General features: G+C 69.4%; 50 protein-coding genes and 1 pseudogene (2 of these 51 only partly in view). 20 read left to right on the forward strand and 31 right to left on the reverse strand.

The features are described from left to right. The 3 genes from RNB18_RS02405 to RNB18_RS02415 all read right to left on the reverse strand — a co-directional run. Nucleotides 1-955 carry the 5' portion of an L-idonate 5-dehydrogenase gene (locus RNB18_RS02405; RefSeq protein ID WP_311712443.1) on the reverse strand. Its footprint begins 101 nt before the window's first position, so only the first 955 of its 1,056 coding nucleotides appear in the window; its start codon is at nt 953-955; the stop codon falls past the left edge of the window. 97 nt (nt 956-1,052) lie between these two features. Continuing rightward, on the reverse strand, nt 1,053-1,826 hold the full coding sequence (locus RNB18_RS02410; protein WP_311712444.1) for an SDR family oxidoreductase: 774 nt from the start codon (nt 1,824-1,826) through the stop codon (nt 1,053-1,055). Beyond that, on the reverse strand, nt 1,823-2,707 hold the full coding sequence (locus tag RNB18_RS02415) for an NAD(P)-dependent oxidoreductase (RefSeq protein ID WP_311712445.1): 885 nt from the start codon (nt 2,705-2,707) through the stop codon (nt 1,823-1,825). Before RNB18_RS02415 ends, RNB18_RS02410 begins: the two co-directional genes overlap by 4 nt. Nucleotides 2,708-2,885: 178 nt before the next feature. On the opposite strand from RNB18_RS02415, the gene RNB18_RS02420 reads away from it, so the two are divergent. Then, nucleotides 2,886-4,367, forward strand: coding sequence for a gluconokinase (locus tag RNB18_RS02420; protein ID WP_311712446.1), 1,482 nt, complete (start codon nt 2,886-2,888; stop codon nt 4,365-4,367). A 236-nt stretch (nt 4,368-4,603) separates the two neighbouring features. Here the strand turns inward: RNB18_RS02420 and gnd are convergent, their stop codons facing one another. The 4 genes from gnd to RNB18_RS02440 are packed head-to-tail and all read right to left on the reverse strand — an operon-like array spanning nt 4,604 to nt 8,489. Then, nucleotides 4,604-5,500 carry a phosphogluconate dehydrogenase (NAD(+)-dependent, decarboxylating) gene (gene gnd / locus RNB18_RS02425; RefSeq protein WP_311712447.1) on the reverse strand — a complete coding sequence of 299 codons (897 nt, stop codon included), beginning with the start codon at nt 5,498-5,500 and terminating at the stop codon, nt 4,604-4,606. 3 nt (nt 5,501-5,503) lie between these two features. Continuing rightward, entirely contained in the window at nt 5,504-6,445 is a 942-nt protein-coding gene (locus RNB18_RS02430; protein ID WP_311712448.1) for an NAD(P)-dependent oxidoreductase, read from the reverse strand. Continuing rightward, the gene (locus RNB18_RS02435; RefSeq protein ID WP_311712449.1) at nt 6,442-7,530 is read right to left on the reverse strand and encodes an NAD(P)-dependent oxidoreductase; all 1,089 of its coding nucleotides are present in this window, start codon (nt 7,528-7,530) and stop codon (nt 6,442-6,444) included. The genes RNB18_RS02430 and RNB18_RS02435 overlap by 4 nt, the downstream gene beginning before the upstream one ends. After that, entirely contained in the window at nt 7,530-8,489 is a 960-nt protein-coding gene (locus RNB18_RS02440; protein ID WP_311712450.1) for a cyclase family protein, read from the reverse strand. Before RNB18_RS02440 ends, RNB18_RS02435 begins: the two co-directional genes overlap by 1 nt. Nucleotides 8,490-8,670: 181 nt before the next feature. Here RNB18_RS02440 and RNB18_RS02445 point away from each other — a divergent pair, with 181 nt between their 5' ends. The 4 genes from RNB18_RS02445 (at nt 8,671) to RNB18_RS02460 (ending at nt 13,713) form a co-directional block, all read left to right on the forward strand. Next, nucleotides 8,671-9,465 (forward strand): IclR family transcriptional regulator, encoded by a 795-nt coding sequence (locus RNB18_RS02445; protein ID WP_311712451.1) that lies wholly within the window; start codon nt 8,671-8,673, stop codon nt 9,463-9,465. Between the two features lie 200 nt (nt 9,466-9,665). After that, nucleotides 9,666-11,234 carry a sugar ABC transporter ATP-binding protein gene (locus RNB18_RS02450; RefSeq protein WP_311712452.1) on the forward strand — a complete coding sequence of 523 codons (1,569 nt, stop codon included), beginning with the start codon at nt 9,666-9,668 and terminating at the stop codon, nt 11,232-11,234. Next, the gene (locus RNB18_RS02455; protein ID WP_311712453.1) at nt 11,234-12,448 is read left to right on the forward strand and encodes an ABC transporter permease; all 1,215 of its coding nucleotides are present in this window, start codon (nt 11,234-11,236) and stop codon (nt 12,446-12,448) included. The genes RNB18_RS02450 and RNB18_RS02455 overlap by 1 nt, the downstream gene beginning before the upstream one ends. Before the next feature lie 140 nt (nt 12,449-12,588). Beyond that, nucleotides 12,589-13,713 (forward strand): substrate-binding domain-containing protein, encoded by a 1,125-nt coding sequence (locus RNB18_RS02460; RefSeq protein ID WP_311713005.1) that lies wholly within the window; start codon nt 12,589-12,591, stop codon nt 13,711-13,713. 95 nt (nt 13,714-13,808) lie between these two features. Here RNB18_RS02460 and RNB18_RS02465 read toward each other — a convergent pair whose 3' ends face one another. The 4 genes from RNB18_RS02465 to RNB18_RS02480 all read right to left on the reverse strand — a co-directional run bounded on the left by RNB18_RS02465 (nt 13,809) and on the right by RNB18_RS02480 (nt 19,689). Beyond that, nucleotides 13,809-14,546: a polyamine aminopropyltransferase gene (locus RNB18_RS02465; RefSeq protein ID WP_311712454.1), complete on the reverse strand. Its 738-nt coding sequence runs from the start codon at nt 14,544-14,546 to the stop codon at nt 13,809-13,811. A 40-nt stretch (nt 14,547-14,586) separates the two neighbouring features. After that, complete coding sequence (locus tag RNB18_RS02470; protein WP_311712455.1) at nt 14,587-16,272, reverse strand: ribonuclease J; 1,686 nt, start codon at nt 16,270-16,272, stop codon at nt 14,587-14,589. Nucleotides 16,273-16,351: 79 nt separating this feature from the next. Next, the gene (locus RNB18_RS02475; RefSeq protein ID WP_311712456.1) at nt 16,352-16,732 is read right to left on the reverse strand and encodes a winged helix-turn-helix transcriptional regulator; all 381 of its coding nucleotides are present in this window, start codon (nt 16,730-16,732) and stop codon (nt 16,352-16,354) included. A gap of 113 nt (nt 16,733-16,845) precedes the next feature. Further along, nucleotides 16,846-19,689 carry an ATP-binding protein gene (locus RNB18_RS02480; RefSeq protein WP_311712457.1) on the reverse strand — a complete coding sequence of 948 codons (2,844 nt, stop codon included), beginning with the start codon at nt 19,687-19,689 and terminating at the stop codon, nt 16,846-16,848. Nucleotides 19,690-19,917: 228 nt separating this feature from the next. Here RNB18_RS02480 and RNB18_RS02485 point away from each other — a divergent pair, with 228 nt between their 5' ends. After that, complete coding sequence (locus tag RNB18_RS02485; RefSeq protein WP_311712458.1) at nt 19,918-20,976, forward strand: WD40 repeat domain-containing protein; 1,059 nt, start codon at nt 19,918-19,920, stop codon at nt 20,974-20,976. 41 nt (nt 20,977-21,017) lie between these two features. On the opposite strand, the gene RNB18_RS02490 is transcribed toward RNB18_RS02485, so the two are convergent. Then, nucleotides 21,018-21,422, reverse strand: a complete 405-nt coding sequence (locus RNB18_RS02490) for a MerR family transcriptional regulator (RefSeq protein WP_311712459.1) — start codon at nt 21,420-21,422, stop codon at nt 21,018-21,020. A gap of 359 nt (nt 21,423-21,781) precedes the next feature. Here RNB18_RS02490 and RNB18_RS02495 point away from each other — a divergent pair, with 359 nt between their 5' ends. From RNB18_RS02495 to RNB18_RS02520, 6 genes are all read left to right on the forward strand, one after another. Beyond that, nucleotides 21,782-23,290 (forward strand): SulP family inorganic anion transporter, encoded by a 1,509-nt coding sequence (locus tag RNB18_RS02495; RefSeq protein ID WP_311712460.1) that lies wholly within the window; start codon nt 21,782-21,784, stop codon nt 23,288-23,290. 382 nt (nt 23,291-23,672) lie between these two features. Further along, complete coding sequence (locus RNB18_RS02500; RefSeq protein WP_057613409.1) at nt 23,673-24,104, forward strand: NfeD family protein; 432 nt, start codon at nt 23,673-23,675, stop codon at nt 24,102-24,104. 4 nt (nt 24,105-24,108) lie between these two features. Beyond that, on the forward strand, nt 24,109-25,146 hold the full coding sequence (locus tag RNB18_RS02505; protein WP_311712461.1) for an SPFH domain-containing protein: 1,038 nt from the start codon (nt 24,109-24,111) through the stop codon (nt 25,144-25,146). A 195-nt stretch (nt 25,147-25,341) separates the two neighbouring features. Continuing rightward, entirely contained in the window at nt 25,342-25,719 is a 378-nt protein-coding gene (locus RNB18_RS02510; protein ID WP_311712462.1) for a nuclear transport factor 2 family protein, read from the forward strand. A 370-nt stretch (nt 25,720-26,089) separates the two neighbouring features. Then, a complete protein-coding gene (locus RNB18_RS02515) occupies nt 26,090-26,956 on the forward strand; it encodes a GNAT family N-acetyltransferase (protein ID WP_311712463.1) in 867 nt (288 codons plus the stop codon). 35 nt (nt 26,957-26,991) lie between these two features. Then, the gene (locus RNB18_RS02520; protein ID WP_311712464.1) at nt 26,992-27,669 is read left to right on the forward strand and encodes a hypothetical protein; all 678 of its coding nucleotides are present in this window, start codon (nt 26,992-26,994) and stop codon (nt 27,667-27,669) included. 427 nt (nt 27,670-28,096) lie between these two features. Here RNB18_RS02520 and RNB18_RS02525 read toward each other — a convergent pair whose 3' ends face one another. After that, nucleotides 28,097-28,498, reverse strand: coding sequence for a hypothetical protein (locus RNB18_RS02525; protein ID WP_311712465.1), 402 nt, complete (start codon nt 28,496-28,498; stop codon nt 28,097-28,099). A 194-nt stretch (nt 28,499-28,692) separates the two neighbouring features. Between RNB18_RS02525 and RNB18_RS02530 the strand changes: the two genes are divergently transcribed. Continuing rightward, nucleotides 28,693-29,058: a hypothetical protein gene (locus tag RNB18_RS02530; protein WP_311712466.1), complete on the forward strand. Its 366-nt coding sequence runs from the start codon at nt 28,693-28,695 to the stop codon at nt 29,056-29,058. A gap of 249 nt (nt 29,059-29,307) precedes the next feature. Continuing rightward, a complete protein-coding gene (locus tag RNB18_RS02535) occupies nt 29,308-30,213 on the forward strand; it encodes an alpha/beta hydrolase (RefSeq protein WP_311713006.1) in 906 nt (301 codons plus the stop codon). Between the two features lie 113 nt (nt 30,214-30,326). On the opposite strand, the gene RNB18_RS02540 is transcribed toward RNB18_RS02535, so the two are convergent. Beyond that, nucleotides 30,327-31,370, reverse strand: coding sequence for an NAD(P)-dependent alcohol dehydrogenase (locus RNB18_RS02540; RefSeq protein WP_311712467.1), 1,044 nt, complete (start codon nt 31,368-31,370; stop codon nt 30,327-30,329). 96 nt (nt 31,371-31,466) lie between these two features. On the opposite strand from RNB18_RS02540, the gene RNB18_RS02545 reads away from it, so the two are divergent. Beyond that, nucleotides 31,467-32,054, forward strand: coding sequence for a TetR family transcriptional regulator (locus tag RNB18_RS02545; protein ID WP_311712468.1), 588 nt, complete (start codon nt 31,467-31,469; stop codon nt 32,052-32,054). Between the two features lie 71 nt (nt 32,055-32,125). Here RNB18_RS02545 and RNB18_RS02550 read toward each other — a convergent pair whose 3' ends face one another. The 3 genes from RNB18_RS02550 to RNB18_RS02560 form a co-directional block, all read right to left on the reverse strand. Then, complete coding sequence (locus RNB18_RS02550; RefSeq protein ID WP_311712469.1) at nt 32,126-34,483, reverse strand: arylsulfatase; 2,358 nt, start codon at nt 34,481-34,483, stop codon at nt 32,126-32,128. A gap of 181 nt (nt 34,484-34,664) precedes the next feature. Then, on the reverse strand, nt 34,665-35,597 hold the full coding sequence (locus RNB18_RS02555; protein ID WP_311712470.1) for an HAD family hydrolase: 933 nt from the start codon (nt 35,595-35,597) through the stop codon (nt 34,665-34,667). A gap of 77 nt (nt 35,598-35,674) precedes the next feature. Next, the gene (locus RNB18_RS02560; RefSeq protein WP_311712471.1) at nt 35,675-36,628 is read right to left on the reverse strand and encodes a formylglycine-generating enzyme family protein; all 954 of its coding nucleotides are present in this window, start codon (nt 36,626-36,628) and stop codon (nt 35,675-35,677) included. Nucleotides 36,629-36,700: 72 nt separating this feature from the next. Between RNB18_RS02560 and RNB18_RS02565 the strand changes: the two genes are divergently transcribed. Further along, nucleotides 36,701-37,156, forward strand: a complete 456-nt coding sequence (locus tag RNB18_RS02565; protein ID WP_311712472.1) for a VOC family protein — start codon at nt 36,701-36,703, stop codon at nt 37,154-37,156. 220 nt (nt 37,157-37,376) lie between these two features. Next, complete coding sequence (locus RNB18_RS02570; RefSeq protein ID WP_311712473.1) at nt 37,377-38,021, forward strand: GAP family protein; 645 nt, start codon at nt 37,377-37,379, stop codon at nt 38,019-38,021. 389 nt (nt 38,022-38,410) lie between these two features. Here the strand turns inward: RNB18_RS02570 and RNB18_RS02575 are convergent, their stop codons facing one another. From RNB18_RS02575 to RNB18_RS02620, 10 genes are all read right to left on the reverse strand, one after another. Continuing rightward, nucleotides 38,411-39,775, reverse strand: coding sequence for a glutamate decarboxylase (locus tag RNB18_RS02575; protein ID WP_311712474.1), 1,365 nt, complete (start codon nt 39,773-39,775; stop codon nt 38,411-38,413). 109 nt (nt 39,776-39,884) lie between these two features. Beyond that, a complete protein-coding gene (locus RNB18_RS02580; RefSeq protein ID WP_311712475.1) occupies nt 39,885-40,331 on the reverse strand; it encodes a DUF6069 family protein in 447 nt (148 codons plus the stop codon). Nucleotides 40,332-40,389: 58 nt separating this feature from the next. Further along, the gene (locus RNB18_RS02585) at nt 40,390-41,388 is read right to left on the reverse strand and encodes an RNA polymerase subunit sigma-70 (protein ID WP_311712476.1); all 999 of its coding nucleotides are present in this window, start codon (nt 41,386-41,388) and stop codon (nt 40,390-40,392) included. A 197-nt stretch (nt 41,389-41,585) separates the two neighbouring features. Then, nucleotides 41,586-44,138 (reverse strand): GH32 C-terminal domain-containing protein, encoded by a 2,553-nt coding sequence (locus RNB18_RS02590; RefSeq protein ID WP_311712477.1) that lies wholly within the window; start codon nt 44,136-44,138, stop codon nt 41,586-41,588. Beyond that, a complete protein-coding gene (locus tag RNB18_RS02595) occupies nt 44,129-45,628 on the reverse strand; it encodes a glycoside hydrolase family 32 protein (protein WP_311712478.1) in 1,500 nt (499 codons plus the stop codon). The genes RNB18_RS02590 and RNB18_RS02595 overlap by 10 nt, the downstream gene beginning before the upstream one ends. Before the next feature lie 74 nt (nt 45,629-45,702). Further along, nucleotides 45,703-46,614: a carbohydrate ABC transporter permease gene (locus tag RNB18_RS02600; RefSeq protein ID WP_311712479.1), complete on the reverse strand. Its 912-nt coding sequence runs from the start codon at nt 46,612-46,614 to the stop codon at nt 45,703-45,705. Between the two features lies 1 nt (nt 46,615). Continuing rightward, nucleotides 46,616-47,545: a carbohydrate ABC transporter permease gene (locus RNB18_RS02605; protein ID WP_311712480.1), complete on the reverse strand. Its 930-nt coding sequence runs from the start codon at nt 47,543-47,545 to the stop codon at nt 46,616-46,618. 95 nt (nt 47,546-47,640) lie between these two features. Continuing rightward, a complete protein-coding gene (locus tag RNB18_RS02610) occupies nt 47,641-48,948 on the reverse strand; it encodes an ABC transporter substrate-binding protein (RefSeq protein ID WP_311712481.1) in 1,308 nt (435 codons plus the stop codon). 96 nt (nt 48,949-49,044) lie between these two features. After that, complete coding sequence (locus tag RNB18_RS02615) at nt 49,045-50,079, reverse strand: LacI family DNA-binding transcriptional regulator (RefSeq protein ID WP_311712482.1); 1,035 nt, start codon at nt 50,077-50,079, stop codon at nt 49,045-49,047. Between the two features lie 355 nt (nt 50,080-50,434). Continuing rightward, nucleotides 50,435-51,061 carry a DUF2461 family protein gene (locus tag RNB18_RS02620; RefSeq protein WP_311712483.1) on the reverse strand — a complete coding sequence of 209 codons (627 nt, stop codon included), beginning with the start codon at nt 51,059-51,061 and terminating at the stop codon, nt 50,435-50,437. A 232-nt stretch (nt 51,062-51,293) separates the two neighbouring features. Here RNB18_RS02620 and RNB18_RS02625 point away from each other — a divergent pair, with 232 nt between their 5' ends. Continuing rightward, the gene (locus RNB18_RS02625; protein WP_311712484.1) at nt 51,294-51,899 is read left to right on the forward strand and encodes a dihydrofolate reductase family protein; all 606 of its coding nucleotides are present in this window, start codon (nt 51,294-51,296) and stop codon (nt 51,897-51,899) included. 25 nt (nt 51,900-51,924) lie between these two features. Here RNB18_RS02625 and RNB18_RS02630 read toward each other — a convergent pair. The 3 genes and pseudogenes from RNB18_RS02630 to RNB18_RS02640 all read right to left on the reverse strand — a co-directional run. Then, nucleotides 51,925-52,309 (reverse strand): annotated as a pseudogene (locus RNB18_RS02630) (IS481 family transposase); the annotation flags it as partial. Nucleotides 52,310-52,367: 58 nt separating this feature from the next. Beyond that, nucleotides 52,368-53,384, reverse strand: a complete 1,017-nt coding sequence (locus RNB18_RS02635) for an NADPH:quinone oxidoreductase family protein (RefSeq protein WP_311712485.1) — start codon at nt 53,382-53,384, stop codon at nt 52,368-52,370. A gap of 46 nt (nt 53,385-53,430) precedes the next feature. Beyond that, a complete protein-coding gene (locus tag RNB18_RS02640; protein WP_311712486.1) occupies nt 53,431-53,796 on the reverse strand; it encodes a MerR family transcriptional regulator in 366 nt (121 codons plus the stop codon). A gap of 471 nt (nt 53,797-54,267) precedes the next feature. On the opposite strand from RNB18_RS02640, the gene RNB18_RS02645 reads away from it, so the two are divergent. Next, nucleotides 54,268-54,720 carry a DUF5707 domain-containing protein gene (locus RNB18_RS02645; RefSeq protein ID WP_311712487.1) on the forward strand — a complete coding sequence of 151 codons (453 nt, stop codon included), beginning with the start codon at nt 54,268-54,270 and terminating at the stop codon, nt 54,718-54,720. Between the two features lie 313 nt (nt 54,721-55,033). Beyond that, nucleotides 55,034-55,429 (forward strand): GNAT family N-acetyltransferase, encoded by a 396-nt coding sequence (locus RNB18_RS02650; protein WP_311712488.1) that lies wholly within the window; start codon nt 55,034-55,036, stop codon nt 55,427-55,429. Nucleotides 55,430-55,799: 370 nt separating this feature from the next. Here the strand turns inward: RNB18_RS02650 and RNB18_RS02655 are convergent, their stop codons facing one another. After that, nucleotides 55,800-56,937 carry the end of a family 78 glycoside hydrolase catalytic domain gene (locus RNB18_RS02655; RefSeq protein WP_311712489.1) on the reverse strand. 2,027 nt of this gene lie beyond the right edge of the window, so 1,138 of the gene's 3,165 nt are visible here — the last part of the coding sequence; its start codon lies beyond the right edge, outside the window; its stop codon occupies nt 55,800-55,802.

The raw sequence follows: 56,937 nt of genomic DNA on the forward strand, positions 1-56,937 counted from the left end.
CGGAGGTGACCACCGGCTCGACGGGCAGGCGGCCGTCGGACAGCGCGTGCAGGACTTCGGTGAGCTCGTTGTCGAAACGGAAGGAGCCGACGAGGCGCAGCTCCCGGGTGATCAGGGCGTTGGCCGCCACCGGAGTGTCCCCGGGCGGCAGCAGGCCGAGGCCCACCACGAGGCCTCCCCGGTCGACCCCGTACACGCAGGTGCGCAGGCCCGCGGGACTGCCCGAGGACTCGATGGCGATGTCCGCGGCGAGTTCCTCCAGGCGGTCGGCTCCGGCGCCGACTCGTACGGCCGAGGTGGCCCCCACCTGCTTGGCCACGGCCAGCGGCGCTTCGTGCATGTCGGTCACGGTGATCTCGGCCGCGCCCGCGGCCCGCAGCGAGGCGACCACCAGACAGCCGATGGGGCCCGCGCCGGTGACCAGCACCCGCTTCCCCCGTACGTCGCCGGCCTGCCGTACGGCGTGCCACGCGACCGCGGCGGGCTCGGCCACCGCGGCCAGCCGCAGATCGAGGCCCTCCGGCAGCGCGAGCACCCGTCCCGCGGGGACGACGAGGACGTCGGCGAAGCCGCCCTGTACATGGGGGTTCCTGGCGGCGCTGCCCAGATAGCCGGTGTCCAGGCAGGTGTTGCGTCGACCCGCGTGGCACTGCCGGCACTGTCCGCAGGATGCCAGCGGGTGTACGGCCACCGGTGTCCCCGGCGGCGGCGCCTGGACGCCGGGACCCGCCTCGCGTACCCGGCCCACGATCTCGTGGCCGAGCACCAGCGGTTCGCGGAGCCGGAACTCCCCGACGGCTCCGTGGCGCCAGTAGTGCAGGTCGGAGCCGCAGATGCCGCCGTACTGGACGTCGACCGCCACCTCGCCCGGGCCGGGCACCGGCACCGGGCGCTCCTCCAGGCGGAGGTCTCCTGCGCCATGCGCCACCACGGCTCGCATCGTCGCTGAGTCCATGTTCTCGTCCCGCTCTCTGCCGAACACTTCGGCTGCTTCGGTTGGTTGCGTGTCTGCGTGCGGTGGTCGGCAGTGTGGGTCGTGGATCGCAGTGGGTTCAGACGACCGCTGTCAGTCCGCCGTCGACGGCGATCACCTGACCGTTGACGAAGTCCGACGCAGGGGCCGCGAGCCACACCAGCGTGCCGACCAGATCCTCGACCGTGGCCCAGCGGCCGGCCGGGGTACGGCCTCGGATCCATGAGTCGAAGGCCGGGTCGTCCACCAGGGGCCGGGTCAGCTCGGTGACCACGTAGCCGGGGGCGAGTGCGTTGACGGTCAGTCCGGATCCGGCCCACTCCGCGCACATGCTGCGCGTCAGCATCGCCAGGCCTCCCTTGGAGGCCGCGTAAGCAGCGATGCCCGGCCGGGCGAGCCACGTCTGGACGGAACAGATGTTGACGATCTTTCCGTGGCCGCGCTCGACCATGGCGGCGGCCACCGTGCGGCCGACCAGGAAGGCGCTCGTGAGGTTGGTGTGCAGCAGCCGTTCGAAGTTCGCCGCCGAGACCTCCAGCAGCGGCTCGCGGTGCTGCACGCCGGTGTTGTTGACGAGGATGTCCAGCGGGCCCAGGTCGTCCTCGATCTCCTGGACCGCGCGTCGTACGGCCGTCTCGTCGGTGACGTCGAAGGCCGCCGTGTGTACCTTGGCCCCCGTCTTCTCGGCCAGTTCCTGCCGCGCGCGCTCCAGCGCCCCTGCGTCGCGGCCGTTCAGGACGAGTTCGGCGCCGGCCTCGGCCAGTCCTGCGGCGAGGGCGGCTCCGATGCCTTTGCTGGAGCCGGTCACCAGGGCGCGGCGGCCGGTGAGGTCGAACAGCGCGGGAGCCTTCACGGCCGTACCTCCAGGGGAGCGTAGTAGTGCATGAGCGCGGCGTTGTCGGCGTCGCCGTGGCCGGCGGCGGCGAGCCAGCGGTGCAGTTCGGCGACGGCGGTGGTGATGGGCATGGGCACGCCTGCGGAGCGTGCGTGGTCGCGGGCGGCGTCGAGATCCTTGACCATGTTGCTGATCCGTCCGGTGGGGGAGAGGTCGGCCTCGGCGAACTTTACGAAGAACTCCTGCAGGAGCGCCGAGTCGGCTCTGCCCCCGGTGAGCGCGGTGAGCACCTGCCGGGACGGAAGGCCGGCCGCCCGCACCAGGGCGGCTGCCTCGGCGAGTGCGGCGAATCCGCAGCCGACCAGCACCTGGTTGACGGCCTTGACCAGCTGACCGGCACCGGCGGGCCCGAGATGCGTCAGCCGGGAGGCCAGCGACCCCAGGACGGGGAGTGCGCGTTCGACGTGCTCCGCTTCGCCGCCGAGCATCAGCGTCAGCTCGCCGCGCTCGACGGCCGGTGCGCCGCCCGACAGCGGGGCGTCGACCCAGCCGGCGCCCAGTTTCGCGGCACGTTCGGCGAACTCACGCGTGCGGCCGGGGTCGATGCTCGACATGTCGATCACCAGCACACCGTCCGGAGCCTCACCCAGGATCCCGCCCGGTCCGAAGACCGCCTGTTCCACGATCCGTGCGGTGTTGAGGGAGAGGATCACCACTCCCGAGGGGGAAAGCCGGGCCGGTGACTGAGCCGTGGCGGCCCCGTCCCGGGCGAGCTCGGCGACGGCCTCCGGCCTGATGTCGTAGACGCGCACCGCGCGCTCGCAGTCGAGCAGCCGTCGCGCGATGGCGGAGCCCATGACTCCGAGCCCGGCCACGCCGACCTCTGTATCTCCTGACACCAGACCTCCTGAACGAAATGCTGTGCGTAAAACAACATATTGGCCACTAGGGCACGAGAAGGCAATGCATCTCGCTGTGATCTGGGTAAAGCCACACCCTCGCGTACAGCATCTTGGAAACAGATCCACATGCTGTTAACGTCCCCACGTCTACTGAGCCGCCGAAACGGAGACCGCCATGAACGAGGTCGGCGAGGTGGTGCTCGGCATCGACCTGGGCACCACCTCCACCAAGGTGGTCGCGGTGAACGCCGCATACCGCCCGGTGTCGACCGTCGAACGCCCGGCCCCCTTGCGCACCGGACGGGACGGCGAAGCCGTCCACGATCCCGCGACCGTGCTCGCCGGGGCCGCCGACGCGGTACGCGAGAGCGTGGAGCAGTGCGCGCGACGGGGACTCACCGTGCGGGGACTGTCGTTCAGTGCCGCCCTCCACACCCTCCTCGCCCTCGACTCCTCCGGCGAACCGCTCACCCCCGCCCTGAGCTGGGCCGACACCCGTGCGGCCGACACCGCCCGGCGGCTGCGTGCCGAGCGCGGGGCAGCACTCCACCGTGCGACGGGCACCCCCGTGCACCCCATGGCGCCGATGGCCAAGCTCGCCTTCTTCGCCGAACATGAGCCAGAGCTGTTCGCGCGCACGGCCGCCTGGTGCGGCATGAAGGACTACGTCCTGTCCCGGTTCACCGGCCGACTCGTCACCGACCTCTCGTGCGCCTCGGCGACCGGGCTGCTGGACATCCACACCGCCGACTGGCACCGGCCGGCGCTCGAGGCGGCCGGGGTGGTCGGCGAACGGCTCCCCGAACTCGTGTCGCCCACCGCCGCCTTCCCGCTGCTGCCCGGCCCTGCCGCCGCACTCGGCCTGCCCGCCGGGCTGCCGGTGGTCGCCGGTGCCGGAGACGGACCGCTCGCCAACCTCGCGGTCGGTGCCACCGCCCCCGCCACGGCCGCGCTGTCTCTTGGCACCAGCGGCGCACTCCGTGTCGTCCGCGACCGGCCGGGCGTGGACGACAGGTGCCGCGTCTTCTGCTATCACCTCGCCGACGGGCTGTGGGTGCTCGGCGGAGCGGTCAGCAACGCCGGAGTCGTCGCCCAGTGGGCCGCCGATTCCTTCGGCGGCGTCGACGTGGCCGACCTGCTGAAGGAGGCCGCCGAGGTCGAACCTGGTTCCGAGGGCCTGACCGCGTTGCCCCACCTCCTCGGCGAACGCGCCCCCTGGTGGGATCCCGACGCCCGCGGCGCCCTCGTCGGACTGCGGCGCGGCCACGGCAGGGCGCACATGACCCGGGCGATGATCGAGGGTGTCGGACAGCAACTGGCGCTGGTACGGGACTCGGTGGTCGCGGCCGGGGCACCGATCGCCTCGGTGCGGGCCACCGGCGGGGCACTGCGGTCGTCGCTGTGGGCGGAGATCGTCGCGGCGGCGCTCGACATGCCGTTGGAGATCACCGACGACACGGCCGGCTCCGGGTTCGGCGCGGCACTTCTTGGCTGGCGCGCACTCGGCGCCGTGCCTCACCTCTCCGCCCTGCCCGCCGAGGTCTGGGCCCGTCCGCACCGCACCGTCCGCCCCGACCCGGTCGCCGTGCGGAGGATGGCGCGGTCCAGGCCACGGCTGGAGCGGTGCTACGAGTTGCTGCGCGACCTCTCCGCCTAGGGCGGTTGTCGAAAGCAGCGCCGTCCGCCCGAAGGGCAGACCCGACGACGCGGCGAGCGGGCGTGCCGGACACCGCCCCGCAGACGGCACTCTCGAAACACGCCCTGGCACCGCGGCCCGGGAGCGGCCGGGGAGCCCGCGCCGCTCGACGCGTGACGGGTGCGGTGACCGCGGCCCCCGCACCCTGTCGCAGCTGTCCATGAAGAACGCCGGTCCGGCGGTGATCCGGGTTCGGGTCAGGCCGAGTCGGCGGAAACGGTGGACGCCGCGTGGACGGCGTGTCCGCCGAACTGCTGACGCATCGCGGCGAGCGCCTTCAGCTGGGCGGCGTCCGGCTTGCGGGAGGCGAAGCGGGCGAAGAGCGCGGCGGTCATGGCGGGGGCGGACACCGACAGGCGTACCGCCTCCTCGACCGTCCAGCGGCCCTCGCCGGAATCGTCGACCCGGCCGGAGAGACCGGCCAGGTCCGAGTCCTGTTCCAGGGCACGGACCAGGAGGTCGAGCAGCCAGGACCGGACGACGGTGCCGTGCCGCCAGGAGGCGAGCACCTTGGGCACGTCGGGGACGTACTCGCTGGCCTCCAGCAGTTCGTAGCCCTCGGCAAGGGCCTGCATCATGCCGTACTCGATGCCGTTGTGAACCATCTTGGCGTAGTGTCCTGCGCCCACCGGGCCGGCGTGGCAGATGCCGTCCTGCGCCGGGGCGAGGGACTCCAGCAGCGGCCAGACGCGCCGGACGTGCTCGTCGGCGCCGCCGCACATCACGCCGTAGCCGTTCTCCCGGCCCCAGACGCCGCCGCTGACGCCGCAGTCGACGTATCCGACGCCGTGTTCGGCGAGCATCCGCGCGTGCTCGGTGTCGTCGGTGAAGCGCGAGTTGCCGCCCTCGACCACCACATCGCCCGCGGACAGCAGGCCGGCAAGGTGCCGGAGCGCCTCGCGCGTGGGGTCACCGGCCGGGAGCATCAGCCAGACCACGCGGGGGGCGGCGAGCTTGCCGACCAGTTCCTCCAGGGAGTTGACGTCACGGTCCGGCGAGGTGCGGCTGTAGCCGATCACCTCGTGGCCGCGGTCGCGCCAGCGGGCCGCCATGTTGCCGCCCATGCGTCCGAGGCCGACGATTCCTATCTGCATTGCTCAGTCCTTCGAGGTGTGGTGCGGGCGTGAGGGACTGTTGTCCTCACGCAACAGCCGGAGGACGACGCTGTTGTCCAGGTCGCCGAGGCCTCGGTCGTCGATCGCCGCGTACAGGCGGGCGACGGAGGTGGACAGCGGCAGCTCGACGTGCGCGTCCGCGGCACTGTCCAGCACGAAGCCGAGGTCCTTGTGGAGATAGCGCGCGGGGCCCGAGGGGGTGAAGTCGCTGTCGGCGAGGTGACGGCGCTTTTGCGCGAGCACCTCCGAGGAGGCGAGTCCGCCGGCCAGCACCTCCAGCAGGGCTGCCGGGTCGAGGCCGCCGTGCTCGCCGAGCACGACGGCCTCGGCGAGCGCCACGAGGGTGCCGGCCACGACGAGTTGGTTGCAGGCCTTGGCGAGCGACCCGGCTCCGGTGTCGCCCATGCGGCGGACGGTCGAGCCCATGGCGGTCAGGTACGGGCGGACGCTTTCGACGGCGTACGGCGTTCCGCCCGCCATGATCGACAAGGTGGCGTCCCGGGCGCCCGTCACGCCACCGCTGACAGGAGCGTCGACGACGGTGACGCCGAAGGAACGCAGTTCCTGGGCCAGGGCACGTACGGCGACAGGGGAGACGGTACCCATGACGACGAGGGTGTCCATGGCCTCGGCCGGCGCGGCGGTGTCCAGGCCTGCGAGCAGTCCGTCCGGGCCGGCTGACACGTCCCGGACCTGAGGCAGATCCGGGAGCATGGTGATGACAGTGCGCGCGCCGGCGGCGACGTCGGCGGGCCGGTCGGCGGCACGGCACCCGGCGGCGACGGCGGCGTCGAGTGGGATGCGGCCTCGGGCCCATACGAGGACGTCGAAGCCGGCCTTCGCGAGGTTGGCCGCCATGGGAAGGCCCATCGCGCCGAGCCCGACGAAGCCGACCGTGCCGGGAGGCTGAGGCGGGGAGTTCACGGACGGACCCCTGCCGGTGCGGGCTGCCCCGTATCCGCCGCGAGGGCGCCCAGCCGTTCGGAGAGGTACGCGTGTCCGAACACGTCCCGGTTGACGACGAAGCGCGGCAGGCGGCCGGTCGCCACCTCCAGGACGGCCCGGACCGCGCTCCCGCCGTTCCCGGCGGACATCTCGTCGGTCCACGCGAGGCTGTGCGGACTGAGGACGACGTTGTCCATGGAGAGCAGCGGGTTGTCGGCGCCGGGAGGCTCGGACTCGAACACGTCCAGTCCGGCGCCGCGGATGCGGCCGGTGCGCAGGGCGTCGATCAGTGCCGCCTCGTCCACGATCGGCCCGCGGGCGACGTTGAGGAGCACGGCCGAGGGCTTCATCAGGGCCAGTCGCCGGGCGTCCACGAGGTGGTGGGTCTCCTCGGTCAGCACGCACATCACGATCACCGCGTCGGCCTCGGCCATCACGGTGTCGGCGTCGGCGAGACGCACGCCGAGTTCGCGGGCCGTTTCCGGCGGGCAGTAGGGGTCGTAGGCGATGACCTCGGTGTCGAACGGCCGCAGCAGACCGACCAGGTCACGGGCGGTGTTGCCAAGGCCGAGCAGGCCGATCCGGCGGCCGGTGAGCCCGAGCCCCATCCACTGCTCCCGCTCGGACCAGCGTCCCTGACGCACCAGCCGGTCCTTGGCGGTGACGTTGTGCAGGACCGCCAGCAGCATGGTGAGGGCGGCGGTGGCGACGGGGCGTCTGGCGCCGTCGGGGGTGATGGTGACCAGGGCGCCGTGGCGCGTGCAGGCGTCGAGGTCGACGGCGTCGTATCCGACGCCGAAGCGGGCGAAGAGAAGCGGGGGCCGCGTGACGCCGTCGAACGTGCGGGCGGTGACGGCGGGGCCGGCGAACAGGACGGCGTCCAGGCCGTCGATGTCCGGGGCGAGGAGTTCGTCGGTGTCACGCGGGAGGTAGTGCCAGGCGATCCCGGCGGCGTCCAGTTCGCTGAGCCGGATGTCGCCCCACACGTTGCGTCCGTCCGCGTCGCGGAAGTCACGGCTGACCCCGACGGTGAACCGGCCCTCGGCCGGCTGGGAGTTCGTCATCACAGCACCGCGACGGGGTTGACGGGCGAGCCCGTGCCACCGGGGACGTTCAGTGGTGCCACGATCAGCAGGAACTCATAACGGCCTTCGGTCGCGCAGGCGGCGGACAGCGCCTCCAGGTCGAGGTTGTCCAGCAGCGGTACGCCCATGGCGGTGAGAGCGAGGGCGTGCACGGGGGAGTGCAGTCCGTCGACGGGGGAGGGGCGTACGTCGCTGTCGCCGTCGCCGCCGAGCAGGGAGATTCCGCGCTCGGCGAGGAGGGGTACGGCGTCCACGTGGAAGCCCGCACTGGCGTTGTCGGGGTTCCAGGCCCCGAGTTCCGCACGGCGTCGGAAGTGACCGGAGCGCAGCAACACCGCGTCGCCCTCGGCGATGGTCACACCGAGCGCCTTCTCCGCGGCGAGCACGTCCTCGGCGTGCACGGCGGTTCCCGGCTCGAGCCAGTCGGTGCCGAGGACGGCGGGCATGTCGATCAGAACGCCCTTGGTGACGAGGGGGCCCAGTTCGCTGACGGCGCCGAAGTGGGCGCCGGCGGCGTCGACCACTTCACGGGCGGTGCGGCCGTCGTAGAGCTGACCGCGGTACGCGATGTGGGAGAGCGCGTCGAGGTGGCTGACGCCCTTGCCGTGGTAGTCGACGGCGATGAAGTCCTTGTGGCAGGACGGCTCCGGGGCCTCGACGTCGCCGAGATCGGACATGTAATGCAGAGCGGGCTTGCCGTTGTCGGGGCCGGGAACCGTGTTCCAGGGCAGAGCCATGGGGACGGTGACGCCGCTGCGGACGAGGGCGGTGGCTCGCTGGACGTGGGCGGGGGTGACCCGGTTCCACGCACCGCGGTCGGCGGGGGACCACGTGCCCCAGGTCCGAACGGAGTCGAAGAGGGAATCGAAGTCCTCGCGTGACATGCGGGGGCCGTTGTCAGGCGGAGGAGGAGGGGAATGGGTTGGGCTGCTGGTCATGAGCTGCTCAGCGCTCCAAGGCTCGGAGGGTGTCGTCGATCGGCCCGGAAGGCGCGCTACGGTCAGGAGACTCGGTGAATCTCGATGGCAAAGCGCGTGGCGACGGCATTGTCGTTCGGTGACAGACGAGGGACACTAACAACATGCTGAACGACGAACAGAATGATGGGTGGAAACAGCGGTGAGCGCAAGCGACCCGGGAAGCCTCGTCCCGGCGGTGACCCGAGCGGTGGCGATTCTCGACGTCCTCGGCGAGGCGGAGGGTCGACCGCTGTCGGTCAGTGACATCGCGCGCGCCCTGGGCCTGCCGAAGTCCTCGACAGGGAATCTCTGCGCCTCCCTGGAGGCGGCGGGCATGATCACACGCAATGGCACGGGCTTCGGCCTCGGGCGCAAACTGGTGGAACTCGGTGGCCGCTATCTGTCCACGGTCGACCAGTTGCGAGACTTCTACGAGCTGTGCCGGCGCAGTGCGCACATCTCGCGGGAGACCGCCCGGGTGGCGGTCCTGGACGGCCTGGACGTTCTTTACCTGGCCCGGTACGACGGTACTCAGCCGCTCCGGCTCACCGCCAACATCGGCGACCGCTTCCCTGCCAACTGTACGGCGACCGGGAAGGCGATCCTGTCGACGCTGGATCCTGCGGTGGCCGAGGACCGGCTGCGCGGCCGCACCCTGCCCGCGCTCAGCGAGCGCTCCCTCACCTCGGTGCCCGCCCTGCTGGAGGACCTCGCGGCGACCAGGGAGCGCGGCTACGCGGTCGACGACGAGGAGGCCACCGCGGGCGTCCTCTGCCTGTCCGTGCCGGTCACCGGATTCCGCACCGACTCGGCCCCCTTCGCGATCAGCGTGACTGTGCTGAAGGCGCGACTCGACGACGAGTTCCGTGAGGCACTTCTGAAGGATCTGCGCGCCATCGCGGCAGGGCTGGAGAACCCCATGCTTCCGCAAGGGCTGCCGGCGGGGGGCGGGTGAGGTGACATGGGCTCCCCGCACCTGAGGGGGGTCCGCGACGATCACGACCACGGCGGCCGTACGGAACTTCTCCGTACGGCCGCCGTAACTTTGGAGCAATCTATGGCGACGGGAGTATTGACCAGGATGCTGTAACGAGTTCAGGATTCTGGTCGAGCCGATGGATTGGTCCTCGGCCTGCAGATCCCCCGGAGAAGTCCGTGAACGACGCTCCCGACGACACAGCCCCCAGTTCTCCGTCGCCCGACGGGGAAGTGGCCTCCCGTCCGCTGGTGACGATCCGCGGACTGCGCAAGCGGTTCGGCGGAACCCTCGCCCTCGCCGATGTGGACCTCGACGTTCAGGCGGGGAGCGTTCTCGCCCTATTGGGCCACAACGGTGCAGGAAAATCCACACTTATCAAGATCCTTGCCGGTGTCTATCGCGCCGACGAAGGCCAGGTCACCGTCGCCGGCCACCCACTCGGCTCCGGCGCCGCGTCCACCGAGATGTCCTTCATCCACCAGGACCTCGGTCTCGTGGAGTGGATGACGGTGGCCGAGAACGTCGCCCTGGGCACCGGTTACCCCCGCCGCGCCGGGCTTGTCTCGTGGCGGCAGGTACGCCGGCGCTGTACCGAGGCCCTGCAGATAGTCGCCGGCCACCTCGACCCCGACGCGGCCGTCGCCGACCTCACCCGCGCCGAACGCTCCCTCGTCGCCATCGCCCGCGCACTGGCCACCCGCGCCCGCCTCATCGTCCTCGACGAACCGACCGCCAGCCTCCCCGCCGCGGACTGCGCCCGGCTCTTCGACGTCCTGCACACCCTGCGCGACCGCGGACACGCCATTGTCTACGTCAGCCACCGCCTCGACGAGGTCTACCAGGTGGCCGACCGCTTCGCCGTCCTGCGCGACGGCCACCTCATCAGCCAGGGCCTCCTGGCCGACCACGGCCCGGACCGGATCGTGCACGACATCGTCGGCCGCGAGCCGGAGGGCCACCGCGCGCCGGGCCCCCGGGCAACCGGCACCCCCGCCTCCACCGTGCTGCGCCTGACCGGCGTCACCACCGAGGGCGCCGGCCCCGTCGAACTGGAACTGCGCGCCGGAGAAGTCCTCGGCATGGTCGGCCTCACCGGAGCCGGGCACATGGATCTCGGCCGTGCTCTGGCCGGGTCCCGGCCCCTCACCGGCGGCGAGGTGTTGCTCGACGGCAAGCCGTACCGCCCCCACTCGGTCGCCGCGGCCGTCGACGCGGGCATCGGCTTCGTCACCAGCAACCGTCAGGAGGAGGGCTGCGCCCTCGAGCTCACCGTGCGCGAGAACTTCCTGGCCAACCCCCGCGCAGACGCCCGGGCCCCCTGGCGCTGGATCAGCCCGGCGCGAGAGCGCGCAGAGGCCAGGTCGCTCGTCGAGCGGTTCGGTGTGCGTCCCGCCGACTCCGAGGCCCCGATCGCCACCCTCTCCGGCGGCAACCAGCAGAAGATCATGATCGGCCGCTGGCTGCGCTTGAGCCGCCGCGTGGTGATCCTCGAGGAGCCGACCGCCGGCGTCGACGTCGGCGCCAAGGCCGAGATCTACCGGCTCCTGGACGAGGCCCTCGCCGAAGGGCTCGCCGTCCTGCTCATCTCCACCGACTTCGAGGAGGTCGCCGACGTCTGCCACCGCGCGCTGGTCTTCGTCCGGGGCCACGTCACCGCGGAACTGTCCGGCGACGCCCTCACTGTCACCGAACTCACCCATGCCGCGTCGGCCATGCCGGCGCTGACCGGAACGGGCAATCACTGATGGCCACCGAGACCCAGTCCTCCCGCCGAGCCCAGCGGTCCACGACCGGCGGGGACGCCAAAGCGCCCAGGAGGAGCAGGCGTACGACCGGCGCCGCCCCCAGCGGACCGTCCCGCGGCCCGCGCGGCGGTCGGCTGCGCGGCCACGTCATCGGCACCTACGGCCTGCTCACCCTCACCGTCCTGCTCTTCCTCGTCTTCTCCCTCGCCCTGCCGAACACCTTCCCCACCCTCGACAACATCTCGTCGATCCTGTCCAACCAGTCGATCCCGGCCATGCTCGCCCTCGGCGCGATGATCCCCATCGTCACCGGCAAGTTCGACCTCTCCGTCGGCTACGGCCTCGGCCTCGCCCACGTCCTGGCGATGCAGCTCATCGTCAGCAACGGCTGGCCCTGGCCGCTGGCCTGCGTGGTCGTCATCGTCGGCGGGGGCGTGATCGGCGTGTTCAACGGCCTGCTCGTCGAGTTCGCCAAGATCGACTCCTTCATCGCCACCCTCGGCACCGGCAGCGTGCTCTACGCCTGCACCGGCTGGATCACCGACGGCGCACGCATCGTCCCCGGCCCGAACGGACTGCCCCCGGCCTTCACCGACCTGTACGACTCGAAGTTCCTCGGCCTGCCCGTACCCGCCTTCTACGTCCTCGGCCTCGCCGTCATCCTCTGGCTGCTGCTGGAACGGCTGCCGCTCGGCCGCTACCTGTACGTCATCGGCTCCAACGCCCGTGCCGCCGACCTGGTCGGCATCCCCACCCGCCGCTACGGCATCTACGCCTTCGCCGGATCCGGGATCGTGGTCGGCTTCGCCGGCGTCCTGCTCGCCGCCCAGCAGCAGATCGGCAACCCCAGCGTCGGCATGGACTACCTGCTGCCCGCCTTCGTCGGCGCGCTGCTCGGCTCCACCGCCATCAAGCCCGGCCGCGCCAACGCCGCCGGCACCGTCGTCGCCGTCGCCATCCTCGCCATCGGCCTCGCCGGCATCCAGCAGCTCGGGGCCGAGTTCTGGGCCACCTCCCTGTTCAACGGCGGCACCCTTCTCCTCGCCGTCGGTCTGGCCGGCTACTCCGCCCGCCGCCGACTGCGCGCCGGGGCCGACGCGACCCGCACCTCACTGTCCGGACCGTCGGCGTCCGCAGCGCCGGCCGCCTCCGTGCAGACCTCCGTCGCCGCCGCGGAATCCGCGCCCCCGCCGCCGTCCACGACGACGGACTAGAACCACCGAGCCACACGTCACAGCCCAGGCGGCCCGTCGTCCGGACGTCACCCGTCTCGATGAGCCCCGCCGCCTTCCTGCCCTCCCGTACATCAGCAAGGAGCCCGTCCGTGTCGTACCACCACACCCGCAAAGCGTCCATGAGAGCCGTGGCCGCATTCGCCGTGGTCACCGCGTTCGCCGCAGGCTGCACTCGAGGGTCGGAGGCCGGCACCTCCAGCGCCGTCGCCGACACGAAGGCCGGCTGCCCCGCGGTCCTCGCCACCGCCAAGACGGCCGTCAAGGCCGCGGAGGACGTCAACGCTCCCTGGGACGGCCCGACCACCGGCCCCAAGGCGGCAGCCGGCAAGACCATCGTCTACGTCGCCCAGAGCATGACCAACCCGGGGGTCGCCGGCGCCGCCGACGGAGTCAAGGAAGCCGCCAAAGCCATCGGCTGGACGGTACGGATCATCGACGGCCAGGGCACCCCGGCAGGCATCCAGGCCGCGCTCAGTCAGGCCGTCGCCGTCAAGCCCGACGGGATCGTGCTCTCCGGCTTCGACCCCAAGTCGACAGCGCAGCAGGTCGCCCAGGCCAATGCCGCAGGCATCCCGCTCATCGGCTGGCATGCCGTGGACGCCCCCGGCCCCAGCACGGACCCGAAGCTCTTCAGCAACGTCACCACCAAAGTGCAGGACGTCGCCAAGATCAGCGCCGACTGGATCATCGGCCAGTCCAACGGCCGGGCGGGCGTGGTGGTCTTCACCGACGCGTCCATACCCTTCGCCAAGGGCAAATCGGACCTGATCGAGAAGGAGCTCGCCACCTGCTCCGACGTGAAGGTCCTGACGACGTCCAACATCCCCATCGCGGACGCCAGCAACCGCACGCCGCAGGAGGTCTCCGCGCTGCTGTCCCGCTTCGGCACCAAGTGGACCAGCTCGGTGGCCATCAACGACCTCTACTTCGCCGACGCCGCCCCAGCGCTTCGGGCAGCGGGCAAGCAGGGCAACGGAGCCCCCTTCAACATCGGCGCGGGCGACGGCGACCCGTCCGCCTTCCAGCGCGTCAACAGCAAGCAGTTCCAGTCGGCGACGGTTCCCGAGCCGCTGTCCGAGCAGGGCTGGCAGATGATCGACGAGTTCAACCGCGCTTTCGCCGGCAAGCCCGCCAGCGGCTACGTCGCTCCGGTGCACATCGCCACGGCCGACAACAGCGGCGGCAAGTCAGCCTGGGACCCCAGCGGGTACCGCGAGGCCTACCGGAAGCTCTGGGGGAAGTGACCCGGGCGACCTGGGCCACATTCACCCTGAGCACCACCCCCGGCTGCCCCTCCCGCTCTCCCCGGCGGGAGGGGCAGCGCCGCGTCTCCGTCGCCCTACGCTGTGCCCGGTGCCGTGCCGGCCAGGTAGACGGTGTTGGCCGAGGTGCCGCCCTGCAGGGGGTTGTAGAAGTCGACGACATGGGCTGCCGACTGGGCGAAGACCTCTCTGAGTGCGGAGGTGAACTCCTCGTCGGGCGGGTCGTTCGACCACAGGGCGAACACCCCGCCGGGGTGGAGGTGTTCGGCGAGGGCACGGAGTCCCGCAGGCTGATAGAGCGCAGCGTGCCGGGGATGGAGCACATGGCGCGGTGAGTGGTCGACGTCCAGCAGGATGGCGTGGAAGCGGCGGCCCGGCTCCTCGGGATCCAGACCGCCGGGGTCGGCGGCCAGCGCGAAGAAGTCGCCGTGCACCAGGCGGCAGCGGGCGTCCGACGTCAGCCGCGCCCCGAGGGGCACCAGGTGCCGCTGGTGCCAGTCGATGACTTCGGCGAGCGCGTCGATCACCGTCAGCGAGCGCACTCGGGGGTCGTCCAGCGCCGCCTGGGCGGTGTAGCCGAGCCCGAGTCCGCCGACGGCGACGTCCAGTCCGGGCCGTTCGCTGTCCGGCAGCTGCGCCAGTGCGAGTTCCGTGAGCGCGATCTCGCCGGTGGTGAAGAGGCTGGACATCAGGAACTCGTCGCCCAGTTTCACCTCGTACACGTCGTCTCCCGAGACCGGGTGACGGCGCCGGCGCAGACTGATCTCGCCGATCGGTGTCGGTTGCCAGTCGATCTCCTCGAAGCGCAGGCTCATCCGCTCACCCTTCTGACGTTCGTTCGTGGATGCGGCCGTCTCAGGCGTCGATGACGACCGGGATGATCAGTGGCCTGCGGCGGTGGGTGCGGAACGCCCAGTTGCCCACGGCGCGGGCGATGAGCTGTTCGAGCTGGTGGGCGTCGCCGACGCCTTCCTGGGCGGCGGTGGCCAGCGTCTTCTCGATGACGGGGATCACCGGCTCGAAGGTGCTCTCGTCGTGGACGAAGCCGCGGGCCAGGAAGTCGGGGGGCTCGGCCAGCGCGCCGGTGTCGGCGTCGACGAGGGCCACGACCGTGATGACGCCCTCCTGGGCAAGGGTGACCCGGTCCTTGAGGGACGCTTCGGTGGCGCCGCCGACTTCCATGCCGTCCACGTAGACGTTGCCCGCGGGCACCTTGCCGACGATGGAGGCGCGACCGTCGACGAGGTCGACGACGACGCCGTCCTCGGCGATCACGACGCGCTCGGGGTCGACGCCGGTACGGATGGCGAGGTCGGCGTTGGCCCGCAGGTGACGGAACTCGCCATGCACGGGCATGACGTTGCGGGGCCGGACGATGTTGTAGCAGTAGACGAGTTCGCCGGCGCTGGCGTGGCCGGAGACGTGCACCTTGGCGTTGCCCTTGTGCACGACGTTGGCGCCCCAGCGGGTCAGGCCGTTGATCACCCGGTAGATGGCGTTCTCGTTGCCGGGAATGAGGGAGCTGGCGAGCAGGACGGTGTCGCCCTTGCCGATACGGATCGCGTGGTCGCGGTTGGCCATCCGCGACAGGGCGGCCATCGGCTCACCCTGGGACCCCGTGCACACCAGGGTGATCCGGTGGTCCGGCAGCTTCTCCAGTTCCTTGGCGTTCACGACCAGACCGGAGGGCACCTTGAGATAGCCGAGGTCGCGGGCGATGCCCATGTTGCGGACCATCGAACGGCCCACGAAGGCCACCTTGCGGCCGTGCTGGTGGGCGGCGTCCAGGACCTGCTGGATGCGGTGCACATGGCTGGCGAAGCTGGAGACGATGACCCGCCGCGGTGCGGTCCGCAGGACCTGCTCGATCGCGGGGTTCAGTTCGCGCTCGGAGGTGGTGAAGCCGGGAACCTCGGCGTTGGTGGAGTCGGTGAGGAACAGGTCCACGCCCTCCTCGCCGAGGCGGGCGAAGGCGCGCAGGTCGGTGATGCGGTCGTCCAGGGGGAACTGGTCCATCTTGAAGTCACCGGTGTGCAGCACCATGCCGGCCCGGGTCCGCAGGGCCACGGCGAGGCCGTCCGGGATGGAGTGGTTGACGGCCACGAACTCGCAGTCGAAGGGACCGAAGCCGCGCCGGTCGCCCTCCCGCACGCGCACCGTGCGGGGGCGGATGCCGTGCTCCTTGAGCTTGGCCTCCAGGAAGGCAAGGGTGAGCTTCGAGCCGACGACCGGGATGTCCGACCGCTCCCTCAGCAGATACGGCACGCCCCCGATGTGGTCCTCGTGGCCGTGGGTGAGCACGACGGCCACGATGTCGTCGAGGCGGCCCCGGATCGAGGTGAAATCGGGCAGGATCACATCCACGCCGGGCTGGTTCTCTTCCGGGAACAGCACACCGCAGTCCACGATCAGCAGCTTGCCGGCATGCTCGAAGACGGTCATGTTCCGGCCGATTTCGCCCAGACCACCCAGGGCGGTGACCCTCAGTCCGCCCTCGGGCAGTGGCGGGGCGGCTTTGAGTTCTGGGTGCGGATGGCTCATACCCTCACGTTACCGGAGGGTCTGCCGGGGTGATCCACTGCCTGGCCCAAGGCGCGTCCGGGTCCTGCCTGTGCACCCGTCAGACGTCGAAGCGGCGGCGGGCGGCCTCGATGTGACCGAGGTACTGGTGGGTCCAGTCGCACATGCCGTCGACTGTGGCTCGCAGGGCTTGGCCCGGCTCGGTGAGGGTGTACTCGACCCGCGGCGGCACCGTGGGGTGCACCTTCCGCTCGACCAGGCCGTAGCGCTCCAGCATGCGAAGGTTCTGGGTGAGCATCTTGTGGCTGACGCCCTCGACCTCGTTGCGCAACTCGCTGAAGCGCAGGGTGCGCTCTCCGAGAGTCTCGATGATCAGGAACGCCCACTTGTTGGCGACGTCCGAGAAGATCTCTCGCGCCAGAGAGTCCGCGCGCCTCAGGTCCGCGTCTTCGGGCGAGCCCGTGAACTGCTTGGTCGCCATCAGGTTCCCCAGTCGCTGAAGAGTGTGTTCTTACAGGTCAACGAACACTCTCCTATGGTTCCCGAGTAACCACAAGAGAGCATGGCTGCCTTCATGCCTGAACCGCGCCGGGCTCACCCGCCGAAGGAAGGCCTCGGCGTGAGCCCCGCCATCAGACCCGCCAGAGCCGCGCGTGAGGAGACGCCCGTCTTGCGGTAGACCCGGGAGATGTGGGTCTCGACCGTGCGGCGGCTCAGACAGAGTTGTTCGGCGATCGCCGGGCTGGTGAGGCCGTCGGCGACGAGCTCGGCGATCTCCCTTTCGCGGGCGGTCAGTTGGGCGAGCCGGCGCACCGGCCCGTCGTCGGCGGCGGCCACCGCCGGGCCGACCGCCTCGGCAAGCCCCGTCAGCATCCCGCAGCCACCGGCCGCGGCGAGCCGCCGCCCGCGGTGCCAGGCCGCCTGCCCGCGCCGCGCACCGCGCGGGTCCGCCGCCAGCAGAGAGGCGCCGAAGAGCAGGGAGAATGCCTCCCAGAACACCGCTCCGCTGCGTGCGCTCTCCTCGGCCGCCGCCTCGAAAAGGTCCGCCGCCCCGTCGTCACCGAGACCGAGGCGTAGGTGCGCGGCGCTGCGCATGGCCGAGGCACGCTGCACGGGCAGATCGAGCCTCTCGGCCTCTGTGTGGGCCCGCTCGGCCCACTCCTTCGCCGCGTCCAGGTCACCCATGGCGACGGCGGCGGTCACCAGGACCTCAAGGAACAACGGGCGCATGGAAGGCTGCATCCGTCTCAGGCCGGGGCCGCCGGCACGCAGTACCGCCTCCCGGGCGCGGGCCGGGTCGCCGGCGGCGAGCGCCGCGTAGCCGAGCACACACCAGGCGATGGACGCCCACCAGTTGACGCCCCCACCCGCCGCGGCCACCGCTTCCTCGGCGGTGGCCAGTGGCCGCGGATCGCCAGGTGGGCAGGCGTCCACGAGGGCGTGGGCCCTGGTCGCCAGGACGAAGGCGAGCAGTTCGTCGCTGCCGATGCCGCGGGCGATGTCCTCGGCCTCCTCGGACAGCTCCACCGCCGACGCGAGCCGACAGGTCTGGGTGCGCACGTGGGTCTTGCACAGCAGCAGGTGCGGCAGGAGGTAGAGCTGGCCGGTGCGGCGGGCTATGGCCAGGCCGCGATCGGCGTGCCGCTCGGCGTCGGCGAAGCGCTCCAGGAACGCCTCAGCCCAGGCCAGCCGGACCAGCGGCTCGCACACGTCGGTCAGATCGCCGTCCGGCAGCGAGTCCACGAGGGCCGCCGCCCGGCGGGTGAAGTCCTCCGCCGTGGCCGTCTCCCCCTCGTACGCCTCTCCCAGCGCCGCGACGCTCAGCGCACCCGCCACCCCCGTATCGTCCCCGAGGCGAAGGGCCACCTCCAGAGTGTGTGCCACCTCGGAGCGCACCGCCGGGTACGAGGTGTCGTGCGGGGCCGAGGAGCCCAGCTCCAGGCCCAGCGCCACCTGGTCGGCGAGCGACGGCGCGGGATCGGTGCGGTGCAGTTCGCGGCGGAGCAGGGCGGCCGCCTCCGCGTAACGGCCCAGATGGCGCTCCATGACGGCGCACAGTACGACAGCGGACGCCCGCGAGCCCGTCCCGTCGCCCGGGTCGGGCAGGGCGATCACCTGGTGCAACAGGTCCCGGCTCTCCCGGAGGCGGCCGCCGACGCCCAGCGCCCGGGCCCGCCGCAGCATCAACTCGCGCCGCCTGCTCGCGTGTTCCGGTGTGTGCGGGAGGTGCCGCAGCGCCACCTCGAGCCAGTGCGCGCTGCTCGCGGGGGCCGTCTGCGCGGCCTGCTCGGCGGCCTCGTCCAGCACGGCCGCCGCCCGCGGATCCCAGCCGGACAGCGACTGCTCGGCGTGGTGCGCCCGCTCGGCAAGTGGGGCGCCGGTCCGGGCGAGTTCGGCACCGACGAGCCGGTGGATCTGCGTGCGCAGCCAAGGGTCGGTGCCGTCGCGGACGAGGCTGCGCAGCACGGGGTGGCGCAGCACGATCCGCCCGTGCGCGCCGGTGCGCAGCAGGTCGCGCCGGGTCAGTACGGCGAGGTCCTCGGCCAGTTGTCCCGGCTCGTGGCCGGTCACCGGGCCGAGCAGTACGGGCGTGGCGTGGTCGCCCAGCGCTGCCACCACCTGGACGAGCCGGACCTGCGACGGCGTCAGCGGGGTCAGCTCGTCGAGCAGCAGCGCCCCGAGGCCGGTAGTGGACAGCCGGCTCACCGACGCGCCCTCGCGGTGCGCCTGGAGCAGGGTCAGCAGGTACAGCGGGTTGCCCTCGCTCGCCGTGAAGAGACGGACGGCCTCGTCGCGGGCCAGGTGGGGGGCGAGCAGTTCGACGCCCTCCCGCTCGCCGAGCGGGCCCAGGACCGTCCGCCGCACCGTGCCGGTGTCCATGCCACGGGTGAGGGTCGCGGTGAGCGATGCGGGACTCTGCCGGTCGCGGCGGGCCAGGACCAGCAGGACACGGGCGCGCACGGGGTGGCGTACGAGATGGTCGAGGAGTTCCAGCGACGCGGCGTCCGCCCAGTGCATGTCGTCCAGGACCACGACCAGCGCAGACCCCGCGGCGTGCGCCAGCAGGGCGGCGGTGGCCCGGTGCAGGTGGAAGCGGTCGGTGCGGCGGGGAGCGCCGCTGAGCACCGGGGCGACCTCGGCGGCCGCAGGGAAGGACTCCACGGCCCGCGGGTCGAGGTCGCAGAAGGCGTCGGTGAACGGCTGGAAGGGGATGTGGCTTTCGTACTCGGTCGCCCGGCCGCGCAGCACCGCCGCCCCGCGCCGCGTCGCGCCCAGGCACAGCTCATGGACCAGCCGGCTCTTGCCGATGCCCGCCTCACCGCTGATGTCCAGCACCGCCGGGCGCCCGGGCACGTCCCCGACCACATCCGCCAGCAGCCGGTCCACCCGCGCGAGTTCAGCCTCTCTGCCGACCAGCGGTGTCCGTTGCGTCGTCATGCCTCGCGCCCCCCACGGCAGTTGGTGCCCCCGCACATCCTCTCGTACGCCACTGACAACCTGCGGGTTCGTGTCCGCGATCTCACACCGTGTCGACGGCGGAAAGTACGTAACCGGGGTACGTAACAACACGATCGCCCCGACCCGACACCCGCGAAAGGATCAAGTCCCGTGGGAGCCGCGGCTATTGCCGCACCACGAAGGTTCAGGGGATTCGGGGGAGGACGGATGTTGATCGCCGGCATCGTGGCAGGCATCGCCCTGCTGGTTGTCCTGATCGTCGTATGGGTGGTCAAGCGGTCGGACGGCCGCTACCGGTTCCGGCCGTCGTTCGAGGCGGCCTGCGAGGTCACGCTCGGCGGCCGCACACTCGTGGCGTACTCCGGACACCGCAAGGTGATCCGGCTCGCGGACCCGGTCGCGCGCGAGGACACTGCGGTCCTCACGGACTCGCGCACCTGGATCCGCACGCTGTGCGAGATCCACGTCGACGGCAGGCCCCTGCTGGCGTCCGGCGGCCGCGACGGGGTCGTCCGGCTCTGGGATCTGGAGAACCGCGGCGAACCGGTGGCCTCCCTCACCGGTCACCGCGGCTGGGTGTTCGCGCTGTGCACCGTACGCGTCTCAGGGCGCGACCTGCTGGCCTCGGCGGGCCGGGACGGCGCGATACGGATCTGGGACCCGCGCGACGGCCGGCTGGTGCGCACGATCGACGCCGGCTCCCGGAGGGGGTGGACCTTCGCCCTGTGTCAGGTGCGTACAGGCGGGGGAACGCTGCTCGCGTCCGGACACGGTAACGGCACAGTGACCGTGTGGCACGCCGAGTCCGGGCAGGCGGCACTGGAGCTGACCGCGCACAACCGCGCCGTGTGGACCCTGTGCGAGGTGTCCGACGGCGACCGCACTCTGCTCGCCTCCTCCGGCTGGGACGGGGTCGTCCGGCTGTGGGACGTGGAGGCACCACAGGAGGTGCGGGCGTTCACGGCCGGTGTCGGCCCCGTGTACGCCCTGTGCCAGGCGGAAGCCGGGGACCGCACGCTCCTGGTCGCCGGCGGTGACGGACCGGGCACTGCGGTCTGGGACCCGTTCACCGGCGAGCGCGCCGGCGACCTGGGCATGGACCTCGCCGGCCTTCTCAGCGGCCACGGCTGGGTCCGCGCCGCCTGCCAGGTCCGGCAGGCCCAGGGCCCACCGCTGATCATCACCGCGGGGTACGACGACGGGGTACGCGTGTGGGACGTGGCGAAGGAGATCGGTGCACCTCCTCCGGAGAGAAGAGCGCCCTGACCGCTTCACCAGCAAACCCGATGTCGCCGGCCGCTACCGGGTCAGGGTGCAGGAGTCCGCGTGAGGCGCTCGACCAGTGTGGCCGCGAACTCCTCCGCCCGTGCCAGCTGGGTGCGCAGATCCTCGACCCGCTGCTGGGCCGCCTGCTCGAAGCCGCGAATCCGGTCCAGCAGTTTCTCGAGCTCCTCGGGCGACAGTTCCTCGCCCATGTCGAGGCGGTCGGTGGCCTCCAGCAGGGCGCGCATCTCGTCGAGGGTGAATCCGAGAGGCTTCATACGGCGGATGACCATTAGGCGGGCGACGTCGGACTCGGTGTAGAGGCGGAAGCCCCCTTGGGAGCGGGCGGAGGGGATGACGAGGCCGGTGTCCTCGTAGTGGCGGATGGTGCGCAGCGACAGCTCGGTCCGTGTGGCGACCTCGCCGATCTGCATGTGCTCGCTGCTCACGGGGAGTGCCTTCCTCGTCTCTCGTCCTGGCCGCGCACGGCCACCGATCTCTACCCTAACGTTAGGGTAGAGTTGCCTCGGTGCCAGGTCACCCGTGTCGGGGCCGAGGATGCCTCCGGCGAAGACCGATACCTGCAGGAGAGAGCGTGCGAGTGCCCATGATGCCCGGCGCCGCTGCCTGTCCGCCGTGACCCTCCATCCCCGCACAACGCACGATCCGGTGGCGGATCGCTTCTCCGCCCGCCCCTGACTTCGGTCCGCCGCTCGCGGACCCCGTGGTCGGCCGCCCCGCCTCCCACTCCTTCCCGTACGCCCGCCGTGATGCCGGGTGTGCCCGAGCACGACAGGTTCTTCTCGTCTTGTCCTCCTCCGCACTGTCCCCGGCCGCCTGGCTGCGCGGCTCCCGGCGTCCCACCTGGCTGTCCGATCCGAAGGTGCTGCGCACCGAGGTACTGGCCGGACTCGTGGTCGCCCTCGCCCTGATCCCCGAGGCGATCTCGTTCTCGGTCATCGCCGGGGTCGACCCGGCCATCGGCCTGTTCGCCTCGTTCACCATGGCCGTGACCATCGCGATCGTCGGCGGCCGACCGGCCATGATCTCCGCCGCCACCGGCGCGGTCGCCCTGGTCATCGCCCCGCTCAACCGCGAGCACGGCTTCGGCTACCTCGTCGCCGCCGTCATCCTGGCCGGCGTCTTCCAGATCGTCCTCGGCGCCCTCGGGGTGGCGAAGCTGATGCGGTTCGTGCCGCGCAGCGTGATGGTGGGATTCGTCAACTCCCTCGCGATCCTCATCTTCATGGCGCAGGTGCCGGAGATGACCGACGTACCGTGGCCGGTCTATCCGCTGATAGCCGCCGGTCTGGCGTTGATGGTGTTCTTCCCGAAGGTCACCAAGGTGATCCCGGCCCCTCTGGTGTCGATCGTGATCCTCACGGTCATCACGGTGGCCGCCGGGATCGCGGTGCCGACCGTCGGGGACAAGGGCGAGCTGCCCTCCTCGCTCCCCGTGCCCGGGCTGCCGGACGTCCCCTTCACCCTGCACACCCTCACCATCGTCGCGCCCTACGCGCTCGCCATGGCGCTGGTCGGTCTGATGGAGTCGCTGATGACCGCCAAGCTCGTGGACGACATCACCGACACACACTCCTCCAAGACCCGCGAGTCCGTCGGTCAGGGAATCGCCAACATCGTCACCGGCTTCCTCGGCGGCATGGGCGGCTGCGCCATGATCGGGCAGACGATGATCAACGTACGGGTGTCGGGCGCCCGGACCCGGCTGTCGACGTTCCTCGCGGGTGCGTTCCTGATGGTGCTGTGCGTCGTCTTCGGGCCGGTCGTCTCGGACATCCCGATGGCCGTGCTCGTCGCGGTGATGGTCATGGTGTCGGTGGGCACCTTCGACTGGCACTCCATCGCGCCGAAGACCCTGAAGCGGATGCCGGCCGGGGAGATCACGGTCATGCTGATCACCGTCGTGTGTGTGGTCGCCACCCACAACCTCGCCATCGGAGTGGTCGTCGGCTCCATCACCGCGATGGTCGTCTTCGCCAAGCGGGTCGCCCACCTGGCCGAGGTCACCGCGGTGACCGACCCCGACGGCACGTCTGTCATCTACCGGGTGACCGGCGAGCTGTTCTTCGCCTCCTCCAACGACCTCGTCGGCCGGTTCGACTACGCTGCCGACCCCGACAAGGTCGTCATCGACCTGTCCGCCGCGCACATCTGGGACGCCTCTTCCGTCGCGGCCCTGGACGCCATCGAGACCAAGTACGCCCAGCGCGGCAAGAGCGTCAGGATCACCGGACTGAACGAGCCCAGCGCCCGCATCCGCGACACGCTCAGCGGTGAACTCACCGGCCACCACTGATCGGCACACGAATCGACCTAGGGCCGCCGAGGTACTCCGCGGCCCTCGGTCGTTGTGCGGCGGATGCGTACCAGAGCCCTCGAAGGGGAGGTGCGGCATGTCCCTCAGGTCGGCGATCCGCCACACCACGGATCCCCAGCACCTCACGCCCAACCCCGCCGCCCGGCACGAGGCGCGCCCGGTCTCGGACCGCGTGCAGCGCTGAGAGCGGGCGGGTCCGTCGTACGGGGCGGACATGCTGCCGAGGCTTCAGGTGCTCTTACTGCCGGATCGGCCGGGTTCGCCTTCCCCCAGGGGTATCGCCGCTGTCCGATGTCGGGTTCCAATGGTGAGAGTCAGGCTCTTCCGCACCTGCACCCGCACCGGTGAGAAGAGGCACGCAATGGATCCATGGCTGATCTGGTTGGTCGTCGCAGCCGTGTTGGCGGTGGCGGAAATCGTCACCCTTACCGCTGCGCTCGGAATGCTGAGTGTGTCCGCCTTGGTCACGGCGGGATCCGCCGCGGTCGGGCTGCCTCTGCCCTTCCAGTTCCTGGTGTTCGCCCTCGTCGCCACGGGCACCGTGGTGTTCGTGCGTCCTATCGCGCTGCGTCACGTGCTCCGGCCGCAAGTGGAGCGGTTCGGCATCGACGCTCTGGTCGGCAGGCCCGCCTATGTCCTTTCGGAGGTGACGGGCCTCGGCGGCAGGGTTCGTATCGACGGCGAGGAATGGACGGCCCGCGCCTACGACGAGACGCTGGTGATTCCACCTGGAAAGACCGTCGACGTCATGGAGATCAGCGGCGCCACCGCGCTCGTCTACCCCCGGGACTGAAACCATGGAAACCTCGGCGTTCCTCATTGCCGGCCTGATCCTCGCGCTGATCGCGGTTTTCACCGTGGTGCGGGCGGTCCGTATCGTGCCCCAGGCGCGTGCTCGTAATGTCGAGCGACTCGGGCGCTACCACCGGACCCTGAGTCCGGGCCTCAGCCTTGTCATCCCGTACATCGACCGGGTTCATCCGGTGATCGATCTGCGGGAACAGGTCGTCTCCTTCAAGCCGCAACCCGTCATCACCGAGGACAATCTGGTTGTCGAGATCGACACCGTCCTCTACTTTCAGGTCACCGACCCGCGAGCGGCTTTCTATGAGATCGCGAATTTCCTTCAGGCGGTCGAACAGCTCACTGTGACCACGTTGCGCAATGTCGTGGGATCCATGGACCTGGAAAAGACGCTCACCTCACGGGACACCATCAACAGCCAGCTTCGCGGCGTACTGGACGAGGCCACCGGCAAATGGGGGCTGAGGGTCAATCGGGTGGAGATCAAGGCCATCGACCCGCCGCAGTCCATCAAGGACGCTATGCAGAAGCAGATGCGCGCCGAGCGGGACAAGCGGGCCGCGATTCTCGGGGCCGAGGGACAACGCCAATCGCAGATCCTCACCGCCGAAGGCGACAAGCAGGCCGCCGTCCTGCGCGCGGAGGGCAACCGCACCGCCGCGATCCTCCAGGCCGAGGGCCAGTCCCGGGCCATCGACGAGGTCTTCCAGGCCGTGCATCGCAACGACCCCGACCCCAAACTTCTGGCCTACCAGTACCTGCAGACACTGCCCCAACTGGCGCAGGGTTCGGGCAACAACTTCTGGGTGATCCCCAGCGAGATCACCTCCGCACTGCAGGGCGTGTCCCGCGCCTTCACCGAGGTACTGCCCCAGTCCCCGGCCACCCGCGAGAAACCCTTGGACGACAGCGCCGAGCGGGCCGCTGACGACGCGGCCCAGGCCGCGGAAGCCGCCGCCGCGGCCCTCGCCGACGCGGCCGAGGCCGACCGCGCCACCCCCGACGGACTCCCGTCCACCCCGCCTCGCTGACGGTGGGTGACGCACACCGGACGACGGGCGTGCGGGCCCTTGGGGGTTCTGTGCCGACCGGGCATCTGGCTGCTTAGGCGCGGGCGAGGACCTGATAGCTGCATGCCAACCGATCCAGGACGTACGACCGCGATGGTCCACCGAGGCGCACGGGAGGAGGAGCGCGTTCGGTGAAGCGACTGATATTAGTGGTGCATGCAGGAAGAGACCGCGCGGTCCGCCATCGATACGTTCATCTCCGCGTTCAACGCCTCGGACGACGGCTATGTGACTGAGTTGCTCTCCCAGGCGCTGACCTCCGACGTGGTCTTCTGGGGGCCGTTGGGCCGCAGCGAAGGGATCGAGACGGTCGAGCGGTTCGTGCTGGACATCCGGCGCCACCCAGCGGGGACCGGCACGATGGTGCGCTGCTCAGCGGTGGACATGCCTGATGAGTGGGCCCGGTATCAGTGGGTCTTCACCACGCCGGATGGAGGCCCCCGCCTGGCGGGAACGGACGTCGTCCACCTGCGGCGGAGCCTCATCGACCAGGTCATCGTCTTCGCGGGTGAGATCGAGCCGCCCGCCTCCTGAGTCATCCTTCTCTGACGCCGACCGCAAGGAGCCGGGACGTACCGCTTCGATGCCCACTGCTCCGGGCGGGAGCAGGCGCGGGAGTTGTCCGGCGGGCTTCGATACGGCGTAGCGTCAGAGCGGGCCTACATCGCCCTCGTCTACGGCGTGCACCAACTGGTCAAGACGCCGATCGTGCTTGTGTGGGTCGGAACGCAGTCGAGTACCTGTGGGCCAACATGAAACACAGCTTCGCGAACTCGCCATCGTTTCGCCGGGCGTCGCGGTAGCCGAAGCGAACTGCCAACCCACTCTCCCTGCTCTTCATGGGGCTTCTCAGACACTCACTAATCGGTTGCACGCCATCGAGACGGGGTGTCTGATCCCGGCTATGACGATTGTGCTGAGTACGCCGACGGCCGCCGGCGTGCGCGAGGCGATTGCGGCGCTGCGGGAGTGGCAGTACGACGAAGCGCCGATGCAGCTGCATCCCGGGGACATCGGCTGGAACTACCGGTTCGGTACGGCCGAGACGGCCGCGGTGGTCCGGACCTGGAGCCGGGACGGACGGATCCTCGCTGTCGGGATGCTGGATTCGCCGACGCTGGTGCGGATGACGGTCGCTCCCGACGCTTTCCAGGACGAGGACTTGGCGCGGCGGCTCGTCGAGGACTTCTCGCTGCCTGAGCACGGCGTGCTGCCGGAAGGAGCGGTGTCCATCGAGGCGCCGCAGGGCCTGCTGCTCCACGACCTGTTGACCAAGGAGGGCTGGGGTGTCGACGAGCCGTGGACGCCGCTCTTCCGCGACTTCGCCGAAGCGGTGGCGGACCCCGGCGTGCGGATCAAGGCGATCGGTCCGGAGCAGGCACAGGACTTCGCCGACGTCCTGCGGTCCGCGTTCAACACCAAGAGGCCCACGCGCGAGTACCGGCACAAGATGTCCGCGGGACCGTTCTACGCCGACGCCCGATGCCTGGGTGCCTACGACGACCAGGGCAACCCCGCGGCAGTGGTGACGGTCTGGTCGGCCGGCCCGGGGAAGCCGGGTCTGGTCGAGCCGATGGGCGTCCACGCGGATCACCGCGGCCGCGGCTATGGCCGGGCGATCACTGTCGCCGGGGCGGCCGCACTGCGGGAGATGGGCTCGTCGAGCGTGCGCGTGTGCACGCCGAGCTCCAACGTCGGCGGCGTCGCCACGTACAAGGCAGCCGGGTTCGCGGCGAGGCCGGAGATCGCCGACCGGATCCGGACGGCCTGACGTCGGAGCCTCCGGACCGAGCACGAGCGCAATACGTGGTGGTCGAGAACGGCGCCTGGCAGCGCTACTACTCGCACTGGGCCGCCGACCGGGTGGTCGACGATCTGCTGCCCGGACCGGTTGCGGCGACAGGCGGCTTCCGAGCCAACCGGGAGATCGACGAATGGCTCGACGACGTGTGGTGCGAGGGCGCCGCACTCGTCGACCACGACCGCCGAATCCTGCTCTGGTTCGCCTTCGCGGACAGCGGGGCGGATCACATCGCCGCCCGCGCCGTACTGGCCCGGACATGGCCTGGCTGGGACGTCCCCTTCGCTCACGACGGTATGGGCGATCTGACCCGCCACCTGGGCCTTGGCCGGTCCCTGACGCGTGCGCCGGGCTGGTTCGAGACCTTCGAGCCTTCCGGGTTCGCGGCCCCGGAGACCACCGAGCCCTCCTCCGTCGTCTCGCTGCGCCTGCCAGACGGAAGCGTTCGCACGTGGGGCAGCGACTGGGAGCAGCCCATCGACCACCTCGCCGCCGGCCCCGGCCTGATCGAGCTGCTCGTGGCGTCGCCGTCCATCACCCCGGCGCTCACCGACATGCCTTACGGCGGCGTCCACTTCGACCCGCAGGCCCGCACCGTATCGCTCTGGGCAGTGCAGACCGTGGCCGGCATCCACGACTGGCCGTTGGGGGCACCGTCCCTGTGGTCAACCCCGCAGCGCTGATACCGCACGAATCGGCCGATCCCACTCCGGCCGAACTGTCCGCCGTGCGTACGGCGCTCGATGCGCTGGTCGTAACGGCCTGACGACCTACATGGTCCAGGGCTGGTACTGCGCGCCCTGCTCGGGCTGAACCCCCAGGACGTCACCTTCTACAGCGTGCTCCCGTGCTTCGTGCTGCGCACACGCCGCCGGCGGCTCCCGAGCGGGGCGCTGGACGCAGTGAGAGGGAGCGCAGGCCGTACGACCGACCCGAGTGCGGTGCGGGCTCCGGTGCAAGGGTGGGTGTGCAGCTGACGATCGACGCGCAGACCGACGCCTGCTGTGAGGGCCCGCGCCACTGTCGTGACCATCGCCGACACGGATCCTGAATGGTCCGAGGTGGAGAGCCGTGTCCTGGAGGCCATCGCCACGCCGTTGTTGAGTTCTGTCACCGTGATGTCGTGTGGTGCAGCCAGCGTTGCAGGGTGGTGTTGATGCCGGGGGGCAGGGCGCTGAGCTGGTCGATGGCGTCGCGGTCCTCGGGCCGGGGCGGGATTCCGGCGGCGGTCAGTGCGGCGTGCAGGGCCAGGCGGTGCTGGTCGCGGGGGTCGATGAGGATGCTGAGGCGTTCGGAGGGGTTGGGCGGCGGCAGTAGGTGGTCCATGTCCTGCCCGGGCGCGGCCGGAGGCCAGGCGGGCTCCGCCGGGTCGGCGGCGTAGGGGTCGACGAAGGCCTGCGGCGCGTGGTGTTCAAGGGCGATGGTCACGTTGGTCTCCTCCAGCAGCGGGTGGATGTGCAAGAGGAGAGCCGTCCACGGCCATCTGCGGTTGCGGCTGCCGGGCGATGTCACGCCAACGGCGTCATCGGCGGCTCATCGTCTTCTCCGACCAGCACAGTGGCATCCGGCCACGCGTGAACAGCCGCTCGTAGGCACCGGCACAGAGTTTGAGCAGCAGTTGACCATCTACGTGCTTGGGAATGCTCACGACTCCGCTGCCCAAGTCCAGTCGCTCGCGATCCAGACGAAGATGCGATGATGTGTTCGTGGTGCCAGATGCCGAGTGGGTTCGGATTCGCAGGGGCCTGCGCTTCGGGCAGGTCTTCGAGGGCACCGTCGTGAACGTTCCTCGGCCCGGCGTGATCGGGTTCTTCGTGGACATCGGTCTGGCCGTCGGAGGCTTCGTCGATGTTGCGTTGCTTCCGGATCAGGGTGAGGACTGGCCGGCGGAAGGCACCGTCGCTGAGTTCGAGATCTGGTGGGCCGACAGCCGTCAGCAGATCCGGCTGAAGCCGGCCGATTCTCGGTATCTGCGTCGCGACTTCGCAGATTACGTTGAACGCTTCCGTCCAGGTTGGCCGTCCGAGGTTGGCCGTCCCGTCCCTGACCCCGGTTCCTCCGTCCGTCGATGAGTTGCAGGCCGCGCTTCGACCTGATGGGCCGTCGGCCGGCTCCCCATGGGGTCTGATGAGGCGGCCGGCTGCCTTGGTGTGAGTGCATGGCAAGGTGGTGCTGCGTCCACCCCTGTGGTGGTGCTGGACCGCTGGCGGGCCAAGCGGGCCGTTCATAGCGTCGTACTCATGACGAATGACACGAACGAAGAACGAACGGATGCCACCAGGCGGACGGCATTACGTGGGCTGGGACTCGCGGTGGGGGGCATGGCACTGGCCACCGGGCTCGGAACCTCGCCGGCCGCAGCGGACCCGCGTCGCGGGATCACCACCTACGTGCTGGTGCACGGCACCCACAGCGCCGGCGCGTTCTGGATGCCGATCGTGCGGGAGCTGACGCTGCGCGGTCACCGCGTCGTCATGGTGGACCAACCTCGGCATGGCGCGGAGGCTTTCGTGCCGGAGTCGTATCAGCGGCAGGACCTCGACGCGATGGCGGCCGAGCCTTCCCCGCTGAAGGGCCTCGGGCTGGACGACTACGAGGCGCGCGTCACGGGCATCGTGCGGCGGGCGGCACGGAACGGCCCGGTGGTGCTGGTCGGGCACAGCCTGGGTGGCGTATCGGTCAGCCGTGTCGGCGATGCCGTCCCGCATCTGCTTCACCACATCTGCTACATGGCGGCCTTCTGCCCCAGTCGCGTCCTGCCCACAGCGGACGCCTGCACGGCGGCACCCGAGAATGCGAACGCCGTCAGCCCGGTCGAGCTGACGGTGGGTGACCCGGACCGGCTCGGTGTGCTGCGGCTGAACTTCCGGACAGGTGACAGCCGTGAGCTGGCCCTCCTGAAGGAGATGATCTGCGCGGACTATCCCGACGCCGAATTCCGCCGGATACTGGCCGGCATGCAGACCGACGAGCCCGTCGCCGCTTATGCGGGCCGAGCGGTCGGCCGGGCCGGCAACTGGGGACGCATTCCCCGCACCTACCTGCGTTTCGGCAGGGACCGGACGATCGCCACGGCACTCCAGGACAGGATGATCGCGGAAGCAGACGCGTTCACGCCCGGCAACAGCTTCCGCGTGCACGATTTCCCCGGGGCGTCACACGTCGGCCCCCTGGATCCCGTCCCGGTCGCAGAAGCCCTGGACACGCTCGCAGGGCAGGGGGGTTAGGGCATTCGAAGAAATCGGAGGCCAAGAGTGCCCGGCCCCTTTCAAGATCTCCCATACGGTGGAGGGGGCGCCGAGCTGAACACGGCCGTACTGCGGTTCCTGGACCTCGCAGTTCAGCCCAGGTCGGACATGTCGAGTACGAGGCGGTAGCGCACGTCGTTGCGCCGGAGACGGTCGAGGGCCTCGTTCACCCGCGCCGAGGGGAGCAGTTCGATGTCGGCGGTGATGCCGTGCTCGCCGCAGAAGTCCAGCATGGCGGCGGTCGCGGGCCTGCCGCCGCTGCCTGCGGAGCTGAGCTTCTTGCGTCCCACGAGCAGGTCGGTGGTCTCCACGGTGACGGGTCCCAGGTGCCCGAGGTGGCTGAGCGTCCCGTCCATGGCGACCAGGCGCAGGTAAGGGCCGAGGTCGTGCGGGGAGGAGATGGTGTCGATGACGACGTCGAACCGGTCGCGGGCGTCAGCCATCTGTTCCGGGTCCGTGGAGACGATGAGACCGTGGGCGCCGAGACGACGAGCGTCGTCGGCCTTGTCCGGTGAGCGGCTGATGACCGAGGTGTCGGCGCCGAGCGCCACGGCGATCTTGACCGCGAGGTGGCCCAGGCCGCCCAGTCCCGCCACCGCGACGCGGGTTCCCGGACCCACACCGAGAGCGTGCAGCGGTTCCCAGACAGTGATCCCGGCACAAAGCAACGGAGCGGCGGCGGCCGGATCCAGACCGACGGGAAGTGGGTAGGCGAAACGCTCGCGGACGACGTACTCGCGGGAGTAGGCCCCCAGCGTGGTCGATCCGTCGATTCGGTCGGTGCCGTCGTAGGTCAGGGTCGGGAAGGTGTGGCAGAAGTTCTCCTGGCCGGCGCGGCACATGGTGCACTCGCCGCACGAATCGACGATGTTGCCCACCGCGACCGCGTCGCCGACGGTGAACCGGGTGACCGTGGGTCCGGTCTCGGTCACCACGCCCGTGAACTCGTGCCCCGGCACCAGGGGCCGGCCTCCTTGGCCGTCCCGAGCGCTGACGGCGTGAAGATCGGTGTGGCAGACGCCGCAGTATTCCACCCGGACCGCGAGGTCGTCGGGGCGCAGGTCGCGCCGTTCCAGTGGTGTCCGCCGTAGCGTCGTCGACGGACCTTCCACCTGCCAGCCCACGGTATTCCTCATGGCGTCTCCTCATAGACAGACTGGTTGGTCTATTTGAGAGTAGGACCATCCGACCCGCCAGGGCAAACCAACTGTTCTGTTTGGTAGCGTGGGGGCATGGCTGATCAGCCCCTGTCCTCGCGCGGAGCCGCGACGTACCAGCGCATCCTCGATGTGGCGACCCAGGAGTTCGCCGAGCACGGGATCGCCGGAGCGCGCATCGAGCGGATCGTGGCCGCCGCACGCACCAACAAGGCGCAGCTCTATGCCTACTTCGGCAGCAAAGAAGGGCTCTTCGATGCCATCTTCTTCGGCTCGCTGGAGCGGATCGTGAATGTCGTCCCGATCGATGCCACTGACCTCGCGGACTGGGCCGTACGCCTTTACGACGAGTATCTGCGCCGCCCCGATCTCATCCGACTGGCCACCTGGGCACGCCTGGAGCGACGCCCGGCCGGTCACCTGGTCGACGACCCCGACCGCCTCGACGACCGCAAACTGCGCGCCATCGCCGAGGCCCAGGCCGCCGGCCTGGTACGCCAGGGAGACCCGTTCGACGTCATGGCCATGGTTATCGCCATGTCCATGGCGTGGTCACCGGTCAGCAATGTCTACGCGGCGACCGCACAGGAGCCCCCCGAACTGCACGAGCAGCGTCGAACCCTGCTCCGGGAGAGTGTTCACCGCGCCATGAAGGCCGACTGATCCATCGGGAGTGGTGCAGCCCATCCCAGACATGCCGAGGAGGTAGCGGCGGGGCCCAGCGCCTGCCGGTGTCACTCGCGGGCCATCATCGCCTCGGCTTCGCGCTCGAGGTCCACGTAGGGCTCGCCGCTGACGTCCACCGCGACGCGGTGCAGAGCGCCGCCGGTGAAGGTCCAGGGAGCGGTGCCGGGGTAGTCGCCGGTGACGGCGTCGCCGTTGTCCCGGCCGACGTTGAGGCCCTCGCCGGCCAGGGTGAACCTGCCCGGCTGTGTCTTGATGCGGCCTTCGCCGACCTTGCGGTCGCCGTAGTAGAGGCTGAGGATGCCGGTGGCGACACCGGGTGAGTCCTCTCCGTCCTTCTCGAAGGACGCGGCCAGGATCAGCTTCTCACCGGTGGGAAGGTCCTCGCTCGCGGTGATCCGCTGCTCCTGGCTGCCGAGGAAGTTGTACACGTATCGCAGTCGACCGTCCTTGATGTAGAGGGTGTGGCCGCCGAACCGTCCGCCGTGGGCGAAGAGCACCCCGGACGCGCCCGGCTCGGGCAGGTCCACCAGCGCGCCGATCGCGTACGAGCGGTTGCGGATGTTGACCGCCACCGACTCCGGCACCTCGGAGCCGCCGGGCCGGTAGACGTAGCGGTTGCGGTGCGGGGTCAGCTCGGGGCGCGGGGTCATGAGGATTTCCAGCGCCGAGCGGTCGTCCAGGGGGAAGGCCTGGTTGACGCCCGCCTCGTAGAACCACAGGGCGATCAGCTGAGTGAGCTTCTCGGGTTCCTGCTCGGCGAGGTCGTGCACCTCCGCCCGGTCCACCTCGGTGTGGTAGAGCTCCCAGGTGTCCTGGTGGAAGCGGCTCCAGCCGCTGATCGCCGGGTGGGTGGTGACGGCCTTCCAGCCGTTGTGCCAGATACCGCGCGTGCCGAGCATGGAGTAGAACTGCGTGCTCTTGGCGGACGGAATGGTGGCCGCGTCGAAGCTGTAGCGCATGCTCACCCCCTGAAGGGGGATCTGGGTGTGGCCCTTGACGGTCTCCGGCAGCTCGAATCCCAGGCAGTCGAGCACGGTGGGGACGATGTCGACCGCGTGGTGGTACTGCTGGCGTACCTCGCCGCGTGCCTTGATCCCGGCCGGCCAGGAGATGATGCACGGGTCGCAGGTGCCGCCGTTGAAGGAGTAGCGCTTCCACATCTTGAACGGCGTGTTGAAGGCCATGGCCCAACCGTTCGGATAGTGACCGTAGGTCTTGACGCCGCCGATCTCGTCGATCATCGCGAGGTTCTCCGCCACGTCGTCGGCGACGTTGTTGAAGAACTTGTTCTCGTTCACCGAGCCGTTCGGCCCGCCCTCGCCGCTGGCCCCGTTGTCCGAGACCACCACGAAGATCGTGTTGTCCAGCTGGTCGATGTCGTCAAGGTAAGCCAGCAGGCGGCCGATCTGGTCGTCGCAGTGCGAGAGGAACCCCGCGTAGGCCTCGGCCATGCGGGCGAACAGGCGCCGCTCGTCCTCGTCGAGTTCACTCCACGGGCGGGTGAAGTCCAGCGGCGGGAACGGTTCGCCCCCGGGGCCGCTGCGCGTTTCGGGTGTACCGATGGGATTCAGCGGGGGAAGTTCCGTGTTCTGCGGGACCAGGCCCAGCTCCTTCTGGCGCGCCAGGATCTGCTCGCGCATGGCCTCGTAGCCCTGGTCGAAGGCGCCGCGGTAGCGGTCGATCCATTCACGGGGCGCTTGGTGCGGGGCGTGGGCGCAACCGGGCGCGTAGTAGAGGAAGACGGGCCGCTCGGGGGCGATGGCCTTGACGTCGTCGATGTACTGGATCGCCTTGTCGGTGATGTCGGTGCTGAAGTGGTAGCCCTCCTCGGGGGTGGCGGGCGCTTCGACCGGATGCTGGTCGTGGATCAGGTCCGGGTACCACTGGCTCGTCTCGGCGCCGAGGAAGCCGTAGAAGCGCTCGAATCCCCGCCCGGTGGGCCAGTTCCGCTTCGTGGCGGCGAGGTTCATCTCATCCTCGGGGCACAGGTGCCACTTTCCGGTCAGGGAGGTGCTGTAGCCCTTGTCGACCAGGATCTCCGCGAGGGTGGCGCACTCGGACGGAATGTGGCCGTTGCCGCTGGGAAAGCCGATCGCGGCCTCGCTGATGCAGGCCATGCCGTTGGTGGTGTGATTGCGCCCCGTCAGGAGGGCGGACCGGGTCGGCGAGCACAGCGCGGTGGTGTGCCACTGGGCATAGCGCAGGCCGTTGGCAGCGAGCCGGTCGATGTTCGGAGTCTCGATGGGGCCGCCGTAGCAGCTCATGGCACCGAAGCCCACGTCGTCGAGGACGATGTACACGACGTTGGGGGAACCCTCCGGCGCCTTGGGCTGCGCATAGGGAGCCCAGTCGGGTACGGAGTCGCGGACGTCGAGGTTGATGATGCCCCGGAACGTCTGAGCCATGGCCCGTCTCCATCTCTCCAGCAGAGTGCGTGCCAGGCCGCAGGGATCGTACTGGCAACCTCTCGCAGTCTGTTCGCGGCTGAGATGCGGCGCTTGTTCAGACGGGCACTCGGGTGACCGCGTGGCCTGCAGGTGGTGGGCCCTCTCCTGTGCTCGGTGAGCCGCCGGTTCCCCCGTCCGTTCAGGGGGCGTCGGGGTAGAGCCGGGCCCAGTCGTTTCGGACACTGACGGTCAGCCATGCGTGCCGCCCAGCCTCGGCCAGGGCCCGCTCCGCGCCTGCGTCGTAGGGGATGTCGTCCCGGGTTTCGTCGTCGTGGTGGATGAGGAGGGCAAGGCCGTGGCGCGCTGAGCAGGCGTACATGAGCATCTCCATGTCCCCGTTGGAGTTTCCGCAGGCCAGCACCGGGCGGCGGCCCAGTCTGCTCCAGATCTGAACCGGTTTCTCCGGACCGTCGTCCAGTACACGGATGGCGTCGCCGTACACGACGGTCCGCTGAGTGACGGACCAGCTCGCATCGGCGGTGGACCCGATGACCTGCTCGGGCCGGACGCCGTACACCTCGGCGGCGATGACCCGCATGAAGTCACGCCCGCCGCCGGAGACGATCACCGTGGAGAATTCCCTTTCCCGCAGGTAGGACAGAAGTTCCAGCATCGGCTGGTACGCGCAGGCCGCATAGGCACGCCGCAGGACCGGGTGCTGAGCGGTACGGAAGAAGTCCCGCATCATGTCGGCCACCGTGTCGGTGTCCAGGCCCCGTTGCGTTGCGATCACCGCCTCGGCGAGGACGGGCAACCGGGTGTCGTCCCCGGCGTAATGGTCCGCGATCACCGAGGCGATCCACGACGGGTCGCCCGCGAGCACCGAGGCGTACGGTTCATGGTCTGCCAAGGCGGGATCGGCCTGAGCCATCTGCCGCCACCGCTCGGTCAAGTAGTGCAACTGCACAGGCATCGGCCGCTCGGGCCACAGCGTGCCGTCGTTGTCGAAGACGGCGACCCGATCGGGAGGCTCGAGGAAGTTCTCCCCGGGAGTCGTCACCTCCTCGACGAAGCGCAGCAGGGCCGTGCGGGTGCGACCGTCCCGCCATGACGGAAGAACTGGATGACTCATGAGTGGATCCTTGGGTCACTGGTGAGGATGCGGGGCAGCGGGCGCGGAGTGGGGCGGGGGCGGTTCGCCGGGCGCGGTCAGCGAAGCACGCAACGGAAGCCCAGATGACAGGTGGCGCTGTCCTCGGACTGGCCCTGGCGGGCGGCGGGGCGGTAGCGCAGGCAGTAGTTCGGGGCGCACAGGTGTGAACCGCCCTTGATGACACGGCGGGGGAAGCGGTCGGCACCGGCCGGGGTTTCGGCCTGATGGTCAACCCGTGGATTCCGGGGTGCACAACAGGTCTGGGGGGCGGTATCGCGGTGGCGCGGGGTGAAGTAGTCGCAGGTCCACTCCCAGACGTTGCCGGCCACGTCGTACAGGCCGTAGCCGTTGGGCGGATACGTACGCACCGGGGTGGTTCCCGGGGTCGTCCGCGCCTTGCCGGCCGGCACGTATTGCCAAGGGAAGGTGCCATGCCAGGTGTTGGCCATACGTCGGCCCTTGGGAGCGAACTCATCACCCCAGGGGAAGACCGCCGACTCAAGCCCACCGCGGGCGGCGAACTCCCACTCTGCCTCAGTGGGCAGCCCTTTACCGGCCCAGGCGGCGTAAGCGTCGGCGTCCTCGTAAGCCACCTGGGTCACCGGGTGCAGCTGCTGGCCGTTGAGGGTGGTGTCACTGCCCAGCGGGCGGCGCCAGCAGGCGTCCGGGGCGTAGGACCACCACTGGCGCCAGTCGTCAAGGTCCACCGGCCCCGGCGTCATACGGAATACCAGTGCCCCGGGGACGAGTGCGGCAGGTTCCGCGTCCGGGTAGTCCGCCGGGTCCAACGCACGTTCGGCCACCGTGACGTAGCCGGTGGCCTTCACGAACCTCCGGAACTCGGCGACGGTGACCGGATGGGCATCCATCCAGAAGCCGTCCACGGTCACCGGGTGCACGGGCCGCTCCTCGGGATAGAAGTCGGCCGCCCCCATCAAAAACGTTCCGCCCGGGATACGGACCATGCCGCGGGTCGAGGACGCCGTACCGGGCTGTGCCGCCATGCTCATGGCCCTCACCGTGCCTCAGCCCTCACCAGCCTGAAGGCAGCGACGCGCTTGGACGTCGTTTCCCTCGGTGATGTGCGGCTGAACGGAGGCGTGGCCGGCCGGCCTTGCAGCAGCGAAACGGGGCAGCAGCACCGTATGAAGCCGCAACCGCGTTTCACGCTGGCCGCGACCACTCTTGACGCACCGGACGCCCACGAGTTGGCGCAGTTCTATCAGGGGCTGCTCGGCTGGCCGACGCGGAAGGAGGAACCCGGCTGGGTGGAGATCGCTCCACCCGATGGCGGTCCCGGGCTGTCGTTCCAGACAGAGCCACTCTTCACCCGCCCACGGTGGCCCTCCACACGGTCCGAGCAGCAGATGATGATGCATCTGGACATCGAGGTGAACGATCTGTCATCAGCCGTCGAGGATGCTCTTGCCCTGGGGGCGACGGTGACGGACTTCCAGCCTCAGGATGATGTACGCGTCCTGTTCGACCCGGCGGGCCACCCGTTCTGCCTCTTCGTACGCACCGGCCCGAGCGCCTGACAGGCTGGGTCAGGCGGACGGCCCCGGCTCCCCGGGCCATGCTCGCCAGGGAGCCCGTCGGGCAGCCGGTGCCGCCATGCGGGCGTGGCCTGCTTGACCAGCCGGGCCCCCGCCTGCACAGTCGGGATGCGGCACCGCAGCGGCAACGCCTCGAGCTGCCGACCGGTCCCGCTCATCCACCGGTGGCACACGGCCCTGATACCCAGGAGCGGCTGATCCGATGGTCCTCGACCTGGTTGTGATCGCTACGGCCGTCACCCTGGGGCCGTTGCACAACAGCGCCTTCATCCTGCTGCTCTCCTCACGGCACGGTGTTCGCCTGGGCCTGGCGTTCCTGTTGTCGTGGCTGGCCAATCTGATCGCGGTGATCGCCTGCGTGGTGCTGCTGACCGGTGGTCAGCCCCCGGCTCGTCACAGCGTGCCCTCGACCGCCGCCATCGATGCGAAACTCGCCATCGGCCTGGCTCTGGTGCTGTACAGCGCACACCGGCACTTCCGGCCGCCCCGCCCGCATGGCCCGCCACGCTGGACCGCCCGGATCGACAACGCCTCCCCGGCCACGGCAGCCGGCCTGGCATGGCTGCTGCAGCCCTGGGCACTGGTCGGCGCCGGCGCCGCGACCGCCGTCGACGCGAACCTCTCCACCTTGGCCGACTGGCTCGCACTGGCCGGCTACTGCCTGCTGGCCACCCTCAGCCTGATCGTCATGGAGATGTACGTGGCCCGGGCGCCCGCGGTCGCGAACGCCCGGTTGAGCGCCCTGCGGGACTGGCTCGCACAGCACCAGGAGCAGCTGATCGTCACGTTCGCCCTGCTCCTCGGCCTGTGGCTGACAGCTCGCAGTATCACCGAGCTGGTCTCCTGAGAGGGACGGTCCCGGCGGCGGCACCACCGCCGAACGCGTCCACGGTGGCATCTTGTGGGAGGGCTTCGGCGGCTGTCCCGTGAGGGTGACGGCACCGCAGGTTGTCCATGACCCAGTGGCGGCGAGCCAGTCCGCGGCTTCGACGTCGGTCCCGAGCATCACGTGCGTCTGGTGGACGGTGCCGGCCTGGACGACGAGACCGTCGTCGGCCCGGTGCTCCGCAAGCTGTCGCTGATACGAGGCCGGTCGTCACGCTTGATCGGCTGCAGGGGGGGGGAGTGGTGCAGCGAGCAGGTGCGGGCCAGCGGCTCGCAGCCTTGCAGGCGGCGCTGCTGCAGCTGGGGTCGCCGATGGCCGGCCGCCCGAAATTCCCGCTCCGTCGCAGTGCGTCAGTAGCCGGTGCCGCGCTTGACCTGGGCCCGCTCGATCCCGTGGGCCGCACCCTTGTCGTCCAGCGTGCGACACGCGTCGGCGATGTCCTGGCTCAGCCGCTCGACCTGCTCGCGGCTCAGGGTCTCCTTGACCAGGGCGCGCAGGATCTTCACCCGCTCCGCGTTGGGCGGGAGCGTGTACGCGGGCACCATCCAGCCGCGTTCGGCCGAGAGCTGCCAGGCGATGTCGGACTCGTCGTAGGCATGCTGGCCGGCGAGACGGAAAGCGACCAGCGGCAGCTGCTCGAGGTCGCTTCCGATCACTTCGAAGCGGCCGCTGCTGCGCAGGTTGTCCGCCAGCGCGCGGGCGTTCTCCTGCATGATCTTCATGACGTAGGTGTAGCCCTGGCGACCGAGCCGCACGAAGTTGTAGTACTGCGCGAGCACCATCGACGCACCGGTGGAGAAGTTCAGCGTGAACGTCGCGTCGGTCTTGCCCAGGTAGTTCTCGTAGAACACGAGGTCCTTGGCCAGGTCGGACTCCTCACGGAAGACCAGCCATCCGATGCCGGGGTAGACCAGGCCGTACTTGTGTCCCGAGACGTTGATCGAACGGACCTGCTCGAGCCGGAAGTCCCACTTCGAGTCCGGGTAGAGGAAGGGCCACACGAAAGCGCCGCTGGCGCCGTCGACGTGGATCGGGATGTCGAGGTCCCGCCTTTTGCGGATGTCCCGCAGGAGCTTGTCGATCCCGACGACATCGTCCTTGTGGCCGGTGAAGGTGGTGCCGAGGACGGCGACGACACCGATCGTGTTCTCGTCGAGATGGGGCTCCACGTCCTCGGGGCCGATCGTGTACTTGCCCTCGGCAAGCGGCACGATGCGCGGCTCGACGTCGAAGTAGCGGCAGAACTTCTCCCATACGACGTGGACGTCTCCGCCGAAGACCAAGTTGGGGCGGTCGGTGGACAGGTTCGCCGCCTGGCGGCGCTCGCGCCACTTCCACTTCAGCGACAGTGCGCCGAGCATGATGGCCTCGGACGAGCCCTGGGTCCGACATCCCGTCGTCCTGCCCGGCGCGTGGAAGAGGTCGGCGAGCATGCGCACGCAACGCTGCTCGATCTCGGCGGAGATGGGGTACTCCGCGTGGTCGATGAAGTTGCGGTGGAGGTTCTCGGCGATCAGTCGTTGGGCCTCGGGCTCCATCCACGTGGTGACGAATGTGGCGAGGTTGCGCTGGGGGTCGCCCTCCATGGCGAGATCCACATCCACGAGCCTCATTGCGTCCGTCGCGGCCATGCCTTCCTCGGGGAAGGTCTCCGAGGGAGCGGGCGCAGTCAGGAATCGGTTACCGAAGAGAAGTGCATCGTCGCGCTTGGTCATGCGGCGATTCAAACAGCGCGGGAGCGTTCCGCTGGCGAGGGACACACCCCGCACCGAGAGCTGGTGCGCGATGAGGGCCAGGCCGACGCGCTGTCCCGTGGCGGGATCGTCAAGCGGTCCGGGTGCGGAGGCTCCGCGCCAGGGTGGGGATCATCACCGTCGCAGGGACGAGGTGCAGCCCGAGGAGGGCGGTGGTGGTGGCGGTGTCGGCCCCGGAGAGGAGGGGCGGGACCAACGAGATCGCGGTCAGCGACACCGCCGTCCACACGAATCGCTCGGCGGGACGAGCGCTCCAATGAAGAAACGCGACGGCAATGACGACGCCCACGACCGAGAAGAAACCGGTCACCACGGCGAACCCGGACAACGGGATCGCCTCGCCACCATCGGGTACCTCGAAGTCGACGCCAAGGGCCTGGGCAAGCGCCGCGGCGAGGGTGGTGGCCACCCATGCCGCGAGCGTGGCAAGGAAGCCGGTGACGGCGAGCCCGCGGAGTCGGTGGGTGCGGCTGGTCTGGCCCGATACCGGGCCTGTGCCGACCCCGCTGTCATTCATGCTGTTCATCTCGTTCCGCGTCAGGCGCGTCACCGCGCAGCGCGAGCGTCCAGCGGGACTACTCCGCGCCGTCCGCAGCCAGGCGCTCCGGCAGCCCGAGCCGCGGGAACTGGTCGTCGTGGAAGATGACGATCTCGGTGATGGCCCCGCCGGTGATGCGCAGGACGTCGATCGTCAGCGGCAGGTATGCGCCCTCCTGCTCCCGCCAGAGGTAGAAGGCGAGGGCGGGCTGCCGGTTCACCGAGGTGAGGACGCAGCGCAGGCGCCCCAGGTCCGCGAACCCGTCCTCGACCCAGTTGTTCACCACCGCGTCGCGACCGGCGTACAGGCCCGGGGTGGGCGGCATCGAACAGCGGACGTCGTCCCGCAGCATGGCAGCGAGACCGTCGACGTCCTTGGCGACGCTCGCGTCGGTGAAACGGCGCACCAGCTCGCGCGTCTCCGGGTCCTCCTCGCCGCCGGTCCAGTCCTGCCGCTCGGCGGGAAGGTGCTCCCGCATGCCGGCGCGGGCCCGCTGCAGCGCGCTGTTCACGGAGTTGACGGAGTCCCCGAGGAACTCCGCGACGTCCTTGGCCGGCCAGCTGAGCACGTCCCGCAGGATCAGCACGGCCCGCGGGCGCGGCGCGAGGTGTTGGACCGCGACCAGGTACGCCAGCTCGATCGTCTCCCGAGCGACGGCGACGGTCTCCGGCTCGTCCGCGCCACCCGCGGGCAGCTCGTCGAGCAGGCGGTCCGGGTAGGGCTGCAGCCACAGCACCTCGCCACCGGTCGCAGGCTCCGGGCGGCACTTGGCGAGCAGGTCCAGGCAGGCGTTGGTGGCGATCCGGTACAGCCAGGCCCGGAACGTCGACCGCCCCTCGAAGGTCTCCCGTCGCCGCCAGGCACGGAGGAACGTTTCCTGCACGGTGTCCTCGGCGTCCTCGAACGACCCGAGCATCCGGTAGCAGTGCACGTGCAGCTCCCGCCGGTGCCGCTCGACCAGCCCGGAGAACGCCGGCTCGTCGACCTCGCTCAGCCCGCTCACGCCCAGCTCCTCCAGCCGTGTGTCCGCACTCATCACGTCATCCTTACGCCTCGTCGTGTCCCGTCGTAGGTGTGACGGGTACGGGCGCGAAAACTCATCACGCGACTTGCTCGTCCAGATGCTGGGCAGTACCACTGACCCGGGAGCCGGCCCCGGGTGCTTGGTGCGGCACTGGCAACCGGGTGTGTTGCCTGGCACCGAACGCGCCCTGGCAGCACACCCGGTTTGGGTCATTTCCAGGTGGATGCCAGTTGCCATGCCTGGAGGTGGGTGAGTTCGGCCGTTCCGTCGTCGGCGAAGACGTCGACGCCGGTACTGGAGGGGTCGGGGAAGATCTGGTCGGTCAGGACGACTTGCTCGCCGCGCGCGTTCTGGGCGTAGACCTCGACGGATGCGGCGTCGACGAGGACATGCAGGCGCAGGGGCTTGCCGTCGAGTGCCAGCGGGGCGTGTTCGGTGCTGGAGAAGGTGGGATCGAAGTCGGTCGCGCCCGAGGCGGTGCGGTCGAGGTAGACCTCGCCGGTGGTGGTGTCGTAGCCGATCCGGGTGCGCTGTCCGGCGGCGCCGGTGCGTACGTCGAGGCCGAAGCGGGTGGCGGTGCCCGGGGTGAGGTCGGCCTTGAGCTCCAGGGTGCTGCCGTGGACGTCGAGCGGCGTGGCGCCGTTGGTGACGGTCCTGGCGGGGACGCTGGTGGTGCTGCTGCGGAGGGTTTTCAGTTCGCTGACCGGGTTCTGGACCAGCTGGGTCTTGCCGTTCACGGTCCGCAGGGCGAGCTGGCGCGGGAAGGTGTCGGCGCTGCGCCAGGGGCTGGTGGGGATGTTCCCGCCGTAGTTCCAGCTGTTCATCCAGGCGATCATGACTCGGCGGCCACCGGGGACATCGGTGAAGGTGTTGGCGGCGTAGAAGTCCTGCCCGTAGTCGAGCCAGTGGGCGCGCCGGGTGGTGGACAGGGCGGGCTTGTCGGCGGCGGTGAACTGGTCGGCGAGGACGTGGCCCCAGCCGCTGGTGTTGGCGTCGACGATCTGGAGCTGGACCTGCTTGCCCTTGTAGGCGGCGGTGTTGAAGGAGGCCCAGTCCAGGTTCTCGGAGTTGGCGCCGGTGGCGCTCTGCACGATCTTGCCGTCCACGAGGAGGTTGACGCCGGTCTCGTCGGAGTGGGGCTTGGCCTGGGTGTCGGAGAGGACGACCTGGTCGAGGTTGAGGTGGCCCCAGCCGCCCGTGTTGGCGTCCACGACCTTGATCTGGGCCTGCTTGCCCTGCAGGTCGGACAGGTCCCAGGAGGCCCAGTTCAGGGCCTCGGCGTTGGCGCCTGTGGCGGAGCGCACCACCTTGCCGTCGACGACGAGTTCGACGGCGGTGGGGGCTTCGGAGCTCGCGGCGTGGTAGCCGCCGCCGATGAGGAAGTCCAGGTACTTCTTGTCGATGGTGAAGGTCGGCGAGGTCAGGGTGCCGGTGGTGGCGTCGCCGTTCAGGTAGGTGTTGGCGAGCCCACTGCCGAGGTAGCCGGTGACCTGTTGCTGGTTGGGGAGGGTGCCCTGGGCCGGGCCGGTGCCGAAGGCGTCGCCGGTGGTGGTCCAGTCGCCGAGGGGACTGGTGTAGGTGCTGCCCTCGAAGTCGGCGAGTGTTTCGCCGGTGGGTGTCGGCACGTCGCCCTGTACGGAACCGGGCTGGTACGGGTGGTTGCCCCCGCCGACCTTGAAGTTGATGTAGTTGCTGATCACGGTGAACGCCGGCGAGGTCAGCGTGCCGGTGGCGGCGTCGCCGCCGTGGAAGCTGTTGGCGACGTTCTTTCCGTCGAAGCCGGTGACCTCGCTCTGGCCGTCCAGCGCCCCGGTCGTCGGCGCTGTGCCGAACGCGCTCCCGTCGGCCGTCCAGTCGCCGAAGGAGCCGGACTCGAAGTCCTGCAGCGCGGTGCCGCTCGGCGGGGTGTAGGCGCCGCTGTCGTCGGCGGTGAACTTCTTGCCGTCGAAGTCGCCGACGAAGTACTGGGCGCCGGAACCGCCCGCGATGGCACCGGGGTTGAGGTTGACCGCCAGCACCCACTTGGTCTTCTTGGCGTTGCCGTCCACCGGCAGCGGGAACAGGTCCGGGCACTCCCACACCCCGCCGGTCGCGCCGGCCGGGCCGAAGTCGCTCTGGTGGGTCCAGTGCTTGAGGTCGGGAGACCTGTAGAAGGCGATCTTGTGCTGGTCGGAGAGGGCGACGGCCATCAGCCAGCTGTGGGAGGGGGCGTACCAGAAGACCTTCGGGTCACGGAAGTCGACGGAGCCCAGGTCGAGGACCGGGTTGCCGGAGTACTTCTTCCAGGTGGTGCCGCCGTCCGTGCTGTACGCCAGCGACTGCCTCTGGACGTTGGTGGACTTCACGAGGCTGGTGTAGACGGCGACCAGCGGCGGGTTCTTCTTGGTGCCGAAGCCGGTGGTGTTGTTCTTGTCCTGCACCACACTGCCGGAGAAGACCATCTCGTCGTCGTCCTGGGGTATGGCGACCGGGAGCTGCTTCCAGTGGAGGAGGTCGGTGCTGACGGCGTGGCCCCAGGAGATGTTGCCCCAGCTGTTGCCGGACGGGTTGTACTGGAAGAACAGGTGGTACTTGCCCTTGTACCAGATCAGGCCGTTGGGGTCGTTCATCCAGTGCTGGGACGGGGTGAAGTGGAACTGGGGCCGGTACTGCTCGTGATAGAGGGTGTCGGCGGCGGCCGGTGTGGCGGCGAGCAGGCCCAGCCCGGACAGGACGGTCAGAGCCGTGAGAAGTCTGCGGCGGGGACGGGTCGTTAGGGACATGGCGCTCCTTGTGCGGGAATCGGGTGGTGCGCGTGGAGGGCGTCCTGGGTCCCGGGGCCGGGTTCCGCGGGGGCGGCGAGATTCCATGCCTGGACGGTGAAGTCGACGGATCGGGTCTGCAGCGACCAGGAGGCGTCGGAGTCCGGGTAGAAGCGCAGGGTCAGGGCTTCCCCGCTGCTGAGGAAGACTTCGACGACGGACCGGTCGACCACCATGCGCAGCTCGACCGGTGCGCCGGAGCGGGCCGCCGGGTAAGGGATGCGGTATGCGCCGCCGACGGCCCGGGGGTCACGGGAGGCGTGGGAGCGGTCGACGATCACTTCGCCGGCGTCGGCGTCCACCAGGACATCCAGGTGTGCGCTTGCGTCGGCCGAGGTGGTCAGCCGGAGGCCGCCCGGATGACCCGGCGGAGGCGTGAGCCGGGCGGTGAGGTAGAAGGTGCTGCCGACTTCGCCGAGTGCGACCGGGTCCGCCTGGAGGGGGCCGGTGGCGTACAGGAGTTGCTCGCCGCGCAGTGCGGTGACTTCCCGGGCAGGTTGCTGGTGGACGGTGCCGTCGGCAGTGAGGGTGATCTCGCGGGGGAGGGTGAGCAGCCCGGCCCAGCCCGCCTCGCCGACCCAGGTGGGTTCGCGGGCTTCCCATGACCAGGCCCACAGCAGCCAGCGCCCGTCCGGGGCGCGCAGCAGTGCGGGGGCGTAGAAGTCCGGGCCGTGGTCGAGCCGGACAGGTGCCGCGGGGTGGAAGGTGCCGTCGAGGGACTCGCGGCCGGGGTAGGCGGCGGTGGCCTGGGGGCCGGTCTTGTGGTCCCAGGTACTGATGATCAGCAGGCCCTGCCGTCCCGCGCCGTCGGGCGCCGGCCAGAAGGCGTACTGGGGGCACTCCCAGCCGGCGCCGGTGTCGGTGCCGCCGGGCAGCGGCCTCGGGGCGTCGGCGGCGAACGGGCCGAGGTGCTGCCAGTTGTCCAGGTCCGTCGACTCGTACAACTGGGCGGCGCCCCGGCCGTCGGAGAGGGCCGAGCCGACCAGCATCCGCCAGCGGTCTTCCTCCTGCCAGACATAGGGGTCGCGGTACATCGTGGTGTGAGCGGGGGGCTGGGGGATGAGCAACTCCGGCCGCTTGGCCCAGGTGTGGCCGCCGTCGTGGGATTCGGCGGTGGTGACCGGCTGCCACCAGCGGTCGGTGCGGTTGGCGGAGTAGAACGCCACCAGCCGGCCGCCGACGGAGACGGCGTTGCCGGAGAAGCACCCGTCGGCGTCGTCACCGCCCGGGGTGGGGTTCAGGGCGACCGGGAGCTCCTCCCAGGTGACCAGGTCCGGGCTGCGGAAGTGCCCCCAGTGCACGTTCGCGTGCTGCGGACCGTACGGGTTGTACTGGAAGAACACGTGGTAGTGGCCGTCGTGGAAGACCAGCCCGTTCGGGTCGTTGATCCAGTTGCGCGGCGGGCGCAGATGTACAGCGGGCAGGTGGGGGTCGACGGGCGGCGTGGACACACGGAGCCTTTCGAAGGGTGCGCGAGGCACAGGGGGTGGCAGAAGAAGTGGGGCGGGCGCGGGCCCGGCGGGGGTCAGCCCTTGACGCCGCTGGAGGCGATGCTGCTGACGAAGACCCGCTGGAAAGCCACGAACAGCGCGAGCACCGGCACCGTGATCATCGACGAGTAGGCCATGATCTGGCCCCAGGAAGGGTTGAGCTGGAAGAAGTACTGGATGCCGACCATGACCGGGCGCAGGTTCTCGCTCTGGACGACCATCAGGGGCCAGAGGTAGGAGTTCCAGGCCGGCAGGAAGGTCAGGATGGCCACCGTGGCGATCGCCGGGCCGGACAGGGGCATGACGATGCGCCGGTAGATGCCGAACCAGCTCGCCCCGTCGATGACGGCGGCTTCGTCGAGCTCCTTGGGGATGCTCTGGAAGTACTGGTGGAACAGGAAGATGGAGAATGCGTTGGCGACGAAGGGCAGGATCTGCACCTGGTAGGTGTCCAGCCAGCCCTCGGTCAGGGAGAGGTGGAAGCCGTTCACCTGGAGCCAGGGCAGTTGGTTGACCCACCAGACCAACGGCAGGGCGAAGGTCTCGAACGGCACGATCAGCGTCGCGATCACGGCGGTGAGCACGATCTTCTTGCCGCGCCACCTCATCCGTGACAGGGCGAACGCCGCGAGGCTGTTGACGAAGATGCCCAGGACCACGGTGACGGCGGAGATCCCGATGGAGTTGAGCAGGAACCGGGCGGCGGGCACCCGGTCGAAGACTCCGCTGTAGTTGTCCAGGGACAGGTGGCCGACCGGCAGGAACGCCTTGACGCCGTCCAGGTCGCCGAAGATCTGCTGGTCGGGCTTGAGCGACGACACCAGCATGAACACGATCGGGAAGGCGAAGAACAACGCGAGCGCGATGCGCGCCGTCTGCACGGTGAGCGAGCGCAGCAGCGACCTCTGGCGGTTCGGTCGTGCGGGGGCAGGGGATACGGAGGTCATGTCAGCCCTTCTCCCTGGTGAGGAAGCGCTGGACGAGGGAGACCGCCAGCACCAGTACGAAGAAGACGAGGGAGATCGCGGACGCGTATCCGGTCTGCTGCTGCGCGTATCCCGTCTGCACGGCCTGGTAGACGACCGTGGTGGTCGAGTCCAGAGGGCCGCCCTGTGTCATTACGCTGACCTGCGCGAACAGGCTGAACGCGGCGATCGTGATGGTGATGAGCACGAACGTGCGGGTGGTGCGCAAGCCGGGCCAGGTCACGTATCGGAAGCGCACCCAGCGGGTGGCGCCGTCGATGTCGGCTGCCTCGTACAGGTCCTGCGGGATGGTCTGGAGTCCGGCCAGCCAGATGATCATGTGGAAGCCGACGCCCTGCCAGACGGACATGAGGATGATGGCGGGCATGGACGTGGACGGGTTGTTCAGCCAGTCCGGCCCTTGCACGAGTCCGAGGCTGAGGTGCGAGATGAGCTCGTTGACCAGCCCCGTCTTCTGGTACATGAACGTCCACAGGATGGAGACCACCACCATGGACGTGACGACCGGGATGAAGTAGACGGTCCGGAAGAAGTTGACGCCCTTGACCTTGGCGTTGACGAGCAGCGCGAGCACCAGCGCCAGGCCGCCCTGCAGTGGAACGACGACCGCGGCGAAGTAGAAGGTGTTGCGCAGCGACTTGTAGAACAGCGGGTCGTCCAACAGCGTGCGGAAGTTCTGCAGTCCCGTGAACTGGGCGGGGACCGGGGAGACCAGGCGGGCGTTGGTGAAGGCCAGCGCGAAGGCCAGCACCACCGGGATGACGAAGAACAGCAGCAGGAGGAACACGGCGGGGCTCACCATGCCGAGGGCGGTGAGGCTTTCCCTGCGCCGTGCACGCCCCTGCCGTGCACGGCGAACCGGTGGGGCATCGGCAGCGGGTCGAGTGGACATGGGGGTCACTGTGGTGGCCATGGGACATCCAGGCAGGTACATGTCCCGGCGGAGGCAGAGGGAGGAACCGCGTCCGCCGGGACGGGCGGACGCGGTCAGCTGCCGCTGGAGTAGTTGCTGGTCGACAAGTTGTTGTCGATCTGGCTGACGGCCTGATCAAGGGCGCCCTTCACATCGGCGCCGGCCAGGATGTCCATGGCAGTCTTGGAGAACACCGTGGAGATGTAGGGGTAGGCCGGGGTGACGGGCCGGACCACCGCGAACTTCTGCGCTTCCTTGAGGAAGATGTTGAACTGGCCGCCCGTCTCGTAGCCCTTCACCTGCTGCGCCGCCACGCTGGTGGCGGGGATGGTGCCGGTGGCCTTGGCGAAGTCCACGAAGTACTTCGTCTGCCGGGAGAAGTTCAGATACGCCTGGGCGCCCGCCTTGTTGGAGCAGCTGGAGCTCATGGCCCACTGCCAGGAGGCTCCGCCGATCTTCGGTCCGGCGCCGAAGTTGACCGGCGGGAGGATGGCGAGGTCGCTGCCGAACTTGTCGATGTTGGCCTGGGCGGACCAGCTGCCGTCCCACTGGATGGCGGTCTTGCCGTTGCGGAAGTCGTCGCCGGGGCTCTTGCTGGACTTCTGCGGCGCGTAGCCCTTCGTGACCAGTGAGCGGAACCACTTGCCCCACTCGACGGCCTTGTCGCCGTTGAGCGTGCCCTTGGCGCTCTTGTAGGTGGAGCGGTCGATCAGGTCGCCGCCGAAGCTCTGCAGCATCGGCGAGTAGGCGTACGGCCACCACTCGCCGGGGTCTCCCGTGCCGAGGTCCAGCGCGTTCTTGAACTTGCCGCCCGACTTCAGTTTGGCCAACGCGTCGCCGAACTCGGTCTTGGTCCAGGGCTTGTCCAGGGTGGGGACGCGGATGCCGTACTTTTTCAGGACCGACTTGCGGGAGTACATGGTCAGCGCGACGTCGTAGAACCCGGACGCGTAGGTCTTGCCCTGGTACGTGCCGACCGTGCTGGGCAGCTGGTCCTTCACCGCGACTTGGCCCTTGGACAGGTCCAGCGGCGCGAGGTACCCACCCCAGGCCCAGTTCGGGACGTTGGGGCCGTCGACGTCGAGGAGACACGGCAGCTTCCTGGCGGAGGCCGCAGCCACCACCGAGTCGTTGTAGGAACCCTGCGGGAACGCCTGGATCTTGACCTTGTACTTGCTCTGACTGGCGTTGAAGTCCTTGACGACCTGCTTCACGACGCCGTATTCGGCGGCGTTGCCGGCGTTGTGCGTCCACAGGGTCAGCGTGTTGCCGTCGGCGCCCGACGAGCCGGTACTGCCGCTCCCGCCGCAGCCGGCCACGAGCGCCACCGCGGCCAGGGCGGCTATGCTCGACACCGCGAGGCGCCTGGTTCTCGATTCCACCTGGGTTCCTCCAATTCACTGTGCACGGTCTGGCAGACCGTGCCGGCGGCCGGTGATGACGGCCGCCTGTATCGGTGGTGCTTCGCCGCTCCGAGGTCAGAGTCGGGGCGGCGAAACAACCGATGCCCGTGCCACCAGCGGGCAGGGCAGCATCTCCTGAGCGGCCGGACCAGCCCCCTGGTCCTGTGCGCCCGTGAGCGCGAGCAGCTGTACGACCGCGCGCGCCCCCATCTCGTAGTGCGGCAGGGCGACGGTGGTCAGCCCGGGGTACAAGCCGTCACAGATCAGTTCCTGGTTGTCGAACCCGATGACCGACAGGTCGGCGGGGATCGACAGTCCCAGTTCGGCGGCGGCACGGTAGACGCCCATGGCCATCCGGTCGGCAAAGCAGAACAGCGCGGTGGGCCGTTCCGCTGTCTGCAGAAGCCTGAGTGCCGCCCGGTACCCGCCGGCGGCGTCCGCGGTCTCCGTCACCACCAGCCGGGGGTCTTCTTCAAGGCCCGCCTCGGCGAGAGCACCCCGGTAGCCCTCCAGGCGGCCGTGGGTGGCCGGGATGTCGTCGACGTTGTTGATGAAGCCGATCCGGCGGTGGCCGTGGCGGAGCAGTTCACGCACCGCCGTGCAGCCGCCGAGGACTTCGTCCGGCACGACCGAGGGCACGCCGGGGTCGTTGGAGCGCGCGTCCAGCAGCACCGTGGGCACGGAACGCAGCTGCTCCGGCATCTCCACGACCCGGTGGTACATCGAGGCGTACAGCACGCCGTCGACCTGGCGCTGGAGCAGCAGGTCGATCTCCTTGCGCTCCAGCTCCGGGTCGCCGCCGGTGTTCAGCATGAGCAGCAGCAGGTCGTGCTTGGCCGCTTCCTCCTGGGCTCCGAGGATGATCCGGCCGGCGTGGGGCGTGGTGGCGATCTGGTCGCTGACGAACCCGATGGTGTTGGACCGCTTCAGCCGCAGCCCCCGTGCCAGTCCGTTGGGCGCGTACCCGAGTTCCCTGGCGGTTTCAAGGACGCGCTGCCGGGTCTCGGGATTGATGCGCTTGCCCTCGACCTCGTTGAGGATGTGGGAGACGGTCGTGGCCGAGACGCCGGCGGCTGCCGCCACGTCCTTGATTCCGATCCGCCCGCCCATGTCGTGCCCAATCGTTTTGGCAAGTGAGTGCGGGATGAGATTGCGCCCTGCGCGGCGCTCCTGTCAACGGCTCGTTACGAACTCGTGGCCAAGCGAAGTCGACGTGACGCCCCAGCGACGATCGTGGCTCCTGCTCCAGAGGGCGTCAGCGGGACCTTGCCCTTCGCCACCGGCACCTTCGGCGTCACGTCCTACGGATCCGCAATGTGCACCTCGGTCACCGGTCCGGGAGCGCCCATCGGCCGCTTCCCTGCCGGCACCGAGGAAAAGAACCGCCAACGCCTCTCTCGATGGCACCACGACCATGCCTGAGCAGCCAAAAGTCGACTCTTACGCCCGGAAAGGCAACGGCTTCTCAAGCGGCGACGTGGTCTGTCAGCCAGCTGAGCAGCGGGCTGATCTCCTCGTGAGTGGCCAGCACGCGGTCGACGACCTCCGGCGTCTGCAGCCATGCGTCACAGCCGAGGTGCCGCACGGCGAGAAGCGATCGGTGGCGCAACAACGCTGCTCGAGGATGGTCGGCGGGGTACTCCCGGGGCGCACGCTTCAGAAGATCCCCGGTGATCTCGTACCCCTTGTCACGTAATTCCGCAACCACATCGCCCAATACGGAACCGCTTGTCTCAGCGGCGACCGCCGCCCTGAACTTGCTGATCTGATCGGAGTCGGCGTACCACCACGCACCCTGCACCTTCAAGCCGTCCAGATTGAAGCGCAGCCCGATCTCGACGTTCCGGGCGATGCGTGCCACAGCGGACTGGTTCTGCCACCACCACGGTGTCTTCCCGTACCGCCACACAGAATGGTCCTCGAACGCGGGATCCGCCCATGCCAAGTCATGGAGCAGCGAGACCATCGGTTGCCGCACGAGACGTTCGCGATCCTTGCGGATTTCGCGCATCACCTCTTGTGACGGCTCACCTTCAAGACGCAACAACACGTCGAACGCCGACTCGTCCCAACCGGCGAACTGCCTCGGCATATCCGTCAACTCCAGCCCTCTTGTCGGTCCTTCACGTGACTGAGACATCTTCCTCGCTGCGATGCGGAAAATGATCCACCGGGGCTCCTGCGATCAGCCACGTCGAGCCACTGGCCGGCGCATCCCTCTCACAGCGTGAAGCCAAAGAGACAGAACTCAGCTGTGCCGCGGAAGTCCCGCCGATGAGTTTTCGGCGGTCGTACCGTCTACCCCTCGACGAAGGGAGCGCACCATGCGCAAGATCATCGTTTGCACGTTCCTGACGCTGGACGGCGTCATGCAGGCGCCGGGCGGCCCGGACGAGGACGCTGAAAGCGGCTTCGAGCACGGCGGCTGGCAGAAGCCGGTGGCCGACGACGAGGTCGGCACGGCCATCGCCGGTTGGTACGAGCACTCCGACGCGATGCTGCTCGGCCGCAAGACGTACGAGATCTTCGCGTCGTACTGGCCGACCGCCGATCCCGGCAACCCGTTCACCGATCGGATGAACAGCATGCACAAGTACGTGGCGTCTCGGACCCTGACGTCCGTCGAGTGGCAGAACTCCACGCTGCTGGAGGGCGACACCGTCGATGCCGTACGCAAGCTCAAGGCGTCCGACGGCGGCAACATCAACGTCGTCGGCAGCGGCGACCTGGCCCAGACCCTCATGCGGCACGACCTTGTCGACGAGTACCGGCTGACCATCCATCCGGTGATCATTGGCACCGGCAAGCGGCTGTTCGCCGACGGAGCGATCCCCAGTGCACTGGAGCCGGTCAGCGTCTCGACGACGAAGGGCGGCACCGTCCTCGGCGTCTACCGGACGAACGGTAAGCCCAGCTACGACAGCTACTAGATGTATGAGGCCAGGACGTTGGTTACGCCAGGGCTTCGGTGAAGGCAAGCCGACTGAAGCAGTCGACGGCGGAGTGCAGGTAGAGGTAGCCGCCGCCTACACCCTTGTTCTTGCGGTGCTCGACTGTCTTGGCCTGGTGGCTTCCGCGTCTGTGGATTCGCCGACCGCCGTCCGGGATCCGGCCGACCTTCTTCACGTCGATGTGGACCATGCGCCCCGGACCGCGAGCGATGGTCTTCCGACCGGCGCCGGTTCAGGCCGAGGGCGTGCAGATGGCGCGACAGGGTGCGGCACCTGAGCGTGATCCCCTCGGCCTGGAACTCAAATGCGATCCGGGACGCGGACCACTCCTCGGCACGGCGGGGCGCCTGGACCCTGGCAACGACCGCAGAGCTCGTCGCCGTCGGCCGGCGTCGTGATTGGGCGGTGCTGGCAACGCTGCACGAGTCGCAGCCGCACAGGCATTCCCTATCGCCAAGGATCGAGGGCGAGCTTGCCGCGGGTCCGGCCCGCCTCGAGTTCTTGCAGCACCATCGCCCCCTCAGCCAGAGGGTGAACCTGGGGGGTGCCCGGCGCGTACACGCCGTGGGCGATGAGGGCCTCGATCTCGACGAGCAACGACTGGTAGAGGGGCGGGGCCGTGACCGCCAGTGCACCGATGTGCAGACTCTTGACTTGGACCTGGTGGGTGAAGACCAGGTCGTGGGTGCTGAGGGTGGCGTCGCCGGAGGCGGCTCCGAACACGACGATGCGTCCGGTGAAGGGTTTGGTGACGGACAGGCTGGTCTTGAACGTGGCCTGTCCCACTGATTCCAGCACCAGATCGACACCGCCGGTCAGGCGGGTGATCTCCTCGGCCAGATCGGGGCGTCGGCTGTCCAGGACCTCGTCGGCGCCGAGCGCTTTGGCGGTGTCGTGCTTCTCCGGTGAGGCCGTGGCGATCACGCGTGCGCCGTAGTGGCGGGCGAGGCGGACGGCGGCCTGCCCGACGCCTCCGGCCGCGGCATGTATGAGGACTACCTCACCCGTCTTGATGTCACCCAGCGGCTTCAGTGCCGCCAAGGCGGTGGCCCAGTTCAGCACCAGGCCGACGGCTTCGGCGTCGCTCCAGCCGGACGGCACGGGAAGCACGCCCGCGGCCGGCATCGTCATGTACTGCGCGAAGGCGCCCGGGCCGACTCCGACGACGTGCGTGCCAAGCCGCAGCGGGCTGTCGACCTCCGGGCCGACACCCACGATCTCACCGACGGCCTCAAAGCCCGCCACATAGGGTGCCTGCGGGCCTCCTCCGTAGGTGCCATGGGTCTGCATGACGTCTGCGAAGTTGACCCCGGCGGCACCGACGCGGATCAGGTACTCGCCCGGCCCCGGGGTAGGGCGTCGATGATCGGTCGTGAGGGTCAGATCCTTCGGTCCCCGGTGCGACCGCTGGACCAGGGCTCGTACCGTCTGCTCAGCGGTTTGCCGGTGCTCGTTGATCTCCATGCACCGAACGTAGGAGTCTGACACTTGCGTCAAGGTCAAGCGGCGGTCAGAGATCAGTACGGCGGGCCTCTCGCAGGTAGACGTCGAGTGCCGCCTTCTGATCGCTGAGAACCGCGATGCGAGCAGCGAGCCGGTCGCGATGGCTCTGCACCTCGTGCAGGAACTCCGCGCACACCACGTCGGTGCCGGCATCGGATCCGTCGGTGAGGCCGGCCAGGACCTCTCTGATCAACCGCACGGGCAGCCCGGACTCCAGCAGCGAGCGGATGACGAGCACCCGATCGATGGTGGACTGGCAGTAGTCGCGGAATCCATTGCTGAAACGGCCAGGCACGATCAGGCCCTCGTCCTCGTAGTGCCGCAACGATCGCGCGCTCACACCGCTGACTCTGGAAGCTTCGCTGATCTTCATACCTGCAGCCAACGTCCAGGAGCACTGCGGTCTTCCGGCGGTTACGTCGGGTCGTGACGGTTGGTGTGGGCTGCGCTGCGCCCGAGAGATGAGGTATCCCGACCGCGGGACCTGGACCTGACCGGAGGAAGACCGCGCCGACCTGAAGACATCCTGGCCCGCTGCCCCGAGCTGGACACAGCCGCCGCACACGTCCGCGCCTTCGGTGAACTCCTGAGCACCGACTCGGCGCCATGCTCCCGACCCTGGATCGGCGCCGTCGACGCCAGCCACTTTATGCGCGAGCCGGGTTCGAACGACTCCGAAAAATGATTGTGCTTCAGTGACACTCCGCGTCCCGGACTGGCTCTACTCAGGCCTCAGTTGAGTACGTGTGCTCATTACCGGTGCGCGCTGCGCGGCCAGTATTGGTGCAACGGCGCAGCCTGGAGCGCCGGTCCGATCCAGCTGATTCGAGTAGGGAAACTTCTCATGTCGCGACGTGTCGTTCTCTCCGTGGCCGCCGGTGTCGTCGTTCTCGGCGGTGCCGGAGCCTTCGCCCTCGCCTACGCCGGGGAGCAGCCTCCTTCTGTGGCGCACAGCGCCGCCCGCTACGCTGCCCCCGACGGTGACCGCAGTGGCTCGTTGACCTTCACCACGGACGTCAAGGTGTCCTCCGGCATCAAGGACGTGAAGGTCCTGGCCTGGCCGGCGAACTCTACCTTCGCGAAGAAGGGGCTGACTGCCAAGGACATGGCCGCCGTGGATTCGGCCGTCTGCAAGCCGTCCGGTGAGGACACTGTGCGCTGCACTTATTCCGCCACTGTCACCCGCGCCGATGCCGAGGCGTCTCCGCGCGGTCTGTGGCACGTCGCGGTCCTGGCCACCGCCAAGGACGGCGAGACGACGCTGGACACCAAGGCGGCCGACTTCACCGTTGCGTGATGCAGATGCACATGTGCTCGCGGCACACAGGCAGTTGAGACCACGCGCGCTCTCATGCCGGAGCAGAGGAAAGCAGGTTTCACCTGGCTGACCGGTCCCGACCCTCAGTACGGGTTCGGGTTCCGCTGCCACCCTCCAGTGCAAGTCGGCAGGGCCGATCTCCAGGAGGCCATCCGGGACTTCCTCTCGCAGGTGGACCCCAGCACAGGACACATCGAGTGATCACCAGTCCAGGACTGCACCGCGTTCTGCCCGGATTTTAAAGGTCATCCTCCCCAGCGGGTTTGTAGGCGGAGAGGGCTAGGTTCGGATCATGACGATCACATATGAGTGGCGGGGCGACGTCGACAACTCAGCTCTCAACAAGCTGCATGCCGAGGGGTTCGATCACCCGGTCGGGCATACGGACTGGCGTGCAAGGCTGCAACGTCACAGCCTCGGCTGGGTCTGCGCGTGGGAAGGTGACCGTTTGGTCGGCTTCGTCAACGTCGCCTGGGACGGCGGCGTCCATGCGTTTGTCCTGGACACGGTCGTCGCCCAGCGCAATCGTTCGAACGGGGTGGGAGCCGCGCTGGTCAAGGCAGCTGCGGAGGGAAGCCGTGCTGCGGGGTGTGAGTGGCTGCATGTCGACTTCGAAGAGCACTTGCGATCGTTCTACTTCGATGCCTGCGGCTTCGGAGAGACGACGGCAGGTCTGATCGCCTTGTGACCTTGGGTTCCCCGCCCTAGGGACGTGCCCTGAGGCCGGGAGGGAAGATTTTCAACTGGCGACATGCCCTTTGGCTCGGGCCTGGGTGCCGGCTGCTTGTTCGTGGGGGTGCCGTCCAGCCAGCGGCCGTCTCTGCGGCGGCCGAGGGTGCGCTCCTGTTCGTCGATCGTGTCGCGGTCGCAGAAGTCGATGGCGAGCCGGATGATGCGCGGTCTAGCTGCCGCCCAAAGCCCAGGGCGCGGTTTTTCTGGCCTGTGTCCGGCCTGTCGCCAGGACCTCGATGGACGTCTGGGCCTGCCGGGCCTCCTCGCCTGCCGTCGGCGGGCCCGGAGTGTCCGGGCCCGCCTTCAGGTCACGCGGCTCTCCGGGCCTACTCGGCCTCCCCATGGACGGTGTGGACGCCGAAGTCGTAGGACCCCGAGCCGACCTCGAACACGGCGGCCCCCTTCTCCATGCGCAGGAAGCGGACTCCCTTGGCGGCGTCGGCCGGTCGGCCGCCTTCGGTGACCGCCCGGTGGGTCTTCGTCGGCACATGGACCTCCGCGACGGTGTTGACCGGGACGGTCACCTTCAGGTTGATGGCGCCGTTGTGGGTGCTCCACTTCGACGACAGGCGGCCGTAGACGGTGGTGAGGCTTCCGGCCCCTTCCGTCAGGTTCCCGCCGGGTACCGGCGCGATCCGGGAGCGCTGGTACCCGGGCTCGAGCGCGGAGATGCCGCCGATGTTCTGGAACATCCAGTCACCCACGGCGCCGTAGGCATAGTGGTTGAAGGAGTTCATGTCGACGGGGCCGAAGTCGCCGTTGGGCATGATCGAGTTCCAGCGCTCCCACATGGTGGTGGCACCGTTGGCGACCTCGTAGCCCCAGGACGGGTAGTCCTTGTGCAGCAGCATCTTGTAGGCCAGGTCGTCCCGGCCGATCCTGCTCAGCGCGGGCAGCAGCAGAGGGGTGCCGATGAAACCGGTCCGCAGGTGGTAGTCGGTGAGCGCCAGTTTGGCCACGAACTTCTCCCCGACCTTGTCGACCAGCGCCGGATCCGAGACAAGGTTCATGGCGAGGGCCATCGCGTACCCGGTCTGAGAGTTGCCCCTGACGGTGCCGTCGGCTGCGACATAGGCCTTGGTGAAGGCGTCGCGGATGTCCGCGGAGAGCTTGCCGTAGTCGGACGCCGCCGCGTCATCGCCCAGGGCCTTGGCCGTCTCCGCCATCATGCGGGCGTTCTCGGCGTAGTAGGCCGTGCCCAGGATGCCCTGCTCGGTCGGGTCGTCCAGGTTCAGCCAGTCGTTGGTGAAGAAGGTGGTGCGGCCGGGCTCGAGCAGGTCCGGTCCGGCGCTGGTGCGCACGAACTGGAAGAACTTCTGCATGGCGGGGTAGTTCTCCCGCAGGATGCGGGTGTCGTCGTAGGAGCGCCATACGTGGTACGGCACCGTGATCATCACGTCGGACCACCCGACACCGCTGTCGCCGAACTGGCCCTGAGGGGTCGGTACGACCGCCGGCAGATCG

It is taken from the genome of Streptomyces doebereineriae (assembly GCF_031845645.1).
GTDB classification, from domain to species: domain Bacteria; phylum Actinomycetota; class Actinomycetes; order Streptomycetales; family Streptomycetaceae; genus Streptomyces; species Streptomyces canus.

What these genes read in the sequence shown, in the direction of transcription:
- RNB18_RS02420 (WP_311712446.1), top strand. Translation starts at nt 2,886, where the DNA reads ATGAACGAGGTCGGCGAGGTGGTGCTCGGCATCGACCTGGGCACCACC.
- gnd (WP_311712447.1), bottom strand. Translation starts at nt 5,500, where the DNA reads ATGCAGATAGGAATCGTCGGCCTCGGACGCATGGGCGGCAACATGGCG.
- RNB18_RS02435 (WP_311712449.1), bottom strand. Translation starts at nt 7,530, where the DNA reads ATGACGAACTCCCAGCCGGCCGAGGGCCGGTTCACCGTCGGGGTCAGC.
- RNB18_RS02440 (WP_311712450.1), bottom strand. Translation starts at nt 8,489, where the DNA reads ATGACCAGCAGCCCAACCCATTCCCCTCCTCCTCCGCCTGACAACGGC.
- RNB18_RS02455 (WP_311712453.1), top strand. Translation starts at nt 11,234, where the DNA reads ATGGCCACCGAGACCCAGTCCTCCCGCCGAGCCCAGCGGTCCACGACC.
- RNB18_RS02460 (WP_311713005.1), top strand. Translation starts at nt 12,589, where the DNA reads ATGAGAGCCGTGGCCGCATTCGCCGTGGTCACCGCGTTCGCCGCAGGC.
- RNB18_RS02465 (WP_311712454.1), bottom strand. Translation starts at nt 14,546, where the DNA reads ATGAGCCTGCGCTTCGAGGAGATCGACTGGCAACCGACACCGATCGGC.
- RNB18_RS02470 (WP_311712455.1), bottom strand. Translation starts at nt 16,272, where the DNA reads ATGAGCCATCCGCACCCAGAACTCAAAGCCGCCCCGCCACTGCCCGAG.
- RNB18_RS02475 (WP_311712456.1), bottom strand. Translation starts at nt 16,732, where the DNA reads ATGGCGACCAAGCAGTTCACGGGCTCGCCCGAAGACGCGGACCTGAGG.
- RNB18_RS02480 (WP_311712457.1), bottom strand. Translation starts at nt 19,689, where the DNA reads ATGACGACGCAACGGACACCGCTGGTCGGCAGAGAGGCTGAACTCGCG.
- RNB18_RS02485 (WP_311712458.1), top strand. Translation starts at nt 19,918, where the DNA reads ATGTTGATCGCCGGCATCGTGGCAGGCATCGCCCTGCTGGTTGTCCTG.
- RNB18_RS02500 (WP_057613409.1), top strand. Translation starts at nt 23,673, where the DNA reads ATGGATCCATGGCTGATCTGGTTGGTCGTCGCAGCCGTGTTGGCGGTG.
- RNB18_RS02505 (WP_311712461.1), top strand. Translation starts at nt 24,109, where the DNA reads ATGGAAACCTCGGCGTTCCTCATTGCCGGCCTGATCCTCGCGCTGATC.
- RNB18_RS02510 (WP_311712462.1), top strand. Translation starts at nt 25,342, where the DNA reads ATGCAGGAAGAGACCGCGCGGTCCGCCATCGATACGTTCATCTCCGCG.
- RNB18_RS02515 (WP_311712463.1), top strand. Translation starts at nt 26,090, where the DNA reads ATGACGATTGTGCTGAGTACGCCGACGGCCGCCGGCGTGCGCGAGGCG.
- RNB18_RS02535 (WP_311713006.1), top strand. Translation starts at nt 29,308, where the DNA reads ATGGCACTGGCCACCGGGCTCGGAACCTCGCCGGCCGCAGCGGACCCG.
- RNB18_RS02540 (WP_311712467.1), bottom strand. Translation starts at nt 31,370, where the DNA reads ATGAGGAATACCGTGGGCTGGCAGGTGGAAGGTCCGTCGACGACGCTA.
- RNB18_RS02545 (WP_311712468.1), top strand. Translation starts at nt 31,467, where the DNA reads ATGGCTGATCAGCCCCTGTCCTCGCGCGGAGCCGCGACGTACCAGCGC.
- RNB18_RS02550 (WP_311712469.1), bottom strand. Translation starts at nt 34,483, where the DNA reads ATGGCTCAGACGTTCCGGGGCATCATCAACCTCGACGTCCGCGACTCC.
- RNB18_RS02555 (WP_311712470.1), bottom strand. Translation starts at nt 35,597, where the DNA reads ATGAGTCATCCAGTTCTTCCGTCATGGCGGGACGGTCGCACCCGCACG.
- RNB18_RS02560 (WP_311712471.1), bottom strand. Translation starts at nt 36,628, where the DNA reads ATGAGCATGGCGGCACAGCCCGGTACGGCGTCCTCGACCCGCGGCATG.
- RNB18_RS02570 (WP_311712473.1), top strand. Translation starts at nt 37,377, where the DNA reads ATGGTCCTCGACCTGGTTGTGATCGCTACGGCCGTCACCCTGGGGCCG.
- RNB18_RS02575 (WP_311712474.1), bottom strand. Translation starts at nt 39,775, where the DNA reads ATGACCAAGCGCGACGATGCACTTCTCTTCGGTAACCGATTCCTGACT.
- RNB18_RS02580 (WP_311712475.1), bottom strand. Translation starts at nt 40,331, where the DNA reads ATGAATGACAGCGGGGTCGGCACAGGCCCGGTATCGGGCCAGACCAGC.
- RNB18_RS02585 (WP_311712476.1), bottom strand. Translation starts at nt 41,388, where the DNA reads ATGAGTGCGGACACACGGCTGGAGGAGCTGGGCGTGAGCGGGCTGAGC.
- RNB18_RS02590 (WP_311712477.1), bottom strand. Translation starts at nt 44,138, where the DNA reads ATGTCCCTAACGACCCGTCCCCGCCGCAGACTTCTCACGGCTCTGACC.
- RNB18_RS02600 (WP_311712479.1), bottom strand. Translation starts at nt 46,614, where the DNA reads ATGACCTCCGTATCCCCTGCCCCCGCACGACCGAACCGCCAGAGGTCG.
- RNB18_RS02605 (WP_311712480.1), bottom strand. Translation starts at nt 47,545, where the DNA reads ATGTCCACTCGACCCGCTGCCGATGCCCCACCGGTTCGCCGTGCACGG.
- RNB18_RS02615 (WP_311712482.1), bottom strand. Translation starts at nt 50,079, where the DNA reads ATGGGCGGGCGGATCGGAATCAAGGACGTGGCGGCAGCCGCCGGCGTC.
- RNB18_RS02620 (WP_311712483.1), bottom strand. Translation starts at nt 51,061, where the DNA reads ATGCCGAGGCAGTTCGCCGGTTGGGACGAGTCGGCGTTCGACGTGTTG.
- RNB18_RS02625 (WP_311712484.1), top strand. Translation starts at nt 51,294, where the DNA reads ATGCGCAAGATCATCGTTTGCACGTTCCTGACGCTGGACGGCGTCATG.
- RNB18_RS02635 (WP_311712485.1), bottom strand. Translation starts at nt 53,384, where the DNA reads ATGGAGATCAACGAGCACCGGCAAACCGCTGAGCAGACGGTACGAGCC.
- RNB18_RS02640 (WP_311712486.1), bottom strand. Translation starts at nt 53,796, where the DNA reads ATGAAGATCAGCGAAGCTTCCAGAGTCAGCGGTGTGAGCGCGCGATCG.
- RNB18_RS02645 (WP_311712487.1), top strand. Translation starts at nt 54,268, where the DNA reads ATGTCGCGACGTGTCGTTCTCTCCGTGGCCGCCGGTGTCGTCGTTCTC.
- RNB18_RS02650 (WP_311712488.1), top strand. Translation starts at nt 55,034, where the DNA reads ATGACGATCACATATGAGTGGCGGGGCGACGTCGACAACTCAGCTCTC.